Origin of the sequence: Bradyrhizobium sp. 132, assembly GCF_023074185.1 — a bacterium.
Taxonomy (GTDB): Bacteria; Pseudomonadota; Alphaproteobacteria; order Rhizobiales; family Xanthobacteraceae; genus Bradyrhizobium.
Map to the genome: position 1 here is coordinate 169,660 of NZ_JADPKY010000078.1, position 57,671 is coordinate 227,330.

Consider the following 57,671-nt stretch of genomic DNA (forward strand, 5'->3'; position numbering starts at 1 on the left):
ATCGTGCTGTCGTGAATGAGAAAGTCTATGCCGAGCCCGCGCCCGCGAGCAAAAGCGACAAGCATCAGATCATAGCAAAAGATCTTCATCTTGCTGATGCCTTCGCTTGTTCCGCCATCTATTTCAACGTCGTATCGATAGCCGGTATCATCGATGTCTATCAGCAGGCGGCCGGGGGTCTTGTAAAGGTGCTCTGAATTATCGGCAAAAAGGCGTAAAGCCTTCGACCATACAGCACGGCGCTCATCGTAATCGAGTTCAGCTGATCGCTTCAAATCGACAGTTGCGACCTTTATCTGATCGAGGCGCGTCGCCATCTGCCGGAGTTGGTTGATGCGAGCAATAAGGGCTTCGAAATGCGTGCGGGTGGTCGCATGCATTTCTTGCAAAGCCGTAAGTTCTTCGAGCGCACCATGCCCTTTGAGGAGGTTCAGCAAGATCGCACGATCGCTCGAAAGTTGCTCCAACTCCTCCTCTTGTGAGGCGATGCGTGCCTGCAATTCAGCGACTTCGTTTGCGAGAAAATGGCGTCTGTTTTTTACGATCTCGCTGTTAAAGGACCGGGCTTGCTCAAGGGTCTTTTTCACCGCTTCGGGAAGCACAACCCGCGCTTCTGAATAAAGTGCTTCCAGACGATCGGGCGTGGCAGCCCCTTCGTCTTGCAGGTTATCAGAATATCGATCGATCCGTCGCCCTGCCGTCATGTTGGAATTTACAAGCGCGTGAATCTGCGCAGTCAGCCGATTGGCTTCCTGTTCCGTTTGTCGATATTGCGGAAGAACCTGAAAATTCGCGAGCGCTTCATTTTCTTGGGTCAGTCGTCCTTCTAGCTGTATCCTTTGCGCCTCCAACTCGCCGATCGAGGACAACTCGCCGTCAATTGCGCCTGTCTTGATTGCTTTCTTAAGCGCATCGAGCGCGTTTTTTTGATCCTTCAACACCTGCCACTTGGCGGCCTTCTCCCAATCGAGGCCCAATAGGAAAGCATTGTGAAGCTGTGCGTCCCAGGTCTTTTGCTTCTCGAAGTGAGTGAACGGCGACAGATAGGCCGGCGGATGGTTGCGGACGAAGTACGCGAGCAACGATCGCGCCGACGGCGCATATGTCGTCACGTTCGCCTTGTCGCCGACCCCGAACAGCGCCCATCCGAGCAGAGAGCGCCATTGTTTTATGTCGAAACCTACTTGCCCCGCTTTGTTCGTCGCCCGGATTGCAGGCCATGTACTTACGTCGCCTTCAACCTCGACAAAGCCGGGCTCAATTGTATGTCTGGTCACGCGCACCTTGGCGCCGCCAAGAGTGATATCGAGCGTAAAGGCCCAATCCTTCAAAGGCTCAACCCGAAGGCCCTCCTTGGGCCTAGGACCGCTGCCAAGGCAGTAATCGACAATATCGATCAGCGCTGATTTTCCGAGGCCATTGGTTGTGTCCTTATCACCCGCTGCCTGCGAACGATCGGCCACGATCAAATTTAAGCCGGCCTCAAACTCGACCGACCGAAAACCTTTATGATTTGCGTAAACACCGTGGATCAAGATTGCACTCGGACAAAAAGCCCGTCTCTAAGTTCGATTGCGCCGATGATGAATAGAAGATCTGCCGCAAGAACGAAACGCTCGAAGGTGCCGACATTTTTTTCAACCTTGGTGCGTTCCCATAATCCAGACACAGTAATAGGGCTGTCCAAGTGCTGAAGGATTGTGGCGCCGACCCCGAGGATCGTCTCGTTTTCCGAGATATGTTTCGTGGGAAGGATCATTTTTCGAACACGTCGCAAATCTCGAACAAGTAGATGAGGACGGCAAGCCCGGCCGTTCGATCGCCCTGGCTCTTAAGTCCGCGCTGGGAGAATGCACACATAAGCTCGAAAAGCTCGTTGCCTTTGTGGCCCTGATGCCGAAGGCGAAAATATTCTGCGAGAAAGCCGCTCTTGAGCTTATCGGGAAAGTCCGGATCTAGCTGTGTTTCAGCCGCGACGAAATCGGCGACAGTTGTGCGAGATGACAAGCCGGCCGCGATCGTGTGGCGGGAGCCGTTAGACAGGTCATTCTTCTTGATCTTTTCTTCCGGCGGCAGGAGATCGAAGTTTGGCCCCGAGACAGTGGCCGGCGGTTGGCTGGACACCCACGCCACCGCGTGCTGCAACTCGGGAAAGGCAACGTCAGAAAATGCCTCTGCTATGGCGGCGCTCGCCTTCTCTTCATGCGTAGCCTTGAGGGCTAAGAGATTTGCCGTGGGCCAGTCAGCCGGCACCTTATCGATGACCGTATGATCGCCCTCGCACATGTAGATGAGATTATCGACGTGATCTCGCTGTGCGTCGGTCATGGTGGCGTCGTAGCGAGCGGCAGCCGGCTTCTCGCCCGCGATATGTGCCGCTTCGCCTACAGCCGTGTCATCGCCCACGATGGCAGTATAAACGAGAGGCTTGGCGCAACCCGGAAACGCGCAAATCCCGCCGCTACGGAAAGCGAGCAGAATTTTTGTTGGATATGATGCCCCCACTTACGTCCCCTTACCGTGCCGCTTGCTGCCGCTTCGGTCGCAACAGGGAGATCACCCGCATTGCTGCGCGTCAACTGCCGGCAATATTTACTTCCGCTCAACGCGCAATTTTTTCAGGGTGACGACGCGGTGAATAGCCCGAAGGAATTCAAGGCAACAAAAAACCCGCTATCCCATTGGGATAGCGGGTTAGTATTTGGTTGCGGGGATAGGATTTGAACCTATGACCTTCAGGTTATGAGCCTGACGAGCTACCGGGCTGCTCCACCCCGCGTTAACCGTTGCTTTGCCTTCGCGAAATGCCGGGACGGTGGATGAAGGGCCGACGCTGCTCGCGTGGCTTGCTTCGTCCGTCCCAAAGGCTTCCTTGGAAGGCGACCCCGGGCAAAGCCCGTTGGGTGCGGGCGGTATGTACCAACCCGGGGTGCCTTTGGAAAGGGCTGCGGGACGATTTTTTCGACTTTATGACAGGTCAAAACCCGCCAAAAGCCAAGTCTTGCCAGAAGTTCCACAAAGGGCCAGCTTGCGGCAACAAAACCAAGGGGCCAACGCCACTTAAGAGGGAGAACGCCTTGGACCGATCCTTGGACAAATCCTTGGACAAATCCCTGCCGAGCGCGCCGCTTCGAGCGCTGGAGGACGCCTTCCATGCCATGGTCGCGCGGTCGCGGGCCGAGCCGGCGCCTGACCTTGCCGGGCGGCTCGACCGGCTGGCGCGGCTGCGTGCCGTGGTCGCCGACAACGAGGAGCGCTTCCGGCAGGCGATCTCGGCCGATTTCGGCCACCGCTCGGCGGTCGAGACCACCATCGCCGAAACGATGATGGTGTTCTCCGAGATCCGGCATGCCACCAAGCATCTGAAGAGCTGGATGGCGCCGCAGCGCATCGCCACCGCGCTGCAATTTTTGCCCGCGCGCAACCGGCTGATGCCGCAGCCGCTCGGCGTTGTCGGCATCATCGCGCCCTGGAATTATCCGCTCCAACTGACGCTCGCGCCTGCGATCGGCGCGCTCGCCGCCGGCAACCGTGTCATCATCAAGCCGAGCGAGCTGGTGCCGCGCTTCGCAGGCCTGCTGAAGGAGACGATCGCGCAAAAATTCGATGCCGCGGAAGTGCTCGTCACCGGCATCGAGGACGAGGTCGCAAAGGCCTTCGCATACCTGCCGTTCGACCATCTCGTGTTCACCGGCTCGACCCGGGTCGGGCGGCTGGTCGCGGAGGCCGCGGGACGCAATCTGACACCCGTCACGCTCGAGCTCGGCGGCAAATCGCCCGCGATCATCGACGCCTCCGCCGATCTCGAAGAGGCGGCCGAGCGCATCGCCTACGGCAAGCTGCTCAATGCCGGGCAGACCTGCATCGCGCCGGATTATGTGCTGGTGCCCGAGCGCTCGTTGCAGGCCTTCGCCGAAAAAGTGCGGGCGCAGATGCGGCGCATGTTCGGCACCGATCCCGCCAACAAGGACTACACCTCCGTGATCTCCGACCGGCATTATGCGCGGCTGGAAAATCTCGTCGCCGATGCGGCAAGCCGCGGCGCAAAGATTTCGCAGCCGGCGAAGGCCGACGATCCCAACTGGAAAGCGCACCGCAAATTCCCGCCGACGCTGATCGTCGGCGCGACCGAAGACATGGCGGCGATGCAGGAGGAGATTTTCGGCCCGGTGCTGCCGGTGCTCGGCTATCGCGAACCGGCCGACGCCATCGCCTTCGTCAACGCCCGCGACCGGCCGCTGGCGCTGTACTGGTTCGGCAAGGACCGCATTGCCCGCGACGAGGTGCTGGCGCGCACCGTCTCCGGCGGCGTCACGATCAACGACTGCCTGTTTCACTTCGCGCAAATCAACCAGCCGATGGGCGGCGTCGGCGCATCCGGCACCGGCGTCTATCACGGCGAATGGGGCTTTCGCACGTTCAGCAAGCTGAAGCCGGTGTTCTATCGCTCAAAATTCAACCGCCTCGCCGACCTCTATCCGCCCTACGGCGGCAAGATCGCGCGGCTGGAGAAGATAATGCGGTTCATGTCTTAAGCACAACACCCGTCATTGCGAGCGCAGCGAACCTAGACCCTCACCCTGAGGAGCGCGCATTTCGCGCGCGTCTCGAAGGGCGAGGCCACCAGCCGGGCCTTCATCCTTCGAGACGCGCGAAGTCGCGCTCCTCAGGATGAGGAATGGACAGTCTGGATTGCTTCGCTTCGCTCGCAATGACGAGAAGAAAATACGCAGGGGGAAAACATCAGTGAGCGACACATTCGATTTCGTCGTCGTGGGCGCGGGCTCCGGCGGCTGTGCGGTGGCGGGGCGGCTGTCGGAGGATGCGGGGACATCCGTGGCGCTGCTCGACGCCGGCGGTCCGAACGACAATTGGCGGATCACCACGCCGTTCGGGCTCGCTTTGCCATACAAGGCAGCGAACTGGGCCTTCGATACCGTGCCGCAGAAGGGATTGAACGGCCGTATCGGCTACCAACCGCGCGGCAAGGGGCTCGGCGGTTCCTCGGCGATGAATGCCATGGTCTACATCCGCGGCAACAAATGGGACTACGACCACTGGGCCTCGCTCGGCAATGCCGGCTGGTCGTACGCGGACGTGCTGCCCTATTTCAAGCGCTCGGAGAACAACACCGATTTCGACGGCGCGTATCATGGCAAGGGCGGCCCGCTGCATGTCAACAGGCTGCGCTCGGACAATCCGATCCATGACGTCTTCCATCAGGCCACCCGCGAGGCGCAGTTCCGCATCCGCGAGGACTTCAATGAAGACGACCACGAAGGGCTCGGCAGCTACCAGGTGACGCAGCATAATGGCGAGCGCTGGAGCGCAGCACGCGCCTATGTGCATCCCTACATGGGCAAGCGCGCGAATCTGCGTGTCGAGACGCAGGCGCATGCCACGCGCATCCTGTTCGAGGGCGGGCGCGCGGTCGGCATCGAATATATACAGGGCAAGCAGACAAAGCAGCTGCGCGCCCGCCGCGAGGTGATCCTCGCCTCCGGCGCCTTCCAGTCACCGCAATTGCTGATGCTGTCGGGCATAGGCGATGGCGAGGCGCTTCGAACGCACGGTATCGGCGTCGTGCATCACCTGCCGGGCGTAGGACGCAATCTGCAGGATCATCCGGACTTCGTGTTCGTCTACGCCTCCGACTATCCGCACTTCGTCCACTCATCGATCAGCCGGCTGCCATCCCTGCTCCGCGCCATCCAGCGATACCGCCGGGAGCGGCGCGGCCTGATGACCACCAATTTCGCCGAGTGTGGCGGCTTCCTGAAGACCCGAGCCGACCTCGATGTGCCCGACATCCAGCTGCACTTCATCATCGCGATGCTCGACGACCATGGCCGCAAGAAGCACAAGGAGGCGGGCTTCTCATGCCATGTCTGCCTGTTGCGACCGAAGAGCCGTGGCAGCGTCTGGCTGAAAAGCGCCGATCCGCTGGCAGCGCCGATGATCGATCCGAATTTTCTGGGTGAGGCGGAGGATCTCGAGACGATGGTCGCGGGCTTCAAGACCACGCGACGGCTGATGGAGACGCCCGCAATGCGCGCGTTGCAGAAGAAGGACATGTTCACGTCTGAAGTGCGCACCGACGACCACATCCGCACCATCCTGCGCGAGCGCGTCGACACCGTCTATCACCCCGTCGGCACCTGCAGGATGGGGACGGATGCGATGGCCGTGGTCGATCCGGCATTGAAGGTGCATGGCGTCGAGGGTCTGCGCGTCGTCGACGCCTCGATCATGCCAACGCTGATCGGCGGCAACACCAATGCGCCGACAATCATGATCGGAGAGAAGGCGGCGGACATGATCAGGGCGGAGATGCGGTAGCTCAATTGAGCAGGAAACCACCGTCGACGGTGATAACGCTCCCCGTCATGTACCGCGAGGCCTTCGAGGCCAGCAGCAAAATCGCGCCGTCGAGATCGGACTCGGCACCGATGCGGCGCTGGGGGATGCGCTTGGTCAGGCGCTCGCCTGGCGGCGTCGACCAGAATGCGTGGTTCATCTCGGTGTCGATGTAGCCGGGCGCCAGCGCGTTGATGCGGATGTTTTGCCCCGCAAGCTCCAGCGCCATCGCCTTGGTCGCCTGGATGATGCCGGCCTTGGAAATCGCGTAAGGCGACACCGCCTTCAAAACGCCGGTGCCGAGCACGGAGGCGATGTTGACGATGTTGCCTTCCTGCTTGCGCGCGATCATCCGCCGCGCGATTTCGGTCGCAAGGAAATAGGCGCCCTTGAGATTGGCGCCGATCACCGCGTCCCAATCGGCCTCGGTCTGCTCGGTCGCGAGCTTTTCGATGGCGATGCCGGCATTGTTGATCAGCACCGTGACCGGACCCAGCGCGGCTTCCGTGGCATCGACGGCCCTGGCGATCGAGGCGGTGTCGGTGACGTCGAGCGCGACGGCGGCGGCACGGCCGCCCTTGCCGCGGATCTCTTCTTCCAGGCTCTTCAGCTTGTCGGTCTGCCGCGCCGCGAGCGCGACGGCCGCGCCATGCGCTGCCAACACCCGGGCAAATTGCCGCCCCAGGCCCTGGCTCGCGCCTGTCACGAGGATGGTTTCTCGACTGACGTCGAATAGGTCTGACATGACGAGTTCCTTGACGTTTTCTTGGGGCGCGATCCCTGAGCTTTGCAGCCATCAATACAGACGATTTTAACGATCTGAAACCGGAATGATCGGTTCTGCGTTCACTCGTTCCATGGCAGGCTCCCGCGCATGAACAGTTTCGATCTCGCCGTCTATGCCGCGCTCGCAATCGCGATCGGCTTCGGTTTCAGGACCGGCCTGCTCGGCAGCGCCATGACGATCCTCGCCTATCTCCTCGCCGCCCCCATCGCCGTCGCGCTGATGCCGCTGATCGTCCCGCAGGTCGCGGGCAATCCGAATTCGCCGCTGCTTCAGAACTGGATCTGGTTCTTCGGCATCTTCGTGGTGGTCGGCATGCTGTTTGGATATCTCGGCCGGCTGGCGCTGAGCGACACGATACGCGAGGCCGGCATCGGCGACCGGCTCGGGGGCGCCGCGCTCGGCGCCATCAGGGTCGGCCTCGTCGCCACCACGCTGGTGCTGGTGTTCGACCAGATCGTGCCGGCCAACCGCCAGCCGCCCTTTCTCGCCGGCTCGCATCTACGGCCGCTGTTCTCGGCCGCGGGGCAGATGGGCTTCAAGTCGCTGCCGCCGGAGGCGACCTCCGCGATCGACCGTCTCAAGCAGGAGCGGCGCATCTGATCAGGCGCATTTGCATCGCCGCGCAGGACCGCATGCATTTTGATGCGAGCCCGTCCCTTATCAGCGGCGCCAAGGTTGGCTAGAATAGCGGCTCTAAAAACCTGCATGACATTACGGGAGTGAAACAGTGGATCTTGGGATCAAAGGTCGCCGCGCCATCGTCTGCGCATCCAGCAAAGGCCTCGGACGCGCCTGCGCCATCTCGCTGGCGGAAGCCGGCGTTCACGTCACACTGACCGCGCGCGGCGCCGAAGCTTTGAAAAAGACGGCCGACGACATCCGCAAGGCCTGTCCTGATGTGACTGTCACCGAGATCGTCGGCGACATCACGACGCCGGCCGGCCGCGAGGCCGTGCTCAAGGCCTGCCCCGAGCCCGACATCCTGATCAACAATGCTGGCGGACCGCCGCCCGGCGATTTCCGCAACTGGACCCGCGACGACTGGATCAAGGCGATCGACGCCAACATGCTGACCCCGATCGAGCTGATCAAGTCGACGGTCGACGGCATGATGGCGCGCAGGTTCGGCCGCATCGTCAACATCACCTCGGCCGCGGTGAAGGCGCCGATCGACATTCTCGGTCTCTCCAACGGCGCGCGCGCCGGCCTCACCGGCTTCATCGCCGGCCTGTCGCGCAAGACCGTGATCAATAACGTCACCATCAACGGCCTGTTGCCGGGCCCGTTCGAGACCGACCGCCTGCGCAGCACCGCGAAGGGGGAATCCGAGAAGCGCGGCATCACGCCGGATCAGGTTCTGGCGGAGCGCGCCAAGCTCAATCCCGCGGGCCGCTTCGGCGATCCCGACGAGTTCGGCTACGCCTGCGCATTCCTGTGCGGCAGCAGGGCCGGCTTCATCACCGGTCAGAACCTTTTGCTCGACGGCGGTGCCTTCCCCGGAACGCTGTGAGGGCAGTCTGGTACGAAGAGACAGGACCGGCGGCGGACGTCCTCACCTATGGTGAGATGACGACGCCGGTCGCAGGCCCAGGCGAAGTTCGTATTCGCCTGGAAGCCTCCGGCGTCAACCCGGCCGATGTCGGCCGGCGCGGCGGCAGCTATCGCGCGAAGGAATTTTCGCGTGTCATTCCGAACAGCGATGGCGCGGGGTTTATCGACCAGATCGGCGATGGCGCGACGCGGTTCAAGATCGGCGACAGGGTCTGGTTGTTCAACGGCCAGCGCAACGGCCGCGCCTTTGGCACGGCGGCCGAACATATCGCGCTTGCCGAGCATCTGGTGACGCCGCTGCCGGACAATCTCTCTTTTGCGGAAGGCGCGACGCTGGGCATTCCCGCAATGACAGCGTGGTGCTCCCTGTTTGCGGACGGACCGATCGTCGGCAAGTCCGTGCTGGTCACCGGCGGCGCGGGTGCAGTAGGGCATTACGCAGTGCAACTCGCGAAATGGGGCGGCGCGCAGGTGATCGCGACCGTCAGCTCGGCGATGAAGGGCGAGCAGGCGCGACAAGCCGGTGCCGATCTCGTGGTCAATTACAGGGACGAAGATGTCGTTGCCAAGGCGATGGCCTTCACCGGCGAACGCGGGGTCGACCACGTGGTCGATGTCGATTTCGGCGGCAACATCGCGACGACCCTGAAGTTGATGGCAATCAATTCGACAATCGCGGTCTACGCCACGAACGGCAACCGCACGCCGACTGTGCCGATGCGAGAGCTGATGGAGAAGTGCGTCACGCTCCGCTCGCTCGTCTTGTTCGCGCTGCCGCCGGCGCTGCTTGCGGCGGCGCAGGCCGACGTCTCGAAATGGCTGGCGGCGGGGCCGCGAATCCACAAGGTCGCGGCGCAGTTTGCGTTGTCGGAGACGGCGCAGGCCCATGTCGCCGTCGAGAAAGGCGACAAGCTCGGCACCGTGGTCGTCGACTGCGCGCGCTAGTATCGGCCAGGATCACCGCTGTTGCTTGGTGGGTTCGTCTTCGTCCCGCTGGCTCGAACTGGAGGAATCGGCGACTGGGGTTCCGTCGGTCCAGTCGATGCCGAATTCGTCGAGCCCGTCGGCAAGCAGATCGCCCAGCATCGGCTCACCGAGCAGATAATGCGCCGTTTCGCGCCGGGGGCTGTGATACTCGGCGCGCGCCTGCACGGCGCGTGCGCGCAAATCGTTCCATTCGTCGACCGTGCCGTCGCCGCGGCCGAGCCAGGTCAGCGTGACGAGATCGATCTGCTCGTCCTCGTTCAGGGCAACGATGAAACTTCCGAGTTCGTTGACGACCGGATCGGAGCCGTCATCCTCGAGGATGTCGACCGCATCGTCATCCGTCGCGTTCGAGCCGGAATCTGGATCGGAATTTCCTTCCTTGACGTCGAATTCGCGCGCCTTTTCGATGATGAAGGCGACCTTCTCGGCGGAGATTGCAAGCTCTGGCATGTCTGGCTCTGGCATGGCTGGCCCTTTGGCTTTCCCTGGGTTCCCGCGATAACGCCGCATCACGTCAGATGATCCATTGCGCCTGACGGCGAAACTGCGCATGTTCCGTGCCAAAGCAAGAACGTCGGGATGCGCCGGATGCAGTGGAAAGTCGGCAGGGTCAAAATCACCAAGGTCGTGGAATTGGAGACGGTCGGCTCGACCCGCTTCATTCTGCCCTTGGCGAGCAATGCAGAAATCCAGAAGCTGTCCTGGCTGATCCCGCATTTCGCCACTGAAGAAGGCCGGCTGAAAATGTCGATCCATTCGCTGGTGGTGGAGACGCCGACGCGCCGCATCGTGGTCGACACCGGCCTCGGCAACGACAAGCAGGGCCGCAACGTCCCGACCTGGAACCACCGCACCGCGCCATTCCTTGAGACGATGATTGCGGCGGGCTTTCCGCCCGAGAGCATCGACACCGTGCTGTGCACACATCTTCATGTCGATCACGTCGGGTGGAATACGAAACTGGTCGACGGCAAATGGATGCCGACCTTCCCCAAGGCGCGCTATGTCTTCGGCAAGACCGAATACGAGCATTGGCGCGATCACTCCACCGAGCCGGACAAGCAGGCCGTATTTGGCGATTCCGTGAAGCCGATCGTCGATGCCGGCCGGGCCGAGTTGATCCCGGGCGACCACCGGCTAAGCGACGAGATCAGCATGATCCCGACCCCGGGCCACAGCCCCGGGCATATGAGCATTTTGATCCAGTCGGACGGTGAGCAAGGACTGTTGACGGGTGACGTCGCCCATCATCCGTGCCAGATGGCGCATCTCGGCTGGTCCTCGACCGCGGATTCCGATCAGGGCCAATCGGCGGTGACGCGCCGCGAATTGTTCGGCCGCTTTGCCGATACCCCGACGCTGGTGATCGGCGGGCATTTTTCGGCCGGGCACATCAAGCGGGATGGGGACGCGTTCAGGTTCGACGCGCTGGGATGAGGAAGTTGCTCCTCATGGTGAGGAGCGCGGAACGCGCGTCTCGAACCATGAAGGCCCGGCTCTCGCCCTCGGCCATCCTTCGAGACGCCCACCTTTTGGCGGGCCCTCAGGATGAGGGGGAGCAATGCGGCAACGGGCGTCAGTCGGCGGTTGAATTTCCCGCCGCCCTGTTCCATGAAGCTGTTCAACCGATCGGTCCATTCCAGGGAGAAACGAGAATGAAACTTGTTCGTTATGGCGAGAAGGGTGCGGAAAAGCCCGGCCTGATCGACAAATCCGGCCAGTTGCGCGACCTGTCGGCGCATGTGAAAGACCTGACCGGCGAGGCCTATTCGCCCGACAGCCTGAAGAAGCTGTCGGCGCTCGATCCCGCCTCGCTGCCCGCCGTCTCCGGCAAGCCGCGGTTCGGCGCGCCTGTTACCGGCATCTCGAAATTCGTGGCGATCGGCCTCAACTACAGCGATCATGCCAAAGAGACCGGCGCTGAGATCCCGAGCGAGCCGATCATTTTCATGAAGGCGAACACCTCGCTGTCCGGCCCGAACGACGCGGTCGAGAAGCCGCGCGGCTCGACCAAGCTTGACTGGGAGGTCGAGATCGCCGCGATCATCGGCACTCGCGCAAAATACGTCTCGGAAGCCGATGCGCTCAACCACGTCGCCGGCTACTGCGTCTGCAACGACGTCTCCGAGCGCGCCTTCCAGATCGAGCGCCTGGGCCAGTGGACCAAGGGCAAGTCGCACGACACGTTCGGCCCGGTCGGCCCGTGGCTCGCCACCAAGGACGAGATCAAGGACGTGCAGAACCTGTCGATGTGGCTCGACGTCAACGGCCAGCGCCGCCAGTCCGGCTCGACCAAGACCATGATCTTCTCGATGGCCAAGTGCATCTCCTATGTCTCGCAGTTCATGACGCTGCTGCCCGGCGACATCATCACCACGGGCACCCCGCCCGGCGTCGGCTTGGGCATGAAGCCGCCGACCTTCCTCAACGTCGGCGACGTCATCACGCTCGGCATCGAGGGCCTCGGCGAGCAGCGCCAGGAGATCGTCGCGGCGTAAAGGCTCCGTCCTCATCCTGAGGAGCGCGCACAGCGCGCGTCTCGAAGGATGGACACAAACACAGTCGCCCGACGTTCGCGCCGGGTGACGAGAGAGCGCCTCCCTCGCCCATCCTTCGAGACACGCGCCAAACGGCGCGCTCCTCAGGATGAGGTTTGTATGTCTGGATAGCGGTTATTTCCCATGAAGCTCACCTTCTCTCCCGCCTCGCCCTTTGCCCGCAAGGTGCGCATTGCCGCGATCGAGCTCGGGCTGATCGACAAGATCGAGTTCACGCCGGCAGCCGTCGCGCCGGGCACGCCCAACGAGGACTACTCGCGGATCACGCCGCTGAAGAAGCTGCCGGTGCTGATCACCAACGACGGCGATGTCATTTTGGACTCCTACGTCATCGTCGAATATCTCAACGAGATGGTCGGCGGCAGCCTGATCCCCGACTACGGTCCGCGGCGCTGGCAGGCCAAGACCAATCATTCCCTGCTCAACGGCATGCTCGATTCCATGCTGCTGTGCCGCTACGAGAAGATGGTGCGGCCGCAGGGCCTGCAATGGCAGGCTTGGTCGGACGACCATTGGAATCGGGCCTGGACCGGCATGGCGCGCTTCGAGAAGATGCCTGATGTCCTGAACGGCCCGTTCGACATCTCGCAGATCGGCCTCGTCTGCGTGCTCGGCTATGCCGACTTCCGCTTCGCCGATTGCGGCTGGCGCAAGGCCTATCCGAAGCTCGACGCTTTCCATCAGAAGGTGCTGGAACGGCCCTCCGTGAAGACCTCGGTGCCGCCGGCGGCTTAAATCTCGGGAATCCTCATGAGCCTCAAATACTCGGTCGGCGATCTCACCATCCATCGCGTCGTCGAGCAGGAGACGACCTTCCTGCCGGCGCTAGACCTCATGCCCGGTCTCACGCCGGAGGTGCTGTCCGAGAATCGCGCATGGATGCGTCAGGCAAATGCGTTGGACGAACAGGATACGCTGATCCTCTGCTTTCAGTCCTATGTCATCAAGACGCCGCATCACACCATTCTGGTCGACAGCTGCATCGGCAACGACAAGCCCCGGCCGCAGCGGCCGAAATGGAACATCAAGACGGACGACACCTATCTGCGCGGACTCGCCGGCGCCGGCTTTTCCGTTGACGACATCGACTTCGTGATGTGCACGCATCTGCATGTCGATCACGTCGGCTGGAACACGCGGCTCGAGAACGGCCGCTGGGTGCCGACCTTCCCGAAGGCGCGCTACGTGTTCGCCAGGCAGGAGTTCGACTACTGGACTGAACAGAATGCGAAGGGGCCGGTGCCGCCCTTCGTGGATAGTGTATTGCCGGTGGTGGAGGCCAAGCGGCACGAGATCGTCGGCAATGATCACCAGATCGGCGACCACGTCCGCATCCTGCCGACGCCGGGCCACACGCCCGGCCATGTCGCGTTCACCTTCGGTCGCGGCAAGGACGACGCGGTGTTCAGCGGCGATCTCATGCATTCGCCGATCCAGACGCTCTATCCGGAGATGTCGGTGAAATTCGACGTCGATCAGACGCAGGCGGCAACGACGCGCCGCAGCTTCCTGGAACGCTATTGCGACACAGACACGCTGTGCTGCACCGCGCATTTCCCGTCGCCGTCGGTGGGCAAGATCCGGCGCAAGGGCAACGGGTTCGTCTGCGCGGCGGTGTAGCGATTCCACCGAGTGGAGAGACACGATGACAGCGCTCCCCGATATTCCCCTGCCCGCCGGCATCCGCTCACGCTATGTCGACGACATCAACGGCCTGCGCATGCATGTGCTGGAGGCAGGCTTCGAGACCAAGGGGCGGCCTTGCATCCTGCTGCTGCACGGCTTTCCCGAGCTTGCCTTCTCCTGGCGCAAGGTGATGCCGGCGCTTGGCTCGGCGGGCTATCACGTGATCGCCCCGGACCAGCGCGGCTACGGCCGGACGACGGGGTGGAGCGCGGAGTACGATAGCGATCTCGCGCCCTTTTCGCTCTTCAACCTGGTGCGTGACGCGCTGGGGCTGGTGTCGGCGTTCGGCTACAGGCAGGTCGACGTGATCGGACATGATTTCGGCAGCCCGGTCGCTGCGTGGTGCGCCCTGATGCGGCCCGACGTGTTTCGTTCGGTGGCGATGATGAGTGCGCCGTTCGGCGGAGCGCCGCCGCTGCCGTTCGACACGATCGACACGCCGGCAAAGCCACCGGTCGAAGATCCCGTGCATCGCGAGCTCGCCGCGCTGCCGCGTCCGCGCAAGCATTATCAATGGTACTATGCGACGCGCGCGGCGAATGCCGACATGCACCGCGCGCCGCAGGGCGTGCATGATGTTCTGCGCGCCTATTATCATCACAAAAGCGCGGACTGGACCGGCAACAAGCCGTATCCGCTGAAATCCTGGTCGGCGAACGAGCTGGCGAAGCTGCCGACCTATTATGTGATGGACCTGAACGAGACCATGGCCGAGACGGTGGCGAAGGAGATGCCCTCGCCGGCTACGATCGCTGCCAATCAATGGCTGCCCGACCGCGAGCTCGCCTACTACAGCGCCGAATATGGCCGCACCGGATTCCAGGGCGGCCTGCAATGGTATCGCTGTGGCACATCTGGCGCATTCAACAGCCAGCTGCAATTGTTGGCCGGCCGCAGCATCGACGTCCCCTCCTGCTTCATCTCGGGCAAGCAGGATTGGGGCACCTATCAGCGTCCCGGCGTGTTTGAAGCGATGCAGGCGCGGACTTGCACGAAGCTGCTCGGCTGCCACCTCGTCGATGGCGCCGGACATTGGGTGCAACAGGAGCAGCCTGCCGAGGTGAGCCGTCTGCTGCTCGATTTCCTGGCGAAGAGCCGCCCGGCCTGATTTGACCCGGGAACCCTGACGCCTTATATAGTTTAGAATAATTCTAAACTATCGAGACAGGGCTACCGTGAAGACCTTTGCCGATCTGACCGAACGCGAGGTGCTCGCGGTCGCGATTTCCTCCGAGGAGGAAGACAGCCGCATCTACATGACCTTCGCCGAGGATCTCAGGGAGCGCTATCCGGACACGGCCAAGATATTCGAGGAGATGGCCGAGGAGGAACGCGGCCACCGGCGTCGTCTGCTCAAACTCTACGAAGAGCGCTTCGGTCAGCATCTGCCGCCAATCCGCCGCGAGGACGTCAAAGGCTTTTTGCGCCGGCGCCCGATCTGGCTGACCAAGAACCTGACGCTCGACACGATCCGCAAAGAGGTCGAGACGATGGAGTTCGAAGCCGAGCGCTTCTACGCGCGCGCCGCCGAGCAGGCCGAGGATGTCGGCGTGCGCCGCCTGCTCGGCGACCTCGCCGAGGAGGAGAAGCATCACGAGAATCGCGCCGCCGCGCTCACCGACGAGATCCTCAAGCCGGACGTGCGCGCCGAGGAGGATCGCACGCGGCGGCGGACGTTCGTCCTGCAATATGTGCAGCCCGGCCTCGCCGGCCTGATGGACGGATCGGTCTCGACGCTGGCGCCGCTGTTCGCGGCGGCCTTCGCCACGCATCAGAACTGGCAAACGTTTCTGGTGGGCCTCGCGGCTTCGATCGGCGCCGGCATCAGCATGGGATTCGCCGAAGCGCTGTCCGACGACGGATCGCTCTCGGGGCGCGGCTCGCCATGGCTGCGCGGCATCACCTGCGGCGCGATGACGACGCTCGGCGGCCTCGGCCACACCCTGCCTTATCTCGTCCCGGACAGCTGGCCGAACGCATTCTGGATCGCGACGGGAATCGCCGGCGTCGTCGTGTTCTTCGAATTGTGGGCGATCGCCTTTATCCGCTCACGCTACATGGACACGCCGTTCCTCCAGGCCGTGTTCCAGATCGTGCTCGGCGGCGCCATCGTGCTGGCGGTGGGCGTATTGATCGGAGCGGCGTAGGCTCCTCACGCTCTGTAGCGGCATATCAATCACCGTCAAACAGCCGTTGCAGCATTCGGCCAAACTGCGCATCATCCCTCCGGCAATAAGAGCAGGAGAAGCGCCGTGGCCAAGTCGGATTGGAGTTTCAAGAGTGCGGTCGAGCTGTCGGCCGCATTGACCGCGAAGAAGGTCTCGTCGGTCGAGCTCACGCAGGATGCGATCGACCGCATCGAACGCCACGACGGCAAGGTCAATGCGATCTGCGTCCGGGATTTTGATCGCGCGCTTGGCGCCGCGCGCGAGGCGGACGCCGCATTGGCGCGCGGCGAGCGGAAGCCGCTGCTTGGCCTCCCCATCACGGTGAAGGAATCCTACAACGTCGCCGGCCTGCCCACGACCTGGGGCTGGACGCCGCAGAAGGATTTCAAGCCGGCGGAGGACGCGCTGTCGATCACCCGGGTGAAGAACGCTGGCGGCGTTATCCTCGGCAAGACCAACGTTCCCGTTGGGCTCGGGGATTGGCAGAGCTACAACGATATTTACGGCACGACGAACAATCCGTTCGATCTCGGCCGCACGCCCGGTGGCTCGTCGGGCGGCTCGTCTGCGGCGCTCGCGGCAGGCTACGGACCGCTCTCGCTCGGGTCCGACATCGGCGGCTCGCTGCGCGTGCCCGCCTTCCATTGCGGGGTCTATGCGCACAAGCCGACCTACAATCTCTGTCCGACGCGTGGCCACACGCCGCCGCCGTTTCCAGCGATCCCGATGGAGCGCGATATGGCGGTGATCGGTCCGATGGCGCGGAGCGCAGCCGATCTGCCCCTGCTCCTCGACGTGATGGCAGGCCCCGATCCGCTGGACCTGGGCATCGGATACAAGCTCGCGCTGCCGGAGGCGCGACACGACGCGCTAAAGGATTTCCGCGTGCTGGTGATCGACAGCCACCCGTTGCTGCCTGCGAATGCCGACATCCGCAGCGCGATCGAGAAGCTGGCGGAACAATTGGCGGGCGCAGGTGCGAGCATCACCCGCGAAAGCCCGCTGTTTCCCGACTTCACGGAGTCCTCTCGCCTCTACATGCGCATGCTGATGGGCTTTCTGGGCGCCTTCCTTCCGCCGGACATTCTCGCCGGCGCGCGTGCCGGGGCAGCGCAGCTCTCACCAGAAGACAAAGGCCTGTCTGCCGAGCGGCTGCGTGGCATGACCAGCACACATCAGGCCTGGGTGTTCGACGAGGGCGCTCGCGCCGGCCTGCGCGCGCAATGGCGGCATTTGTTCAGGACATTCGATACGGTGATCTGCCCGATCATGCCTACCCCCGCTTACCCGCATGATCATTCGCCGCAGCAGGAGGCGCGCCGGATCAACATCGACGGCAAGGACTTTGCCTATCCGGACCAGCTCGCCTGGCCCGGCATCGCCACACTGACGGGCCTGCCTGCAACGGCTATTCCGCTCGGTCTGTCGAAGGACGGCCTACCGGTCGGCGTTCAAATCATCGGGCCATTCCTCGAGGACCGCACGCCGCTGAAGCTCGCCGCGCTGATCGAACGCGAGTTCGGCGGGTTCGTGCCGCCGAAGAGGTTTGATGATTAAGTGCTCGTCATTGCGAGCGAAGCGAAGCAATCCAGAAATCCATCCGCGGAGGGACACTGGATTGCTTCGTCGCAAGAGCTCCTCGCAATGACGGTGCAGAACAGCTGCCAGATTCCGGCTCGATGCTTCGCGCGCCCGGAGGTCACCGGTCCAAGTTCTTCAACAGCAAATTCAACGCTGTCGCCGCGAACGTCTGCATGTTGGCGAAGCGGTCGTTGCTGCCTGTCTCCAGCGTCATCACCTCTGCGGCGGGACCGGCAACCGCCATGCAGCTGTGGCCTGCCGCATCGCCGTAGCGGTTGCCGGTGGGACCGGCGGCGCCGGTCTCGGACAGGCCCCAGTCGCAGTTGAAGCGGCCGCGCATCTGCTCGGCCAACAGTTGCGCGTAGGGCTCCGACGAGGAGCGAAAGCCCTTCATTCCTCCGTCCGAAATATCCATCAGCACGCGCCTGGCGTCGCGGGTGTAGACCACGGCGCCGCCGAGGAAGTAGGCGGACGCGCCGGGCATCGCGAGCAGGCTGGCCGCGATCAGGCCGCCGGTGGAGGATTCGGCCACGGCAATGGTCTGTTTGCGCGCGATCAGTTTCGCCGCGACCTGTTCCGCAATACAGACGAGCTCTTTCATGTCCTGCACCTCTGATCCTCGCAACCGAGCTGTGCCTTCCTAGCATATGACAGCGCCATTGGCCGAGTTGCGGACGACGGGCAGGCCTGCTTGAATGGCAGGCGCAAGACGGCGCGGCTAAGCGCTGCGCAAGCGGAACGTCAAGAGGAAACGTAAAAGGGAGACGTCATGGCGTCCCTGATCGCCGGCGGGGTGGATTGCGATGTGCATCCGGCCGTGCCGCATCTGACCAGCCTGCTGCCGTACCTGAATGACTATTGGCGCGATCAGGTGACGACGCGCGGCATGGTCGATCTCATCTCGCAGTCCTATCCGCAGAACTCGCCGATCACGGCGCGGCCCGACTGGCGCCCTGAAAGCGGCAAGCCGGGCGAGAGCCTGGCGGACATGCAGCGCCATGTGCTCGATCCCTTCCAGCTCTCGCACGCCATCTGCAATCCGCTTTATGGCGTGCAGATGGTGTTTTCGGAGGATCTGCAGGCCGCCTTCTGCCGCGCGCTGAACGAGTGGCTCGCGAAAGAATGGCTCGATCGCGATCCGCGGCTGCGCGGCTCGATCGTGATCCCCACGCAAAGCATCGAGAAGGCCGTCGCCGAGATCGAGCGCTGCGCGCAGGACCGCCGCTTCGTGCAGGTGCTGATGCTGGTGATGGGCGACACGCCCCTCGGCAAGCGCGCGCTGTGGCCGATCTACGAGGCGGCGGAACGGCTGGAGCTGCCGATCGGCGTGCATGCCGGTTCCGCCTATCACAATCCGCCGACGGCTGTGGGGTGGGGTTCCTATCACATCGAGGACTATGTCGGTCAGGCCCAGGCGTTCCAGACCCAGCTCACCAGCCTGATCGTCGAGGGCGTGTTCGCCAGATATCCGCGCTTGAAGATGGTGATGCTGGAATCCGGCGTCTCCTGGATCTCCCCCTTTCTCTGGCGCCTTCACAAGTTCTGGCGCGGCGTGCGGATGGAGACGCCGTGGGTCGATCGCGCGCCGCTGGACATTGTGCGCAGCAACATCCGCTTCTCGTTACAGCCGTTCGATGCGCCGCCGGATGAGGCGACATTAATTCGCCTGTTTGATCATATGCAGTCGGATGAATTGGTTCTATTCTCCACGGACTACCCGCACTGGCAGTTCGACGGCCAGGACGCGCTGCCCGCAGGTCTAACCCCCGATCTCGTGCGCAAGATCATGAGCGACAATCCGCATGCAACCTATCCCCGCCTGACTTAGCCCGCTGCCAAAGGAGGCAAGGCGATGAATATTCAGTTCCGCGAAAGCTCCGAAGCCGCTTCCCCACTGACCGTCAAAACCGCGATCGCGGACTGCGACATCCATCCGGCACGCGCGACCCGCGCCGAGCTCTATCCCTACCTCGCCAAACGCTGGCAGCATCATCTCGAAGTCTACGGCGTCCATGCGTATCAGGGCATGATGGAGGGCCCGCCCTATCCGAAGGCTCAGCCCAACGCCTCGCGCCGCGACGCCTATCCGCCGGAAGGCGGGCCGCAGGGCTCTTCGCTCTCCTTCATGCGGAAGCAGTTGCTCGATCCCAACAACGTGCAGCTCGGCGTGCTCAATCCGCTCAACACCGGGCAGGGCATCCGCAATCACGAGCTCTCGGCGGCGCTGTGCTCGGCGATCAACGACTGGCAGATCGACAAATGGACCAGCAAGGACAAGCGGCTGAAGGCGTCCATCGTCGTCGGCAACGAGGACGGCCCGTCGGCCGCGGCCGAAATCCGCGAGCGCGCCGGCGACAAGAATTTCGTGCAGGTGCTTTTGCTCAGCCGCAATGTCGAGCCACTCGGACAGCGCCGCTACTGGCCGATCTATCAGGCCGCGGAAGAGGCCGGCCTTCCCGTCGGCGTCCACGCCTTCGGCTTCGGCGGCAACCCGATCACGCCGTCGGGCTGGCCGAGCTACTACATCGAGGAGATGGTGGGGCACTCGCAGTGCCAGCAATCGGCGCTTGCGAGTCTGGTGCTGGAGGGCGTGTTCGAGCGCTTCCCGAAATTGAAGATGGTGATGATCGAAGCCGGCTTCGGCTGGGCGCCGTCACTGGCGTGGCGGCTCGACAAGGTCTGGCAGCGGCTCAGGAGCGAGGTGCCGCACGTCAAACGGCCGCCGTCGGAATATATCCGCGAGCGGGTGTGGTACACGACGCAGCCGATGGAGGATCCGGAGCGGCGCGAGGATCTGTTCGACGTCATCAAGTGGATCGGCTGGGACCGGCTGCTGTTCGCGACCGACTACCCGCATTGGGACTATGACGAGCCGTCGCGCGTCTTGCCGGCGGGCGTCGGCGAGGCCGATCGCGAGGCGTTCTATCTGGGCAATGCGAAGAAGCTGTACGGCATGCCCTGATGGCAAGACACGTCATTGCCGCGGTGGATGAACTGCCGCCCGGCACGCGAAAATTTCTGGAGATCGACGGGCGGCCGATCGCGGTCTTCAACATCAAGGGCGAATATTTCGGCCTGATGAACCGCTGCCCGCATCAGGGCGCGGCGCTGTGCGAGGGACCGCTGATCGGGCTCGCGCAATCCAGTGACCCCGGCGAGATCGAGTATACCAAACTCGGCGAGATCATCCGCTGCCCCTGGCACGGCTGGGAGTTCGACATCCGCACCGGCCAGTCCTACTGCGACCCCCGCCGCTTCCGCGTGAAGGCCTATCCGGCCCATGTCGAGCCGGGTGCGAGCGTGGTCAAGGGGCCGTATGTCGCCGAGACGATCCCGGTAAAGGTCGAGAGCGATTACGTGGTGGTGGAGTTGTAAGCTCCCGCCGTCATTCCGGGGCGCCCGAAGGGCGGCCCCGGAATGACATTCAGTGTCCGGCAACCGGCTCCGCCACCGCATCATATGTCGGCACCGTCTTGCCGCCGCCGCGATAAACGACGAGCGCGGCGATGATGCCGAGCGCCGCGCCGAACATGAGCCAGTACGCCGGCGAAGCCTTGTCGCCATTGGTCATGCTGATCAGTTTGGTAGCGACAATGGGGGTGGACGTGCCGAAGATGCCTGCAGCCATCGCGAAAGCGATCGAGAAACAGGTGGTACGGACATGCGCCGGGACGATCTCGACCAGACATCCCAGCATCGTGCCGCTGTAAACGCCAAAGTAGAACGAGAACATCATCTGCACCGCCAGCAGCTTTCCGAGAGTGGGCTCTGCCGCGAGCCAGGACAGCGCCGGGTAAGCGGTGACTAGCGATAGGCCTGCGATCGTCAGCAGCACCGGCTTGCGGCCGATGCGATCGGATACCGCACCGCCGACCGGATTCCAGATGAAGTTGGTCACCGCAACGAAAAGGGTCACGAGCAATGTCCCCGTGGGCGAAAGGTTGAGCTGCTTGCCAAAGCCGGGGGCATACACCGTGATGAAATAGAAAGTCGTCGTGGTCAGGACCGCGATCATCATGCCGAGGACGACAATGCGCCAGTTCGCGAGCGCCGAAGCGAACACCTCGCTTGCGGTCGGATGTCTCTTCATGGCCAGGAAGGCCGGCGTTTCCTCAAGCGAGCGCCGCAACATGAAAATGACGGGGATGATGATGCAGCCGATAAGGAACGGGATGCGCCACTTCGCGATTCCGCCGAGGGAGTCCAAGAACGTGTCGCTGGGCATGACTTCCCTCAGGATAAAGCCGATGACCGCAGCCACAAAGATCGCGACCTGCTGACTGGAAGATTGGAACGAGGTGTAAAAGCCGCGATTGCCGGGCGTCGCGATCTCGGAAAGATAAACAGAGACGCCGCCCAGCTCCACGCCGGCGGAGAACCCCTGTATCAACCGGCCAATCAGGACGATAACCGGGGCGGCAACGCCGATTGCGGCGTAGGACGGGCAGAAGGCGATCACCACGGTACCGAGCGCCATCAGCGCGAGCGTGACGATCAGCCCTTGGCGACGGCCGATGCGGTCGATATAGGCACCTAGTACGATCGCGCCGACCGGACGCATCAGAGCACCGAGCCAAAACACGCCGTAGGCATTGAGTAGCGCCGCGGTCTCGTCCGCGGCGGCGAAAAACGCCTTTGCGATATCTTGCGCATAGAAGCCGAACAGGAAGAAGTCGAACTGCTCGAGGAAATTGCCGCTCGTTGCACGCAGGATTGCGCCGATGCGCGACTTGATCTCGGGCGGATTGGTTGATGCTGCTGGTCCAGCCATGGCGTCACTCCCCTGGAAGACGTAGCCGGACCGGAACTCACTTCACGGCAGGCGACGGATAGTTGCTGCGACAATCTGCCCTACCCCTCTCGCGCTGGCCGCGGCGCGTCAACTCAATTCGCCGGCGGAGCCGATGATTTTCAGGCTATATTTTGCGTTGCAGCAATCATCCATTCGCGGAATGCGGCGAGCTTCGGGGCCTCGCGGCGGCCCTCCGGCGCGACCAGGTAGAAACCGGCGTCGGCCGGCAGCGCGATCTTGAACGGAACGACGAGCCGGCCCTTGGCGATGTCGTCCCGGACGTAGGAGGTCCGCCCCATCGCCACGCCGATGCCGTCGATCGCGGCCTGGATGGTCATGAAGATCATGTCGAAGGTGATGCCGGGCTGCCTGGCGATGTCGGCCGGCAGACCCGCCGCCGTCAACCACAGCCGCCAGTCGTCGCTATTGGCGTTGGAGGTGTGCAGCAGCATATGGCTCTTGAGGTCCTCCGGAGAGCGCAGCGGCTTGCCCCCGTGCAACAAAGATGGGCTGCACACCGGAAACAGCTCGTCCGCCATCAGCCAGTCGGCGCGCAAGCCCGGCCACTGGCCGCGCCCGTAGCGGATCGCGGCGTCGACATTGTCGCGCTGAAAATCGACCAGGCTGGTCGAGGTGGTGATGCGGACGTCGATGCCGGGATGGTGCTCCTGGAAATCAGTGAGCCGCGGCAGCAGCCATTTTGCGGCGAGCGAGGCCAGCGTCGAGACGGTCAGCACCTTGTCGTCGTCCTTGCGCAGCAGCCGATCGGTGGCAAGGCGGAGGTCGTTGAAGGCGGCGCGGACGCCCGGCAGATAGTCGCGCGCCTCCGGTGTCAGCGCCAGCGCGCGGTTCTGCCGGACGAACAGGCGGATGCCGAGCTCCTCCTCCAGCCTGCGGATCTGATGGCTGATCGCAGTCTGGGTCACATTCAGCTCGGAAGCGGCCAGCGTGAAACTGAGATGGCGCGCGGCGGCTTCAAAGGCCCGCAATCCGTTCAGGGAAGGCAATCTGGCAGTCATCTGGCAGCAGGATACATGACGTTATTTCATGCGAAAGAGTACAAATTGTCGTTTGTCGCAGCGCAGTAGGAAGCAGATATAAGCGGTCAACTTAGCTCCAGGAGCTGAAAATGTCTACTTTGACCCAGAATTCGATGACAAATCATCATGCGCCCGGCCTGATCCACCAGATTGGCGAGACCCTTCACGTCTGGCACGAGCGCTACCGGACCCGGCGTGAGCTGACCAACTGGTCCGCGCGTGACCTCCAGGACGTCGGACTGTCCTGGAGCGATGTGGCCTTTGAGGCCGACAAACCCTTCTGGCGGGCCTGATTGGCCGCCAGGCCGGCGCCGCCTGATCACAGGGGCGCCGGCGGTCCCTTCTTCCTTGACGTCCCTTGTGGGCATGTGTCATGAGCACCCTCCGCCTGGAAGATTTGAAGCAATATTCGGACTCGCTGCGCACCCGGCACGGTGAGCCGGTGAGCGTTCGCTTCGTCGAACCGCGCGACACCGACGAGCTCCAGCACTATGTCCGCTCGCTCTCGACCCGCTCCCGCTACAACCGTTTCTTCGGCGGGATCAGCGAGCTGCCGAAAAGCCTGCTTCACGACTTCCTTCAGGTCGGCGAGCGCGATCGTTTTACGGTGGTCGCGACCATGATGGTCGACGGCTTCGAGACCATCGTCGCCGAAGCGCGCTACGCGCTGCATGCCGAAACCGCGACGGTTGAATTCGGCCTGTCGGTCGACGATCACTGGCAGGGCCACGGCATCGCCACCGTGCTCATGAAGAATCTCGAGTGCCGCGCGGCTGCGCTCGGTGCCGAGCGCATGCTCGGCGACACGCTCCGCTCCAACGAGGCCATGATTTCGCTCGCGCGCAAATCCGGCTTTGCCTTCGTCAATCATCCTGATGACTGGAAACTCGTCCGCTTCGACAAGGAGATCAGCGTCGCACCAAAGGACATTCCCTGCGCGAGCTGGCGCCTCATCACCCTTTCCCGTCGGGCCGAAAGCCCCTCAGCCTCGGCCTGACACCACTCGAGCCCGGCCTGGCGAAAACCAGAGCCGGGCATTTTTTTATCCCATTCATAAACCGTCATCCTGAGGCGCTCGTTCTGCGGTCTTCCGCAGAACGGGCCTCGAAGGATGGACGGCCCGGCTGGTTTTTATTTTCGCCGCGGCAACAGCGGGGCCGTCGCCCTTCGAGGCCTCCGCTTCGCTCCGGCACCTCAGGGTGACGGTCAACCACTTTCGGAAGCCCTACTTCCCCCTGAACACCGCCTTGCGCTTCTCGATAAACGCCTGCACCGCCTCCTTGTGATCGGCGGTCGTGGTCAGGCGGATCAGCCGTTCAGCCTCATGATCGCGCGCGGTTTCGAAGTCGAACTGCAGGGCCTCGTCGAGGTTGTCCTTCATGTAGCGAAGCGCGAGGCGCGGGCCTTCAGCGAGGGATTTCGCCAGTGCGAAGGCCTCTGCCTGCAATTTGTCGTCGGGCACCACGCGGTTGACGAGCCCGATCGCCTCACAACGCGCTGCGTCCACGCGATCGCCGGTGAACAGCAACTCGCGCGCCCGCGCCGTGCCGACGAGCCGCGTCAACAGCCACGCGATACCGTAATCGCCGCTGAGCGCGATGCGGGCATAGCCGGTGGCCACGAAGGCCGATTGCGCGGCGATGCGGATGTCGCAGGCCATGGCGATGGCCAGCCCCGCGCCGACCGCCGGACCGGGGAGCGCCGCGATGGTCGGCTTGCGCACCGACACCAGCGCGCCGGTGAGCAGCCGCTGCCGCTCCTGGAGATCGGCCACGCGGTCTTCCAGCGACACCTCCAGCTTCTTCGGGTCGCGATGCGCGCCCATGCCCTTGACGTTGCCGCCGGCGCAAAAAGCTTCGCCGGCGCCGGTGAGCAGCAGCGCGCCGACATCGGGATTCTCGCCGCAGCTGCGGATCATCGTGCGCAGCGCCGGCGTCAGCGCGTCTGACAGCGAGTTGCGCGCCTCGGGCCGGTTCAGCGTGATCAATGCGACGCGATCACGGATCACGCAGAGGAGTTCATTGGTGCCGGTGTCGATGGTGGTTTCCGTGGTCATGTCGCTCCCTCTTTTTCGTCATTGCGAGGAGCGAAGCGAGGAAACAATCCAGCCTTTTTCCGCGGAAGCATTCTGGATTGCTTCGCTTCGCTCGCAATGACGGCGTTGTGACGTTATCGCCCTCAAAACTTCTCCACCCAGGGCCGCAACTCGAGCTCCCAGCTCCAGGCGCTGCGCGGCTGCTGCAACACGTTCCAGTAGCTCTCCGCGATGGCATCGGGATCGAGCATCGAACCCGGCTTGTCTTCGGGCTCCGTGCGCGCGGCGCTGCGGATGCCGCCGTCGATGACAAAATGCGCGATGTGGATGCCTTGCGGCGACAGTTCGCGTGCCATGCTCTGCGCGAGGCCGCGCAGCGCGAACTTGCCCATCGCGAACGGGGCCGACTGCGCATAGCCCTTGACGCTTGCCGAAGCGCCGGTGAACAGGATCGCGCCGTGCTTGCTGGGCAGCATGCGTTTTGCCGCCTGCTGCGCCACCAGGAAGCCGCCATAGGCGCTGACCGCGATCGCCTGCGCCACGTCGGCCGGGACGAGATCGACGAACGGCCCGCGCGCGCGACCGCTGGCGTTGTAGACGACCACGTCGGGCGTGCCGATCTCGCGTTCGACGAGGCCAAACAAGCGCTCGACCTCCTCGGGCTCGGTGGCGTTGCAGGCATAGGCCTTGGCGCCGGTCTCGCTGCAGAGCGCGCCAAGTTTCTCGATTTTTCGCGCGGCCAGCGCGACGCGGATGCCCTGGGCAGACAATAGCCGCGCCAGCGAGGCGCTCAGGCCTTCGCCGGCGCCGACGATGAGGGCGATCTTGTATTTCGGGTGTTCCATGGCGTGATCTCTCGCAGACGGGAAGCCGCTGATCTATGCACGGTCCGTGCGGACAACCAGCCGGGACGATCACAATTCCGCAGAGCGAATTGCTCCCTCACGGCGATCATGCCTCCCTGACGATTTGCGGCTTTCTCCGCTTTCGCGACTGGAGCATGATCGACATCATCTCAAGCGGCAAGCGCCAAATCGGCGTAAGATGTCCGTAAGGCGGAAACGAAGAGGACGATCATGCACAAGCCGGCCCCCGCGCAGGCAAAACAGGTCGCGGCCGCACCATCCGGACTGCTGGCTCCCGATACCACTGGCATGAATTTCTACCGCGCCGATCAGGCGTTGACGGATCTCCTGCGCATCCATCTGCCGGAGAAGCTGTTCCGCCACATCGAGCCGCATCTCGATCGCCTCGGTGGACTCGCCGGCGGCCCCCTCGACGACTGCGCGCGGCTCGCCGACTGGCACACGCCGGTGTTGCACCAGCGCGACAAGTTCGGCCGCGACGTGCAGTGGATCGAATACCACCCGGCCTATCGCGAGTTGGAGGACGCGGCCTTCGGCGAGTTCGGCATCCACGCGCTATCGATCCGCAAGGGCATCATGGGCTGGCCGGACAAATATCCGGTCGTAGCGAAACACGCCTTCACTTTCCTGTTCAACCAGACCGAATTCGGCATGGGCTGCCCGATCAACGTCACCGACGGCTGCGCGAAACTTCTTGCGAATTTCGGCAGTGATGCGCTGAAGGCGAAATATCTCGATGGCCTGACCCAGACCGACATGAGCAAGCTGACCCAAGGCGGCCAGTTCATGACCGAGAAGGAAGGTGGCTCCGACGTCGGCACGCTCACCACGACGGCCGTGCAGGAGGGCGACCATTGGCGCCTCACCGGAGAGAAATGGTTCTGCTCGAACGCCGACGCTAAAATCGTGATGCTGCTGGCGCGCCCCGAAGGCGCCGGCCCCGGAACGCGCGGCGTCGGCCTGTTCCTGATGCCGCGCTTCCTCGACGACGGCTCGCAGAACCACTACCGGATCGTGCGCCTGAAGGACAAGCTCGGCACGCGCTCGATGGCGTCAGGCGAGATCAAGCTCGAAGGCGCGATCGCCTATGCGGTCGGCAAGCTCGACCGCGGCTTCGTGCAGATGGCCGAGATGGTGAACTCGTCGCGTCTTTCAAATGGCGTGAAATCCACGGCGCTGATGCGCCGGGCCTATCACGACGCGATGACGGTGGCGAAGAACCGCGTGGTGTTCGGCAATCGCATCATCGACCTGCCGCTGGGCCGGCGCCAGATGCTGAAGATCATGCTGCCGGTCGAGCAAGCACTGTCGATGAGCTTTCTCACCGCCGACGCGCTCGATCGCGCCGAGGCCGGCAGCCAGGATGCCGCTGCGCTGCTTCGCATTCTGACCCCGACACTGAAATTCCGCGCCACGCGTGATGCGCGAAAGGTCTGCGGCGATGCGCTCGAGATGCGCGGCGGCATCGGCTACATCGAGGAATTCGCGACCGCGCGGCTGCTGCGCGACGCGCATCTCGGCTCGGTCTGGGAAGGCACCGGCAACATCGTCGCGATTGATGCGCTGAGGCGCGCGGTCGGACGCCACGGCGCCGAATCTGCGCTCGCCGCCGATCTGCACGCCCGGCTCGATGACAGCCCCTCGGTGCCGCAGGCCTGGCGCGACCGGCTGCATATTCTCACCGATCGCGCAGTCGGCTTCGCGCGCGAGGTCGCGGGCAGGGCCGACAACGAGGCCGATGCGCGCCGCGCCACTAGCCTGCTCTATCATGTCGCCAGTGCCCTCGCACTCGCCTGGGAGGCGCACCGCATTCACGACATGCGCGGCGATGCGCGAAGGCTGCTGATGTCGCGGCTGGTGATCGATCACCGGGTGTCCCCGAGCGATCCGTTCCGGCTGACGGAAAATGCCGTGCAGCAGAAGATCGCCGCGCTGCTGCTCGGCGAGCGCGCAGCTGATATGAGCGAGGTTGGCGAACTGGTTCTGGCAGCGTAGGCTGCACCGGCGTTCAAAGCAAAAAAAGCGATAGGGAGTGCTCGATGAAGGCCGCCGTCCTCCATGAAGTCAACAAACCCCTGGTCATCGAGGATGTCAGCCTGCCGAAGCCCGGGCCGCGCGAGGTCCTGATCCGCACGTCGGTGGCGGGTCTCTGCCACTCCGATCTGCACTTCATGGAGGGGCTCTATCCGCATCCGCTGCCCGCGGTGCTCGGGCACGAGTCCGCCGGTGTCGTCGAGCAGGTCGGCTCCGACGTGACTTATGTGAAGCCCGGCGATCACGTGGTCACCTGTTTGTCGGTGTTCTGCGGTACCTGCGACAATTGCACCACGGGCCGCACGGTGCTCTGCACCGACACCACGGTGAAATTGCTGCCGGGTGCCTCCAATCGGATGCAGTGGGCCCGCTCGGAGAAGCTGCATCAGTTCCTCAATCTTTCCTCCTTCGCCGAGCAGATGCTGGTGCATGAGAACGCGATCGTCAAAATCCGCAAGGAGATGCCGCTCGATCTCGCCGCGCTGATCGGCTGCGGCGTCATCACCGGCTATGGCGCGGTCGTGAACACGGCGAAGGTGACGGCCGGCGAGACCGTGGCCGTGATCGGCTGCGGCGGTGTCGGCATGGCTGCGATCAACGGCGCGCAGATCGCGGGTGCCGGCCGCATCATTGCCATCGACACGAATCCGGCAAAGCTGCAGCTCGCGACCAAGCTGGGCGCTACCGACATCATCAACCCTGCCGACGGCGACGTCGTGAAGCAGGTGCGCGATCTCACCAATGGCGGCGTGCATCATTCCTTCGAGGTGCTCGGCCGCAAGGAGACCGCCGAGCAGGCTTTCGGCATGCTCGCCTCGGGCGGCACGGCCACCATCGTCGGCATGATTCCGTTCGGCCAGAAGATCGAGCTGCACGGCTTCGACTTCCTGCGCGAGCGCAGGATCCAGGGCTCCTCGATGGGCTCGAACCACTTTCGCGTCGACATGCCGCGGCTGGTGGATTTCTACCTGCGCGGACGGCTGCATCTGGAAGACTGGATTTCGGCCAAGCTGAAGCTCTCCGAGATCAACGAAGGTTTTGCCAACATGAAAGCCGGCAAGACGCTGCGCAGCGTCATCATATTCGACAGCTGATTGCCGGCGCTCCCGTGTTGCTCCGAAACAGCTATCAGCCCCCCGGCTTGACCGGGCGAGAGTTGAAGTCAAGGCAACCGGTCCGGGCTGTCGGCCGAGCTGCGACGCGACTCTTTCAGGAGCAGCAGCGTCATAACCGTGGCGAGACTAGCGGTGAGCAGGTACACGGGGGACACGTTCCAACTGGCACCTTTGAAGACCAGATTGGAGAGCAATCCCGCAATCGACACGATGAAGCCGAGCCAGGCAAACCTCGGAAAGCGAAATCCACGTTCGCCGCGCCAAAGATCAAGCACGAGGTAGAACACGAGAACGGTGTTGCAGAGTGCCGCCGGCAGCAGGCCCAGGACGATCCCGCTTTCGAACGCGAGATAGGATAACACGCCGTCGACTTGAGCAATCGCCGCGAAGGGCAAATAGCGCGGATTGAGGCAGGCGAGCGCGATGGACGCTAGTTCGAACGCGTAGAAGTAGCGCTCGTGCATCTTCGGGAGGAGATACGGCATGAGCATGAGCGATACACACGCGGCGAGCAGAATAAACTCCGGCCCCGCTTGCTTGGAGCGCGCGATGAAAATCGACAAGGCGAGCCCGCTCGCCGCTGCGAGCGCCAGACCGGCCGCGACTCCGATCGCGTACGGCGTTGCCCCAGCCAACACCCAGATGTTCGCTGCATTCATGGTGAGACGGTGAAAGGTGTTGGCCTGGTCTAGATAGACCTCGAACACAGAGGCCAAGGATCTGCCGGCGACGAGAACCGGAATGGCGAGGACCACATAGATCCCGGGAATAGTGGCGAGCCACGCCACGTGTATCTTGCGGCGCAAAATCATGCCGAGCACGAAGGGCCCCAGGAATGCGGCCTGGGCCTTCACCGAAAAGGCCAACGCAAATGACACGACGCCATTTCGGTCCCGCATGAACAGCGCCACGGAAACCAGCGTGAAGAAGGTCCAGATCGAATCAGTCTGCCCCCATACTGCCCCGTTGAAGATCACCGTCGGTGCAAGCCAAACGGCACAGAAGCCCAGGGACGCGCGCAATGGCACCTTTGTAGCTTGCCAGACGATCTGGGCCACAGCGATCGCGCAGCCAAACTCGAATACTGCCGAGATCATCTTCAGGAGGGAAAGTGGCTCGCCTAGGCCATCAAATCGAGCGGCAATCAACAGGAGATAGCTGAAAAACGGGGTATAGTTGGTAAAAGCTTCGGCCAGCCCACCAACGCCGTGATCTCGAGCAAAGACATACCAGGGGATCACATACCGAATGGTGTCGTCGGTCGCGTGCTCCCGGGCGAGGTAGCGGAGCACAAGGCCCACAAATCCGCACCCGACCGCTATGGCGATTGCAAGCCGCCAACTCTTTGGCAGCGTCTTGTCCGGATTGACGTAGCGACCGGACTCGCGGCTCGCGTCATTTCCAACAATCTCTTTTGTCACGGGATCACTCGTGCGGGGTTTGTGCGCGACCATCGGCGCCCTCTGGCGGCCGCCATGAAATCGGGAACCGTTGGATACCGGAGTTCCGGACGTGGTCGGCTTTCCTTTGCGCTCGGTCAAACACAGAGGCACTCCAAGCTTCGGGCGCGTCCATAGTGACTTCTTCAAGGTCGAAGCAAGCCTCTGGGCTCCAGGTTCGTGACCTAACCTGTACGAGTAACCAATTCATGGCTGGATAATGTCTGGCTTTGCATGTCTTAGGATTGCTGCGAAAAGATTGTTTGGTTAGCGAATGCTTTAGAGAAACCAAGCGCGACGAATTGCAGCGATCAAGCTTGGGGCATGACGGCGGAGGCTGGAGTGGCATTATCGCTGCAGATGTCGCGTAAAAATCCGCACGACATGGCCCCTGACCCTCGGCGCCTCGTCGTAGAGGTCTGACGCGAGCCGCTCGATGGTCTCGCGCAGCGACATGAACTGCGCCTGCCGCGCGCTGCTTTCGGTACCCTGCATGCCCGCAAGCTCGTCCATCGCGGCGTCGCTGATCTGGCACTGCACGACCTCGCCGTCGTTCAGCATGGTGAAGAGAAAGGCCAGCCGTTCGAGATCATGGCCAATGATCCTGTCGCGCATGAGTGGCATCAAGTCGTCCCGGTCGAGCCCCCGCGCCGGACAATGCTGAAAATCTGACGCCTTGTCACCATGCGTGGGGTGCGTTAGCCGAAGGCGCAGCCCACTCCTTGTCCCGAGCTGTCGTCGGAATTGGCGGGTTACGCTTCGCTAGCCCCGCCCTACGGTCTCAGTAAACGAGAGCAGTGCCAGTAGGTTTGTCCAGCGCAATCGCCAGAGACTTGTACTCTTCGCAATCGCGGCCGCAGATCGTGGCGATACGACTTAGGTGATACATCGCCTGCTCGCGGTTGCCCTGCTCGAGCTGCCAGAGCCCATAATACTGCCAGGTCAGCACGTGATTCGGATCGGCCTTCAGCGCGCGCTCGTACCAGATCTGCGACTGCTTGTAGTCGCCGAGCTTGCGATAGGAGTAGCCGATGAGGTTGGCGACGTTCGGACGATCGTCATGGTCCAACGCTTTCAACTGCTCGATCGCAGCCGCGTAGTCGTTGCGCTCGTAGATCGTGTCATAGGCCACACGATAGCCGGCCGCGAATGCGGGGTCGCCGATGCGCGACTGGTTGTTCGGCTTCTTGCCTTTCTGGGTTGCCTTGGGGTTGGAACGTTTCGGGTAGGCTGGCTGCGCTTTCTGGTCCGAATAGGCGCCCGCATAGGGATCGGTGGAACTGGCGCCACCGCCACCGCCGCCACCGCCTCCCGCGGCCAGCCCTGGCGAAGCGAACAACGTCGCTGCGAGCATTCCCGGCACGAAAAATTTGATCATCGCTGTGATCATTGCTGCCTCCTGTTTCTGACAACGCAACCCAGACGACGTGGATAACCCTGCTCCGACGGCGGTATTCCGGAATGCTCGCGTTCTCACGGAGACGTCAGTGTCGTGCGTGCGACAGCCTTGCTGCCAGATCCTGCCGGCAAGTGGGAGGGACGCGCTACTGGAACGCGACTTCGGCGAAACTGCGGAGCTTTCGCGAATGCAACCGCTCCGATTCCTGCTGCTTGAGCCGTTCCAGCGCCTTCAGGCCGATATCGAGATGCTGGCCGACGCGGCGGCGGTAGAATTCGCTGGCCATGCCCGCGAGCTTGATCTCGCCGTGCAAGGGCTTGTCGGAGACGCATAGCAGCGTGCCGTAGGGGACGCGGAAACGGTAGCCGTTGGCGGCAATCGCGGCCGATTCCATGTCGAGTGCAACTGCGCGCGATTGCGACAGACGGCGGATCACCGCCGGGCCGGAGATCTCCCAGTTGCGATTGTCCACGCTCGCGACGGTACCCGTGCGCATCAGACGCTTCAGCTCGAAACCTTCGAGGCCCGTGACGTCCTCGACGGCCTCTTCGAGTGCGACCTGCATCTCCGCCAGCGCCGGGATCGGCACCCACAGCGGCAGCTCGCGGTCGAGCACATGGTCCTCACGCACGTAACCATGCGCAAGGACGTAGTCGCCGAGCCGCTGCGTGTTGCGCAGGCCCGCGCAATGGCCGAGCATCAGCCAGGCATGGGGCCGCAGCACGGCCACGTGGTCGGTGACGTTGCGCGCGTTGGACGGGCCGGTGCCGATGTTGATCAGGGTGATGCCGCGATAGCCGGGCTCGACCAGGTGAAAGGCCGGCATCTGCGGCGTGCGGGCGGGCGCAACGCCCGTCATCGCGCCGCCGCTGCGCGTGAGTACATTGCCGGGAGCGACGAATGCCTCGAAGCCGGCTTCGCCGGACTGAAGCCGCTGCTGGCAGAGCTGCGCGAAGGCATCGACATAGAACTGGTAGTTGGTGAAGATCACGAAGTTCTGGAAATATTCGGGGTCCGTGCCGGTGTAGTGGTAGAGCCGGCGCAACGAGTAGTCGACGCGGGCCGCCCGAAAAAGCGATAGCGGCTCGGGCGCGCCGGGCTGGAGCTCGAAAGTGCCGTCGGCGATGGCATCGTCCATGGTGGCCAAATCAGGCACGTCGAACGCATCGCGCAGCGATCCCGCGACGGCGAAGTTCTCGCTGGTGGTGATGGCCGCCTCGATGTTGATGTCGCGGCGGTAGGCGAAGTGAACGGGAATCGGTTCGCCGGATTCGCCGATTTCGGCCGGGACGCCGTGGTTCTGAATCAACAATCCGATCTGCTCGGTGAGATAGGTCCGAAACAGATCCGGACGCGTGACGCTGGTCTCGTGCACACCGGGCCGGGCGACGAAGCCGTAGGCGAGCCGCGAATCCAGCCGCGCATGCGTCGCAGTGGTGACGCGGACGAAGGGATAGAAGGCCCGCACCCGCGTCGTGATCGCCTCGCCGTTGACGTAAGCCTCGAACCGGTCGCGCAGGAACTTTGTGTTGCGCTCGTAGATCTCTTCGAGGCGGGCGACGGCGAGACCAGCGTCGGAGAAGGATTCGGTGGCGATGGACGGTGGGGATTGGATGGATTGCATTGTTCGACGCCGGGTTGCTGGGGCTGAATCGAACTATAGCAAGAACGAAGGCTCGCCGTCATTGCGAGCGTAGCGAAGCAATCCAGAAATTTCGCTGCGAAGGCAGACTGGATTGCTTCGCTGCGCTCGCAATGACGAATGGGATGACGCGCTTTCGCGCGTCACTTCTCCCGGAACGCCCGCATGAACTGGTCGTGCAGCGGCTTCATCAGATAGGACAGCATGGTGCGGTCACCGGTCTGGACGAAGGCCTCCGCCGGCATACCGGGGATCAGCTTGGAGTCGCCGAGTTTGGCGACCTCTTCCGCTGGCAACGAGACGCGGATGGTGTAGTAGCTCTGGCCGGTGCGCTGATCGGTGGTGACGTCGGGCGAGACGCGGCTGACGACGCCGTTGAGCTCGGGCGTGGTGCGCTGGTTGAAGGCGGACAGACGCAGCAGCGTCTTCTGGCCGATCTGGAGCTTGTCGATATCGACCGGATTGACCTTGGCCTCGACCTGGAGATCATCGGCCTGCGGCACGATCAGCATGAGTGCGTCACCGGCGGTGACGACGCCGCCGACGGTGTGCACCGTCGATTGCAGCACCATGCCGTCCTGCGGCGCGCGGATGTCAACGCGGCGAAGCTGATCTTCGGCCGCGACCTTGCGCTCGATCATTTCGCCGATCTTGTCGTTGGTCTCGCGCAAATCCTTCGAGACCTCGCTCACCATGTCCTTGTCGACCTGGATGATCTGGAGCTCGGTCTCGGTGATCTTGCCCTTGGCCTGCGCGCGCGAGGCAATGTATTGCGCGCGCTCGCCGTTGAGTCGGGCGGAATCGCGTTCGAGCGTGGTCAGGCGGGAGATCTGCACCAGGTGCTTGTCATAGAGATCGCGGACACCGACGAGCTCCTGCTGCACCAGCGAGATTTCCTTGTCCTTGGCTCTCTCCTGCGCGGAGAGCCCCTCGATCTCCTCGTTGAGTTGCTGGACGCGCTCGCGAAGCTGCGCCTTCTGGCCGGCGCGGCCGTTGACACGGACGTCGAACAGCTTGGTCTCGGCGGAGAGCAGGTTCTTGACATCGGGATCGTTGCCGCGCTCGAGCAGGACTTGCGGAAACTCCAGCTTGTCGATCCCGCGCTGCTCGGCCTGAAGCCGCGCCGTGCGCGCCTGCGCGGCGTCGAGATTCTTGGTGACGATGGCGAGGTTCGCCTTGGTGACGGTGTCGTCGAGCCGCACCACGATGTCACCTGCCTTGACCACGTCGCCGTCGCGGGCGCGCACCTCGCCGACCACGCCGCCGGTCGGATGCTGCACCTTCTTGACGTTGGATTCGACCACGATCTGGCCGGGCGCGATCAGCGCGCCCGAGATCTGCACGGTCGATCCCCAGCCGCCGAGCCCGACCAGGAGCACCAGCACGATCCCAAGCCCGAGCATCAGGTGAAACCGGATCGACTGCCGTACGGTCCGCTTCGCGGCGGGCTTCGCCCCGCCGAGCGCCATCGTGCTCATGCCTTGGCTCCGCCTTCGCTGACGATCTTGATCGGCGCCGGCGGCGTCACACGCGGCTGGAGCACCTGGGCGAGCACCTGCTCCTTCGGCCCGAAGGCCTGCATGCGGCCGTCGCGCAGCACCAGTATCTGATCGACCGCTTCCACGCCGATCGGGCGATGTGCCACCACGACGACGATGGCGCCGCGCTCGCGCGCCGCGCGGATGGCGCGGGTCAGCGCTTCGTCGCCTTCGGTATCGAGATTGGAATTGGGCTCGTCGAGCACGATCAGGAACGGGTTGCCATAGAGCGCGCGCGCCAGTGCCACGCGCTGCGCCTGGCCCGCGGAGAGCGCCGTGCCCTGCTCGCCGACCTGGGTGTTGTAGCCCTCGCGCATCTTGATGATCATCTCGTGCACGCCGGCTTCCTTGGCGGCGGCGATGATGCCGTCAGACGTGGCCTCGGGATCGAAGCGGCTGATGTTCTGCGCGATGGTGCCGCCGAACAATTCGACGTCCTGCGGCAGATAGCCGATATGGCGGCCAAGCATGTCCGACGACCATTGGTCGAGCGCCGCGCCGTCGAGCCGCACCTTGCCGCGGACCGGTTGCCAGACGCCGACCAGCGCGCGGATCAGCGACGACTTGCCGGAGCCGCTTGGTCCGATCACGCCGAGGCCGTTGCCGGCTTCGAGCGCAAAGGTGACGTCCTGCACGATGAGGCGCTGGTCGCCTGGCGGCACCATGGCGATGCCTTCGACCGAGAGGCGGCTGGTCGGCGCCTGCAGCTGGGTCGGCATCGTCTGCGCCGGCATCTGCTCCAGAAGTCGGGTCAGGCGGTGCCAGCTCTGCCGTGCCGCGACAAAGGATTTCCAGTGCGCGATCGCGAGGTCGACCGGCGCGAGCGCACGGGCCGAGAGGATCGAGCCGGCGATGATGATGCCGGCGGTCGCCTCCTGATGGATGACGAGATAGGCGCCGACGGCGAGCACGGCCGATTGCAGCATCATGCGCAGCACTTTTGCGACCGCGCCGAGACCGCCGGCGACGTCGCTCGCACGCTGGTTGCCGTCGAGATATTTTTCGTTGGCCTCGCTCCAGCGCGCGTTCATCCGGCCGGCCATACCCATCGACACCATGACTTCGGCATTGCGGCGGCTGGCCTGGGCGAGATCGTTGCGCTGGGCGGCAAGGCCCATCGCGTCCTTCGCCGGCTGGCGCGACATGAACTCGGTGACCAGCGTCAACCCGACCAGGATGACGGCGCCGACCAGCGCGGTGACGCCGATCATGACGTGGAAGGCGAAGCAGATGGCGAGATAGAGCGGCAGCCAGGGCAGGTCGAAGAACGCGCTCGGTCCCATGCCGCCGAGGAAGGAGCGGACATTGTCGAGATCGCGCAGCGGCTGAAGACCCTCGTTGCGGCTGCCAACCAGCAGCGGCAGGCGCACGATGGTGTCGAACACCCGCTTGTTCAGGGCTTCGTCCAGCGCGGTTCCGACCCGCCCCAGGATCCGGTTGCGGATCATGTCGAGCACGCCCTGCGCCATGTAGAGGAAGCTGGCGAGGACGATCAGGCCGACCAGCGTCGGAATGCTGCGGCTCGGCAGCACCCGGTCGTAGACCTCCAGCATGAAGATAGACCCGGTCAGATAGAGCAGGTTGATCATGCAGCTCATCAAGCCGACGCCGACGAACGCCGCGCGACAAGTGCGCAGCGCGTCACCGAGCTCTGAACGGCGGAGGCCGGGAACGGCTGCCATCAGTCTGATCTCTTTCGGGTGGGAGCCAAAGCCCCTGATTTCAAAGGCGAATTCAGGAGTAATTGACCCGGATTAATATCGCGTTTGCGCTCCTCGCCCAACGCAGCCGAATAATCCGGGACCCCTTTGGTCCACATCACCCCCGACCAGCCTCGCACGCAAGTCCGGAATCTCACGTTCTTGCGGCTTTTTCTTGCAGACATGTCACCTCTCCCCGGGCGGGGACAGGTCAAAAGTTCGATCAATTGAACTCGGGCGCCATTAGAACCGGCCGCCGCCGCGTACCAGCCGCACCACCAGCAGCAGGATGACCGCGCCGATCGCGGAATAGACGATTTCGGATATCAGCCCGGTGCCGATGTGAATGCCGAGCTTCGGGAACAGGAAGCTTGCGACCAGCGCGCCGGCGATGCCGACCACGATGTCGCCGATGATGCCGAACCCGGTTCCGCGCACCACCTTGCCGGCCAGCCAACCGGCAATCAGGCCGACGAACAGGATGACAAGCAGGCCTTCGTTGGAAATGTGCATAAGCGAGGTCCCTCTCCGTGAACGGCCCCATGGAACCGGAACCGGAATGAATGAGGTGTGAATGTTGTTCCCCGTTCCCTGGTCCAAATATTAGGACAGCGCGGTGACCGGCTCCGCCAGCACACACCTAGCCGCCCTGCCCGCTCCCACTTCCACATTCGCGGGCAGTTGCTCCAGGCAGCGAGGCTGGGCCACGGCGCAGCGGGGGGCGAAAGAGCAGGTGTTGGGCTTTTCAGCCAGCGAGGGCGGCGTGCCGGGGATGGTTTCAAGCCGCTGCCCCCGCTTGGCGCCGTGGATGGTGGAGGCGAGCAGTCCCTTGGCATAGGGATGTACCGGCGAACGGACGATGTCGCGAAGCGTGCCCTGCTCCACGATCTGGCCGGCATACATCACCGCGACGCGGTCGCAGATCTCGATGGCGACGCCGATGTCGTGGGTGACGAAGATGACGGACATGCCGAATTCACGCTGCAGCTCGCGTAGCAGCAGCAGGATCTGGATCTGCACGGTGGCGTCGAGCGCCGTGGTCGGCTCGTCCGCCAGCAGGATCTTCGGCCGGCAGGCGAGCGCCAGCGCGATCATCGCGCGCTGTCGCATGCCGCCGGACATCTCGTGCGGATAGGCATCGAGACGACGCTTGGCGGAAGGAATGCGCACGACCTCGAGCATGTCGAGTGCTCTCGCGCGTCCCTCCGCATAGCTTTTGCCCTCGTGCCGCACGACGTTTTCGGCGATCTGCGCGCCGATGGTGTAGACCGGATCGAGCGCGAGCGCGGGCTCCTGGAAGATCATCGACACGGTCTGGCCGCGGAACGACGACAGCTGCTCGTCGTTCATGGCGAGCACGTCGCGGCCCATGACGTTGACCTTGCCCGTGATCTGCGTGCGCTTCTTCGGCAACAGCCGCATCAGCGCGCGCAAGGTCACGCTCTTGCCCGAACCGGACTCGCCGAGCAGGCCCAGCACCTCGCCATCGCCGAGCGAGAGACTGAGATCGTTCACGGCATAGACCGTGCGCTCCCCGGTGAAGCGAATGTTGAGGCCTGAGATCTCGACGAGCTTTGTCATGACGGAAGTTTCGGCAGCCTATCGTGATAGTCGGTGACGCGCTGGAATGCCGCGCCGATGGTGAGCAAGGTCGCCTCGTCGAAGGAGCGGCCGATCAGCTGCATGCCAATCGGAAGACCGCTCTTGGTGAAGCCTGAGGGCACGGTGAGCGACGGCAGGCCGAGAAAGTTCACCGGACGGGTGAACAGCGTCAGCCGCTGCAACAGCGCCGGCGCGTTCGGTCCGCCGCCGACGTCGCTCTCCTCGATCGTCGGCGCCGGCACGGGAGAAGCCGGTGCGATAATCGCGTCAACGCCTGCGGCCGCCGCATTGTGCGCGGCGAGCGCCGGGCCGCGCCAGCGCATCGCCTCGAGATAGGTGATGGCGGGAACGGCAAGTCCGTTCTGAAGCCGCATCAGAACCTGCGGGCCGTAATCCTGGGCACGCTCGATCATCCAGCGCTTGTGGAACGCGGCCGCTTCGGCCGCGAGAACGAGCTGGCTTGCCGCGGACAATTGCCGCTGGTCCGGCAGCTCGACTGTGACGATGTCGGCGCCCTCGCGCTTGAGAACGGCGATGGTCTCGTCGAGCACGCGCGCGACCTCGCTGTCGAGATCGTCGACATAGAAGGACGAAGGGACGCCGATTTTGAGACCTTTCAGCGAGCCCTTGGTCGCGCCGACATAGTCGGAAAGCGGCTCGTGGCTGCAGGTCGAATCCTGGGGATCAGGGCCGGCCATCAATGCCAGCAGCAGCGCGCAGTCCTCCGCGGTGCGGGCAAGCGGGCCGACCGTGTCGAGCGACTGCGACAGCGGCATCGCGCCGGCGCGGCTGACGCGGCCCACGGTGGTCTTCAGCCCGGTGACGCCGCAGAAATGCGCGGGCATGCGGATCGAGCCGCCGGTGTCGGAGCCCAGCGCCGCATAGGTTAGCCGCGCCGCGACCGCCGAGCCGGAGCCCGACGAGGAGCCACCGGTGATATGCGCGACGTTCCAGGGATTGCGCACCGGACCGTAATGGGCATTGTGGCCGGTCGGCCCATAGGCGAACTCCGCCAGATGCAGCGTGCCAAGGCGGACCTGGCCGGCGTCCTTCAGGCGCTGCAAGGCGGTAGAGGTCACCGTCGGTACGAAATCGCGACGGATCAGCGAGCCGCAGGTCGCGACGTGGCCGGCGTCGTAATACATGTCCTTGTGCGAGAGCGGCACGCCATGCAGCGGCCCGCGGACTTCGCCTCTGGCGAGTTCGGCGTCGGCAGCGTCGGCGGCCTTCAGCGCGGCCTCCGATTCGATCGACATGAAGGCGTTGAGATGCGGCTGCCATTGCGCGATGCGGTGCAACAGCGCGCGCGTGACCTCATGCGAGGACACCTGCTTCATCGCGATCGCACGCGCGACCTCGGCGAGCGTCATCAATGCAGGCTCGGTACTCATTTCGACACCTTCTGCGTCTGCGCGATTGGGTACAGCGCGGGCTCAAGATCGAACGGCAACGTGCCGGCGACGGCCGCGAAGCCTTCAAAGGCAGGTCCGATGGAATTGGAGATGCGCGTCGCGATCTCGTCGTCGACGGGAACGCCCGCGACCTGCGCCGTCGCCTTGATCTCTTTTGTCGTCGGTCTCGTCATGCGGTTTCCTCCTTCGGCGAGCGGCTATGGCCTGAACCCGGGATCGCCATGTAGCACGCGGCCTCGTGGCCCATTGTATCGAGCGCGGTGAGCTTTGGTGTCGCATTTGCGCAGAGCGGCTCCGCAAACGGGCAACGGGTATGGAAGCGGCAGCCCGACGGCGGATCGATCGGATTGGGCGGATCGCCCGTGATCGGCGGCGTCTCGGTTCGGCTATCAGGATCGGAGGACGGCATCGCGGCCAGCAGCGCACGCGTATAGGGATGCGCGGGCCTGTCCCACACCCGGTCGACCGGACCGAGCTCGACGACCTCGCCGAGATACATCACCAGCACGCGATCGCTGATGTAGCGGACGACGTTGAGGTCGTGGCTGATGAAGAGATAGGTCAGCCCAAACTCGCTCTTGAGATCGGCGAGCAAATTGAGCACCTGCGCCTCGACGGACTTGTCGAGCGCGGAGACCGCTTCATCGAGGATCACCAGCCGCGGCGACAGCGCCAGCGCACGTGCGATGTTGATGCGCTGGCGCTGGCCGCCGGAGATCTCGTGCGGGTAGCGATTGGCGAAGTTTGCAGGGACCAGCCCCACCTTGCCCAGCAGCTCGCGCGCCAACGCACGCGCCGCGCCGTCCGCCATGCCGTGCACCTTCGGGCCGAAGGCGATCGATTCCTCGATGGTCAGGCGCGGATTGAGCGAGGCGTAGGAATCCTGGAACACCATCTGCATGCCGCGGCGCAGTTCGCGCAAGCTGAGCGACTGCCCGACACCCATGCCGTCATAGATGATGTCGCCGGTATCGCGCGGCATCAGGTGCATGAGCAGCCGCGCGGTGGTCGACTTGCCGCAGCCGGATTCACCGACGATGCCGACGGTCTCGCCCTTGGCGACGGAGAAGGACACGTTGTCCACCGCGCGCACGGTGCGCTTTGCGGCGAACAATCCGCCACGTACCGGGAAGTGCTTGGTCAGTCCATTGACCTGAAGCAGCGGCTGCGCGACGCCGCCGCGGTCCCCGACCGGTTCCAGCATCACGACGGAAGCGTTGGTTTCGCCCATGGCTAGTTCCTGATGTCCATGGCGCTACGCAGGCCGTCCGAGAGCAGGTTGAAGCAGATCGAGACCGCGAAGATCATCGCACCGGGGAGCGCGGCGACCCAGGGGTTGACGTAGATCGCGGTGCGCAAGGTGTTCAGCATCAGGCCCCATTCCGGCTCCGGCGGCTTGGTGCCGAGGCCGAGGAATGAGAGGCCTGCCGCCAGGATCATCGAAACCGAAATCAGGCTGGTGGCATAGACGAAGATCGAACCGAGCACATTGCCGAGGATATGCACGCGCATGATGGTGAATGGACCGGCACCGGAGGCACGCGCGGCGTCGACGAAGTCCATGTTGCGCACGCCTGTCGTGACGCTTTCGGCGACGCGGGTGATCTGCGGCACGAACACGACGGTCAACGACACGATGGAATTGAGGATGCCGGCTCCGAGTGCGCCGGAGATCGCAATCGCCAGCAGCACGGACGGAAACGCGTAGAACACGTCGATCGTGCGCATGATCGCGGTGTTGAGCTTGCCGCCGACATAGCCGGCGACGAGGCCAAGCGAGGTGCCGATGCAGAAGGCGAGGATCACCGGCAAAATGCCGATGAGGAGCGACAGCCGCCCGCCATAGATCAGCCGCGCCAGCATGTCGCGACCGAGCTCGTCGGTGCCGAGCGGGTAGCCTGATGTCCCGATGTGGCGCAGGCGCCGGATCATCGAGCCCTTGTAGGGATCTTCCAGACCGAGCCACGGCGCAACGATCGCAGACAGGAAGATCAACAGCAGCACCAGCGCGCAGACCATGCTGACCTTGTCGCGCCGGATGCGGCGGCCGACGGTCGCCCAATAGCCGCGCGCCCTGGTCGCGGGCGCGGCCTGAAGCGCCGCATTGCTTGTGACGGACAAAGGAAGCTCGCTCATCGCTAGCCCCGCTTGATGCGCGGATCGATCGCGGCTTGCGCGATGTCGACCAGCAGATTGAGAAAGACGAAGAACAGCGCCAGGATCAGGATCGTGCCCTGCAGCAGCGGCAGGTCGCGCTGGAAGATCGCGGAGTTGAGCAGGAAGCCCGAGCCCGGCCAGGAGAACACGGTCTCGATCAGGATCGAGCCGCCGAGCATGTAACCCAGTTGAAGCCCCATCACCGCGAGCGCGGTGGGCGCGGCGTTCTTGATGACGTGGCGGAACACACCGCGCTCATGCAGGCCTTTTGCACGCAGCGCCTCGACAAAATCCTGGCTGAGAATATCGCCGGTCAGCGCGCGCACCGTGCGGGTGACGATGCCCATCGGGATCACCGAGGTCGTTATCGCCGGCAACACGAGATATTTGAGATGCCCCCAGTCCCAGGCCCAGGCGGTGGAGCCGCCGGGCCCGGCGCCGACCGCGGGCAGCCAGTTCAGCTGGACCGAAAAGATGATGACGAGCACCATGCCGAGCCAATAATGCGGCACCGAAACCCCTGCGATGGCAAAGGACGTCGCCAGCTTGTCGACCCAGGTCTCGTGGAAATAGCCGGCGATCAGGCCGAGCAGGATGCCCATGGTGAAGCCGATGATGGCGGCCGCAACCGCCAGCGTGACGGTGTTGCTGACCGCGCGCATGACCTCGGCAAGCACGGGACGCCCGCTGGCGATGGAATTGCCGAGATCGCCATGCAGCGCGCGCATCAGCCACAGGCCGAACTGCACTGGCAGCGGGCGGTCAAAACCGTAGGCGGCGCGGAGTTGTGCGGCAAGCTCCTGCGACGCATCGGCCGGCAGCACCGCGACGAGCGGATCGCCCGGCGTGATGTGCACAAGCAGAAAGCACACCAGCGCGACGCTGATGACGATCGGGACGACATAGACGATGCGTCTGGCGATATAGGCGAGCACGTTGGATTCCTTCTTCCCTTCTCCCCTTGTGGAAGAAGGTGGCATAGGCCGCCTCAGGCCGTTTGTTTTAGACGACGCCGAAGCGGAGCTTCGGCTACGGCGCCGGATGAGGGATTGTTTCCGCGGATGATACTGCGTTGAGAGGTCCGCATTCGCGGAGAGAGACCCCTCACCCGGCTTCGCTAAAGCGAGGCCACCCTCTCCCGCAAGGGGAGAGGGTACAGCGAGTACGTTGCTAGCCGCTCACTACTGAATCGACACCAACGAGAAGTCGATGAACCAGCTCTTCGGCTGCACGACGCCTGTCACCTTCGGGCTGATGGCGCGGGGCCCGACGTCGTGGGCGACGTAGAGGAAGGCGGCGTCGTCGACAGAGGCCGCGTGCAGTTCGGCGAGCGCGGCGTCACGCGCGGCGGGATCGAAGGTTTGCCGCGCCTTCTTCACCAGTTCATCAAACTTGGGATTGTTGATAAAGCCCCAATTGTTCGAGACCGGCGGCGCCATGCCCGATTGCAGGAAGCGCACCAGGGCGAAGAACGGATCCATCGCCGCATAGGTGACGTTGGTGGCATTCGAGCTATTGGCGCTGGGATCCTTGGCGCCGCGGCGCCAGTTGGTGAACAGCGTATTCCATTCGATGACGTCGAGCTGCACGTCGAAATAGCATTCGGCCAGTGCCTGCTGGATATATTCGTTCATCGGCAGCGGCTGCATCTGGCCCGAGCCGGACGCCGAGGTCTGGGTCTTGACCGTCAGCTTCTTGTTCGGACCGAAGCCTGCCTCCTGCATCAGCTTCTGCGCGGCAGCCTTGTCATACTTGATCTCGAAGGTCGGCTTTCCGCGCCAAGGATGGCCGGGCTCAAAAGTGCCTGTCGCGGGCACCATCAACCCTGCAAGCAGACCATCCTTGAGACCTTCGCGGTCGATGCAGAGGTTTGCAGCCTTGCGCACGCGGATATCGTTCCAGGGCGAGCCTTCGACGCGCGAGAACTGCCACGGCCAGACATGCGGCTGCTCGTTGGCGTAGAGCTTAAAGCCGCGCTGCTTCAATTCAGGCAGCGCGTCCGGCGCCGGCGCCTCGATCCAATCGACCTGTCCGGAGAGCAGCGCCGCAGTGCGTGCATTCGCTTCCGGCATCGGCAACAGCACCATCTTGTCGACCTTGGGCACGCGCGCCTTGTCCCAATAGCTCGCGTTCTTGACCAGTTCGAGCCGCTCGCGCGGGGTGAAGGCCGCCATCTTCCACGGGCCAGTGCCCGCGGCGTCCTTGGCAAAGGCGGTCCATGCGGCCTGCGACTTCGCCTTGGCGTCGGCGCCTTCCGCCTTGTCATAAAAATGCTGCCACTTCGCCGGGCTCGCCATGAACAGGTTGGTGAGGTTGATCGGCAGGAAGCTGTCGGGCTCCTTGGTGGTGAGCTCGACCGTCATGTCGTCGATCTTCTTCGCGGACGCCAGCGTCGGCATGCGCGACGCCGTAACGCCGACCTGGCTGGCGTCGAATTGCGGCGCGTCCTGCTTCAGCACCTTCTCGACGTTCCACACCACGGCATCGGAGTTGAACGGCGAGCCGTCATGGAAGGTGACGCCGGGGCGCAGCTTGAATGTCCATTTGGTCTTGTCGGCGTCGTCGACCTTCCACTCGGTGGCAAGGCCGGGGATCACCACGCTCGCCTTGTCGGCGGAGGACAAGTCCCAGCCTGTGAGCGCGTCATACATGGTGAGGCCGGTGAAGCGGTTGCCTTCAAAACCCTGATCGGGCTGGCCCAGCGTGCGCGGAATATCGGCAGCCGTCATGCCGATGCGCAGCACGGTGTCGGCACTGGCCACGCGCGGCCACGCTGCCGCACTCGTCAGGGCCAGCGCCGCAATCAGTGCCGCGCGCGTAGTCTTCTTGATAAGCATCGACTCAATCCTCTTCGTCTTTCGATGATCAATTTTGATGCAATCGTATGCAATGGCTGTGCCAATGGGGAAACTTATTCTGCGAATTGTCCCTGCGACGACAAGTCCTTGTGATCGGACGTCGGCGAGGGCAGCCCGCTGCCTATTCTGGCATCAAGATTGCAAGTTTGGCCCCGATTTCTCCCTGGGAGCTATGGGCCATGCGTATCCGACTGCCGACCTGTCTCGCCGTGCTTGCGCTGGCGTTTTCCGCAATTTCGGCGCGTGCCGAAACGGTGGTGCGCTACGGCATCTCCATGGCGGATATTCCGCTGACGACAGGCCAGCCCGACCGCGGTGCTGGCGCCTATCAGTTCACGGCCTACACGATCTACGACCCCTTGGTGGCCTGGGAGATGGAAGTCGCCGACCGGCCCGGCAAGCTGGTGCCAGGGCTGGCCACAGAGTGGAAAGTCGACGACGAGAACAAGACCAAGTGGCGCTTCACCTTGCGCAAGGGCGTGAAGTTTCACGACGGCAGCGAGTTCGATGCCGATGCGGTGATCTGGAATCTGGACAAGGTGCTCAACGACAAGGCGCCGCAATTCGACAAGCGGCAGAGCGCGCAGGTGAAGACCCGCCTGCCCTCGGTCGCAAGCTACGCCAAGATCGACGATTCCACGGTGGAGATCACCACCAAGACGGTCGATTCCTTCTTTCCCTACCAGATGCTCTGGTTTCTTGTGTCGAGCCCCGCGCAATACGACAAGCTCGGCAAGGATTGGGACAAGTTCGCGAGCCAGCCCTCCGGGACCGGCCCATTCAAACTGACGAAACTGGTGCCGCGCGAGCTCGCCGAGCTCACGAAGAATCCGGATTATTGGAACAAGAAGCGCATTCCCAAGGTCGACAAGCTCGTGCTGGTGCCGATGCCGGAGGCGCTGACGCGCACCAACGCGCTGCTCGCCGGCCAGGTGGACCTGATCGAGACGCCGGCGCCGGACGCCGTGCCGCAGCTCAAGGCGGCCGGCATGAAGCTCGTCGATAACATCACGCCGCATGTCTGGAATTATCATCTGAGCGTGCTGCCGGGCTCGCCCTGGACCGACATCCGCCTGCGCAAGGCGCTCAATCTCGCGATCGATCGTGAGGCAGTGGTCGGCCTGATGAACGGCCTCGCAAAACCCGCCAAGGGCCAGGTCGATCCATCCAGCCCGTGGTTCGGCAAGCCGAGCTTCGAGCTGAAATACGATGTCGCCGCGGCGAAGAAGCTGGTCGAGGAAGCCGGCTACTCCAAGGCGAAGCCGCTGAAGGCCACCTTCATCATCGCACAAGGCGGCACCGGCCAGATGCTGTCGCTGCCGATGAACGAGTTTTTGCAGCAGAGCTTCAAGGAGATCGGCATCGACATCGATTTCAAGGTGGTCGAGCTCGAGACGCTCTATACGCATTGGCGCAAGGGCGCGGCCGACGAGATCAACGCCGGCGTCACCGCCAACAACATCGCCTACGTCACCTCGGATCCCCTTTACGCCATCGTCCGCTTCTTCCATTCGAGCCAGATCGCGCCGGTCGGCGTCAACTGGGGCGGCTACAAGAACCCGAAGGTCGACGCGCTGATCGACGAGGCCAAGCAGACCTTCGATGCCACCAAGCAGGACGAACTGCTGGCCCAGGCGCATGCGCTGATCGTCGACGACGCCACGCTGGTGTGGGTGGTCCACGACACCAACCCGCATGCACTGTCGCCTAAGATCAAGCAGTTCGTGCAAGCGCAGCACTGGTTCCAGGATCTGACGACGATCGGGGTGGAGTGAGGCGGCAGCTCAACTCTCTGCCGTCGTCCTGGCGAACGCCAGGACGACACCTCTTGTTGAGGCGGCAGCGAGAGCCTCTCGCCCCCTTACTTCGTCAGCAGCGCATACGCCCCGGTCCAGCCCTCCGCCGGCGGGTTGATCTGGAAATCCTTGATGCGGCCTTCGTACAGCCCGAACAGCTTTTCCAGCGTGTCGGCATCCTCGCTGCGACGACCGCGCTCGATCGCATCCAGCGCGCCCTGCCAGTCGCGGCCGCGATAGCAGGCAAGCATCTCGATGGTGACGTTGCGCAGGCGCTGGAACGGTCCAGAATGCAACACGTCGCCGCGGCCGGCGATGGCGTAGATCACTTCCGGCTCGGTCTTGCCCTTGACCATGATGAAGTCGAGCTCGAGGATTGCGAACTTGTCCTTGGCGGCGAGCGCGGTCCTCGAGCCGACGATGATGGGAAAGCCGTACTCTTTCGACTGACCTTCCAGGCGCGAGGCCAGGTTCACGCTGTCGCCGAGCACCGAATAGTTCTTCTTCAGGTCGGAGCCCATGTTGCCGACCACGCCGATGCCGGTGTTGAGACCGATACCGACATTGAGCGGGATGTAGACGTGGCCGCCATCGGCGGCTTCCTGCTCGCGGTCCTTGTTCACCGCGTCGATCTTCTCGAGCATCTGGATCGCGGCCTCGCAGGCGTTGACCTCATGCGCGGCATCGTCGAGCGGCGCGTTCCAGAACGCCATGATGGCGTCGCCCATATATTTGTCGATATAGCCCTTCTGATCGATGATCACGTCGGTCAGCGGCGTCAGGAAGCGGTTCATGAGCGCGATGAGCCCCTGCGGATCGTGCTTGTAGGTTTCCGATATGGTGGTGAAGCCGCGCACGTCGGAGAACATGATCGTCATCTCGCGCTCCTCGCCGCCCAGCACGAGCTTTTCCGGCGACTGGGCGAGCTGCTCGACCAGAACCGGCGACATGTATTGCGCGAACATGCCGCGGATCTGCACGCGCTGCCGCTGTTCACGCACGAAGCTGGCGAAGATCAGCGTCAAATAGATCGCCGTGGTCGAGAGCAGCGGATAGGTGAAGTCGATAAGATAGCGATATTGCGCATAGAAGAACCAGGACACGCCGATCAGGATCGCGGCAAACGTCGCACCCGCAAGTACGAGGCGTACCGGTCCGAGATTCGGCGTGAAGATGATGACCAGAATTCCGATCACGAGCGCCGCGAGCAGCTCGACGCCAAGCGCATAGTTCGGCTGCGAGATCACCGCACCGCTCAGCACGTTTTCGAGCACCTGCGCATGGATCTCGACGCCCGGCATGGTCGAGGACACCGGCGTGGTCTTGATGTCGTTCAGTCCGACCGCGGAAGTGCCGACCAGCACCAGCTTGCCTGAGAACTTGCCCGGCGGCACCGTGTTGTCGAGCACGTCGGCGGCCGAGACGTAGATCGAGGGATCCTGGCGGGCATAGTGCACCCACAGCTGGCCGTTCCTGTCGGTCGGAATCTCCACGCCCTTGAGACGCACGGCCCGCACACCGGTCTTGTCGGTCCTGACAAGCAGCGTCGGCGTGCCCGTGACGACGCGCAAAATCTCGAGGCTGAGTGAGGGCATGATCATGCCCTGGGCGCGCATGATCATCGGCACGCGGCGGATCAGGCCGTCGCGCTCGGTCCTGATCGAGAACAGGCCGCGGCCGGCAGCGACCTTCTCGATGACGGGCACGTTGCGCAGGAGGCCCGGGAATTCGAACAGGAAGCGTTCGGCGCCCTCCTCACCGACCGTCGCGACGCCGGTGAAGGGCAGCGACTTGTCGACCTCGGAGGATATGGCGTGCTGCCCGGTCTCGCCCAGCACCACGCGCGAGCGCTTGATCGCTTCGGACAGGATCTGGTCGTTGCTCGGCAGCTCGCGCAGCTTGGCGCGGGTGGCATCGTCCAGATCGCGCATCTGGCTCGCGACGATATCCGGGTTGAGCCGGTCGGCCTCCGAGAACACCACGTCGAAGCCGATCGCGACCGCGCCGTTATTGGTGAGGTTCTGGATCAAATCGGCGATCCGCGTCCGCGGCCACGGCCACTGCCCGAGCTTGGCGAGGCTCTTGTCGTCGATGTCGACGATGGTGACCGGCCGCGCCGTCTTGTGGCGCGGATCGATCAACTGAAACATGTCGAATGTGCGCAGCCGCAATTCCTGGATCGGCGGCGGATCCCAGAGCCGAGCGCCGGCAAACACGACCAGCAGCCCAAGGCACATCAGCCGCGCAAACCCGAACTTCCGCGTAAACCACCGCCGCAGGATTTTGAGACGTTTCATGTCGATCGGACTTCCTGCCTCGCAGCATCATGCCGTGCGTCCCGATCATGGAGCGCGGGACCGCGATTGGCTATTCCCTGGCGGTGGAGGATTATGGATTTTTTGCCGCGGCCAAGGCGGAAAGAAACACAGTTTTCGGGGAGGGGCGGCGCGCTAGGTGACGTGAAGGATGAAATCGTTCGTCTGGAGGCTGACGCCTTTCACGAGGATGGTGTCGGCTGCATCGATCGTGATCAGGGTGTCTGCCCCTGACGCGGCCACATGGTGAGCCATCCAGTCGGAAACGTTGGAGGTTCCGACGAACGACAGGTCGATATGGTCCGTGCCGGACGTGAAGTTCACGATCGTATCGTGGTTCGATTTGGTCGCGAACACGAACTGGTCCTGATAGACGGTCCCGAAGAATACGTCCTTATCTGAAGTGCCGGTGAGGCTGACCGCGGTTTCCGTCAGATTGAAGATCAAATTGACCGTGTCGCTGGCGCCGTGCGCGTCGGTCACATTGACCGCAATCTCGTCCGTCGCAGGCCCGCCGCTGCTTGCCTCGGTGTAGGTCAACGTCTGGAGCGCCGAATTGATGATGGCCAGAGAGCCGCATCCCGATGAGGGGGTCACACTGGCACACGATGCCGCGGTGGCGGCGATCGTGAAAGCGTCGTTGGTATCGGGATCAGCGACCGACAGGCCATGGACTGTCACCTGATCGCCCACTTGCGTGACGCTGGCCTGGTCGATATTGAGCGCGGGCGCGTCGTTCGCACCGGTGATCGTCACGGTGACCTGTGCCGTGTCGGTCTTGTTGTGACCGTCGTCGAGCATGACGGTGGACATCACCTTCACGGTCTGGTCCTGACCGAGGAAATCCAGCGTGCCGTCGGCAATCGAGTAGCTCCAGCCGACCTCACCGTTGTTTTTACCGGTGCTCTGGAGCGACAGCGCGTGCTCGAGCGCGTTGATCTGGTCCGTCGTGAGGAACCCTGAGAGGTTGGTAATGTGATCGGCGCCTGTCCAGCTCACCGTCTGACCCGTGATGCAAGCGGTCGGCCGATCGGTGAGATCGACGTCCTTGAAATCGATCGAGCCGGTCGCGGCAGTGGGCGTCGGGTCAAGCGTCGAGGAGCTGGTGGTGTTCTCAAGCTCGGGCACGGTTGCGGTCAACGTCGCCCCGGCCGCGGTGAAAGCCGGCTTATAGTCGTCCGCGTTGAACGTGATCAGTGTGCCGCCATGGCCGTCACTACTGCCGGCGAAATGTGCACCGCTGTAATCAGCGCCGGTGAGCTGCAACGTAATCGTATGGTGGTAGGCGTCGCTCACGACGAGCTCGCCGGTCGCGGCGTTATAGGTCGCCGACGTGCCGTCATCATAAACAATGGTCGACAGGTCGATCGTGTCGTTCGCGGACAGCTCTGCGATCGATCCGCCGAACGTCGACGTATCGATCTCAAGCGCGGCGCCGTCGCCCGCGAGGTTGATCGTTTGCGCGACCGTGCCTTCGAGCTTCAACAGCGCACCGGCATCGACGGTGACCGAGCCCGTGCCCGACAGCGATCCGAACAGCGACAGCTCGCCATCATGGACCTCGATGCTGCCGGTATTGGCGATGGTGCCCGAGATCGACGCCGTGCCCCAGCTGTCGATGTGGTTGTGATTGACGAGGCCGGGCCCACTCAGGGAGATCGAGGCGCCGTTGAGGAGATCGATGACACCGTCATTGACGATCGACGACGCATTGCCGAAAACGCTCGTGCCGGCGACGGTCCAGGTGCCGCCGGAGTCGTTATTGAAGGTCGCGCTGGCGACCGAGATGTTGCCGTTGATGTGGCCGGTGTTGTTGATCGTGAGGCTGCCACCGGTCTCGACGATCGCATCGGTTGCGCTCAAGGCGGCGGCCGGCCCGATGGTGCCGGAATTGTCGATCACCGAACCGGTCGTATCCTGTTGGATGTGGATCGCCGCATTGCCACCGGTGCCCACGATCGAGCCGGAATTGACGATGTGGATCGAACCGGTCGCGCCCGAAAACTCCAACGTCGCGCCGACATCGACGATCACCTTGCCTGAACCGGCGATGCCGCCCGCAAGGTCGAGCGTGCCGCTCTGGACCTCGATGATGCCGGTATTGGTGACGCAGCCTGTGACCGTATCGAGCCCAGCGCTGTAGAGATTGCCGGCATTGCTCAGGCTGCCGCCGTTGATCGTGACGTCGGTCAGGTAGAGCTTCGAGGTGCAGTCGACCGTGATCGACGCGCCGGTGTTGGCGATCGTGGCGGTCGTCAGCTTCAGCGTGCCGCCGCCCGTCGCCTCGATCAGGCCGTGATTGGTGATGGCGTGAACCGTGCCGGGATCAATCGTCAGCGTACCACCGCTGACGGTGATGCTGCCGGTGTTGGTGATGTCGGCGTCGTTGATCGCGCTCGCGCCGGTCGATTCCAGCGTGCCTGCGATTGTTACGGTGCCGCCGTCGATGATCGCGCCGACGAGATCGAGCGTCGAGCCGGACTCGACCGACACCGCGCCACTGCCAGTATTGGTCACTGTCGCCGAGATCAGCTTCAGCGTGCCGGTGTTGATGGCAGCCAACGTGCCGGTGTTGGCGACGGTCTCGTGGTCGATATCGAGCTTGGCGCCGTTGGCCCGAATGATGCCGCTGTTCGTGATGGCTGCGGCGGGAGTCGTCGCCACCAGCGTCAGCAAACCGCCGAGGGTCGATTCGAGCAGATAGCCGTTCGAGATGTTGGCGTCGGTGATGCTCGTGATGCCGGAGGATGCGAGCGTACCAGCGACGGTGAGCGTGCCGCCGGTCAGGCTCGCACCTGCCAGCGTCAGCTTCTTGCTGGTATCGACCTTGATGGTGCCGCCATTGGTGATCGCGGTGCCCGCAACGATCGCGTCGTCGAGCGTCAGCGCGACGCCGGTCTCGATCGCGACGGCGCCCTTGTTCAAGGTCGCATTGCCGTCGATCTTGCTGTCACCGGTGACGCCGATCGTGCCGCCCAGCACGCTGTAATTGTCGATGGTGCCGCCGGTGATCTCGGTGCCGGACAGTGTCAGCGTCTGGCCATCGTTGACCTTGACGATGTGACCGGTGTTGGTGAGGACATCGTTGAGCAGCGTCGCGGCGCCGGCGATCTCGAGCGTGCCGTTGTTGGTGATCGCGCCGCCCTGGATTTTGGCGGCGTCCTTGAGCTTGACGGTGTTGTCGAGCTCGATGCTGGAATTGTCGGTGATCGTCGAACCCGACACCGTGACGCCGTCCAGCGTCAGCTTGGCATCGGCGGTGACCGCGCTAACGCTCAGCGTAGCCCCGCCGTCGATCTTGCTGGCGCCGGTGACGTGAATGGTGCCGCCGCCGTTGATGGCACCACCGCTGATCGTGGCGTGGTCGAGCGTCAGCGCGGCAGTCGCGTCGACAATGACGCTGCCGCTCGAATTGTTCACCGTCGAGCCGTGATCGATCGCGAGCACGCCATTGGCCAGCACTTCGATGGTGCCGGCATTGGTGACGGTCTCGCCATCCAGCGCGTTGCCGGTGCCGCTGACCTTGAAGACGGCGTTATTCATCAGCACGCCGCCGCTCAGCACGGCATTACCGGTCAGGTCGATCTCGCCGTCGTCGGTCACCGTGCCGGCACCGCTAATCGTGGTCCCGTTGACCGTCAGCTTGCCGGTGGCATCGACCGTGACGTTGCCGGTGTTGGTGACGCCTGAGCCCTGGTCGATGGTCAGCCAGCCATTCGCCAGCACCTTGATCGTTCCGCTGGAGGTGTTGGAGAGGGTCTCATGGGCGAACTTCGCCGCGCCCTTGACGTTGACCGCACCGGAATTGTTCAGCGTGCCGTTCTCGATCAGGCTGATGCCGTCGAGCTCCAGCGTCCCCAGAATGGCGACGGTGCCGCCGTCGATTGTCGCGGTATCGACGATCAGCGTCGTACCGGCATCGGCCTTCAGCATGCCGCCGGCATTGTGGATCAAGGCGAGCGTCTTCAGCGTGCCGCCCGACAGCTCGATCATGCCCAAATTGGTGATCGTGGTGCCTTTGGCGAAATCGCCGCCGCCCGCGAGCGTCAGATAGCCCGCATTGGTGAGCACGCTCGTGCCGAGGATCTCGGCCTTGCCGCCGACCGACATCACGCCGGCCGCCGAGTTCGTGAAGATCGAGTCGGCGCTCATGTTGAGCGCGCCTGATATCGTCAGCAAGCTCTTGTTGATCACCTCCGGCGGCGGGCCGCCGAAATCGTTCATCGTGATCGACTTGGCATAGGCCGCAGTGTCGATCGTCACCGGATAGGACGGCGTCAGCCCGTGCAGCTGATCGGTGATGACGATGACGTCGTCGTCGATGGTCGGGACGGTGCCTGTTTCCCAGTTTGCGGCGTCCTTCCAGAACCCGCCGGAGGGAGCGCCGGCCTTGTCGGTCGCGATCCACACCACGGCGGCAGCGTCCGTGCCGGTGATCGTGACGGTGATGGTCTGCTGCGAGGTGGCGCCTTGCGCGTCCGTGAGCGTCACGGTGTAGACCAGCGTCAGCACCTCGCCCTTCGGGATGAAGTCGGCGAGATAGACGGGCAGGTCGGCCAGCGACCAGTTGATGGTGCCGGTACCGCTGCCCTTGCTGTCGGCGCCGGCCGCGATCGCGGCCGACATCGCGCTCTGGAACAGCGCCAGCGGGCCCGGCGGCACGGTGCCGTCAGGCAGCGTCGCGCTTGTCAGCTTGACCGCAACCGTGTGGGTGTCGGTGAGGTCGACATCCTTGAAGGTCAGCGTGCCCGAGGTCGGCACCTCGCTGGTGAGCGGGCCACCCGCCACGCTGGTGCCGCCTTCGAAGGTGATGGTCGGAACGCTGCTCGTGATCACCGGCTTGTCGTTGGTGCCGGTGATCGTGATGGTGATCGTTCTGGTGGCGGTGTCCGGGCTCACCGTGAAATTGTTGGCGATGCGGACCGTGTAGGTCAGCGTCAGCGTTTCGCCAGCCGCGAGGAAGTCGAAGACGTGGTCGGGGATCGTGTAGGTCCAGACCGCCGAGCCGGTGTTGGTGTTGCCGCCCTTGGCGACCACGTCGATGTTGATCAGCGTCGCCGCGATGTCCTGCTTCTGGAGCGAGGTGAGCGATCCGGTGACATCGTGCAGTCCGGCGTCCTTGTAGACGTAGTTGGGCGCGTCGCCGAGGCTCACGCTCACCGTCGGCCGGTCACCCAGGTTCTGGTCGAGGAAGGTGATCAGGCCGGAGATCGTGTCGGAATGCGTCGTGTCGCCAGTCGTGTTCGCGCGCTCGGTCAGCGCGAATTCCGACGTCACATTGCCGTTGAGATCGAGGGTGCGCGCGTCGGGCGGGCCGGGAATACGGTTGCTGGTCGACGTGGATGTGCCGGGGCCCTGCGGTCCCTGCGGATTGAGGTTCGCGAAGGTCGCAATCGCGGTGGCGCCGGTTGGCGTCTTGAGCAAGATATCGTAGCTGGTCTGTGTGATCGAGTCGGTGAAGTTCGTGGTCAGCTTGGTGTTGGTGTTGTTGTCGGTGAACTTCAGCGTGAACACGTCCGTGATCAGCTTCTGGACGTCCGGCGACATCAGCGCATTGCTGATCGAGACGTTGCCGCCGCTGATCTGGATCATCTGGCCGGCCTGGTTGACCGTCGCGATCGGCAGCAGCGTGACCTTGTCGAACAGGATGTAGGAGCCGGTCGTGCCGTTCGGCTCGACCAGCACCTGGAAACTCGCCTCCGGCTGCGGTTCACCGCCCCCGGCGGGAACGACGAAGTGGATCTGGCTCAGCACCGCCGTGCCGCGGATGCCCATGGTGGCGACCGGGGTGTCGATCTTCATGTCGCCATGCTTGGCGGTCTCGCCGGCAACGAAGGTGATGGTGCCTGCGACCAGACTGAGCAGCGAGGAATTGTTCGACCCGTTGGGGTCGTAGACCATCTCGTTCAGCACCATCCGCGCATTGGAGGACAGGCCGAACACCGTGCCGTCGATGAAGGTGATGCCGAGCGTCGAGTCGCCGCCGGTCGAGACCACGTCGCCCTTTTCGACGTTGTCGCCGTTGTTCAGGATGATGGAGACGCCGTTGCGGACCGCGGTCGCGCTGCCGGACAGCTTGGTGACGTGGCCGATGACCTGGGCGGCGGCAATGCCGGACGCGGCCTGCGCATATTGGACGTGGCCCGTGAGCGCGTTGACGATGTCGCCGCTGAGGTGTGCGCCATCCGGCGACGAGAGCGCCGCGCGCTTGTCGCCCCTGAAATAATCGTGAACGATAAACTCGTGACCGTCGTGGGACAGCACGAGATCGCTGCCTGCGCGCTTGTACTCGCCGTTGAAGATCAGGTTTGGATCGGGAACAACGAACGCACCATCAGGCACGTGACCCTGCGCCTTCGCGATAAAAGGCTTGCCCGTAAAGGAATCGACATGGACGTCGGAGGGCGAGTGGGAACCCCCGCCATCCAAGGAAATCGCGGCGTTAAATATGCCAGCGTAATTCAACCGGGCACCAAAAAAAGGGTTAAAATCTAAGTAAGTATCGATCGCCTAAGCTTGCTTATCATTACCAAGTCCCTAGCGAAACCATCTATTGCTTGTGTGATTTCGCATCACCCAGCGGTCGACGCCCCTGCCAGGCCCCGCCACCTTAGAGGAAGCAGCGTATTTATCGAAATATCTGTAAGTATATGATTGCTTATCCGAGCCCATTTTCGGTACCCTCCTGTATTCGCTCGTATAAATTTTACAACGAATACTTGTGTCATCTAGCCTTCGTGGTGCCCCGCAACATACTGCGGCAAATACGGAGCCAAATCTGTGACCCAATTAACAGAACCCGTGAAATAGCGGGTCGTTAGCCATAGGGCGCGGAATCGGCCGCGGCACAACCAGTACCTGCAATTCGTCCGATTTCGCGGCAGGCGGCCTCTTACCTAGTCCCCGATTCGTAAAATTTTATGCAATTGGGCCAGACCGATTTCAGCCTGTTACCCGGTTGTGGGACCTCAGCCGGGCGCGTTAAGCAGAACAAAACAGCCCGTCTCGCACTATCTCCGCGAAAGCAACAAAGCCCGCACGACCAGGTCGAGGGGGACCTGGCGAAGCCGGAAGGGGATGTCAGATGGAGACCGCTGCTCGCTCGCGCGCTTGGCGCGCAATTATTGTGCTGTGCGGATTGATCCTGCTCGGATCGGCCGCCGAGCTTCGCGCCGGCACGCTGCTGTCGCCGGGAGCCGGTGTCCTCGTGCGCAAATCCGCCGAGCCGTTCGGCGTGTTCGCCTTCGCCACCTCCGCCGGCGGCCTGCAACAGAAATGGTTCGCGCTGAAGTCCAGGCTCGATGACGACATGGTGCAGCTCGCGCTGTGCGACGGCGACCGGGACAATTGCGCTTCGCCCGCCGCGCTGAAACTGATCGCCATCGTCGACCAGGCCCGCAGCCGTGACGGCCGCGCTCTGCTGGGCGAAACCAATCGCGCCATCAACCTGGCTATCCGTGCCGCCAATGACGGTTCTGAGGACGTCTGGAGCTCGCCGCTCGCGACCTTCGCGCGCGGCGCCGGCGATTGCGAGGACTATGCCATTGCCAAGCTCGCCGCCCTGCGGCTCGCGGGCGTTGCCGCCGAAGACCTTCGCATTGTCGTGGTGCGCGACGTCAGGGCCAGCGAAGAGCATGCGGTTGCCGCCGCACGGCTCGACGGCCATTGGCTGATGCTCGACAACCGCCGCATGGCAATGGTCGAGGACGACGCTGCACGGAGCTACCAGCCGCTGTTCGTGCTCTACCAGTCGGCCGTGATGAAATATGTCGACGAACCCGTGCGGTTCTCGATGATCGCCGCCGAGGCGCATTGAGTGATGTTGTAGCCCGGACGGAACGCAGCGAAATCCCGGCTACGAGCCCAACCACCCCGCCACAAAGCCATTTCGCCGCGCGATCCGGGACGCTAGCATGGCCGCGGCTATGCGGGGGCGACTGGAATGCGGTTCATCGTGCTGACCTTGCTTGCGCTGCTGGCTTTGCCGGCGGCACCCGGTTTCGCGCAATCAGGCACCTCCGACCGCTCCGTCGCCGACAGGCTGCCGCTGTTCGCCAGCAACAACTGCCAGCAGATTCGCGATCCCGGTAATCAATTGTTCTGCGGTGATGCCGAGCTTGCCGCCGCCGCAGAGAAGCTGAGCACGGGAATCGAGGCGCGGCTTGCCCGCCTGCCCGATCGCCTGCCTGGAATCGAGGAGAACGCGATCTGGATCCGCCAGCGCAATCTCGGTTGCGGCATCGTCGGTCAGACCGC

At 63.4% G+C, this 57,671-nt stretch carries 48 protein-coding genes and 1 tRNA gene (2 of these 49 only partly in view); 22 read left to right on the forward strand and 27 right to left on the reverse strand.

From position 1 onward, the window contains the following. The 4 genes from IVA74_RS13395 to IVA74_RS13410 form a co-directional block, all read right to left on the reverse strand. Positions 1-1,535 carry the 5' portion of a DUF2326 domain-containing protein gene (locus IVA74_RS13395; RefSeq protein WP_247344090.1) on the reverse strand. Its footprint begins 220 nt before the window's first position, so only the first 1,535 of its 1,755 coding nucleotides appear in the window; the start codon lies at positions 1,533-1,535; the stop codon falls past the left edge of the window. Beyond that, on the reverse strand, positions 1,532-1,759 hold the full coding sequence (locus tag IVA74_RS13400) for an ABC-three component system middle component 6 (protein ID WP_247344094.1): 228 nt from the start codon (positions 1,757-1,759) through the stop codon (positions 1,532-1,534). The genes IVA74_RS13395 and IVA74_RS13400 overlap by 4 nt, the downstream gene beginning before the upstream one ends. Then, positions 1,756-2,505, reverse strand: coding sequence for an HNH endonuclease (locus IVA74_RS13405; RefSeq protein WP_247344097.1), 750 nt, complete (start codon positions 2,503-2,505; stop codon positions 1,756-1,758). The genes IVA74_RS13400 and IVA74_RS13405 overlap by 4 nt, the downstream gene beginning before the upstream one ends. A 197-nt stretch (positions 2,506-2,702) precedes the next feature. After that, positions 2,703-2,779 (reverse strand) — tRNA-Met (locus IVA74_RS13410). 322 nt (positions 2,780-3,101) lie between these two features. Between IVA74_RS13410 and IVA74_RS13415 the strand changes: the two genes are divergently transcribed. Further along, a complete protein-coding gene (locus IVA74_RS13415) occupies positions 3,102-4,535 on the forward strand; it encodes a coniferyl aldehyde dehydrogenase (protein WP_247344364.1) in 1,434 nt (477 codons plus the stop codon). A gap of 211 nt (positions 4,536-4,746) precedes the next feature. Then, positions 4,747-6,339, forward strand: a complete 1,593-nt coding sequence (locus IVA74_RS13420) for a choline dehydrogenase (RefSeq protein WP_247344100.1) — start codon at positions 4,747-4,749, stop codon at positions 6,337-6,339. Between the two features lies 1 nt (position 6,340). Here the strand turns inward: IVA74_RS13420 and IVA74_RS13425 are convergent, their stop codons facing one another. Further along, a complete protein-coding gene (locus IVA74_RS13425; RefSeq protein WP_247344103.1) occupies positions 6,341-7,102 on the reverse strand; it encodes an SDR family oxidoreductase in 762 nt (253 codons plus the stop codon). Positions 7,103-7,231: 129 nt separating this feature from the next. On the opposite strand from IVA74_RS13425, the gene IVA74_RS13430 reads away from it, so the two are divergent. The 3 genes from IVA74_RS13430 to IVA74_RS13440 all read left to right on the forward strand — a co-directional run bounded on the left by IVA74_RS13430 (position 7,232) and on the right by IVA74_RS13440 (position 9,640). Next, positions 7,232-7,744 (forward strand): CvpA family protein, encoded by a 513-nt coding sequence (locus IVA74_RS13430; RefSeq protein ID WP_247344106.1) that lies wholly within the window; start codon positions 7,232-7,234, stop codon positions 7,742-7,744. A 127-nt stretch (positions 7,745-7,871) separates the two neighbouring features. After that, on the forward strand, positions 7,872-8,654 hold the full coding sequence (locus tag IVA74_RS13435) for an SDR family oxidoreductase (RefSeq protein WP_247344108.1): 783 nt from the start codon (positions 7,872-7,874) through the stop codon (positions 8,652-8,654). Beyond that, positions 8,651-9,640, forward strand: a complete 990-nt coding sequence (locus tag IVA74_RS13440; RefSeq protein ID WP_247344111.1) for an NADPH:quinone reductase — start codon at positions 8,651-8,653, stop codon at positions 9,638-9,640. Before IVA74_RS13435 ends, IVA74_RS13440 begins: the two co-directional genes overlap by 4 nt. A gap of 12 nt (positions 9,641-9,652) precedes the next feature. Here IVA74_RS13440 and IVA74_RS13445 read toward each other — a convergent pair whose 3' ends face one another. Beyond that, complete coding sequence (locus IVA74_RS13445; protein WP_247344113.1) at positions 9,653-10,132, reverse strand: DUF3775 domain-containing protein; 480 nt, start codon at positions 10,130-10,132, stop codon at positions 9,653-9,655. A 138-nt stretch (positions 10,133-10,270) separates the two neighbouring features. Here IVA74_RS13445 and IVA74_RS13450 point away from each other — a divergent pair, with 138 nt between their 5' ends. From IVA74_RS13450 to IVA74_RS13480, 7 genes are all read left to right on the forward strand, one after another. Further along, positions 10,271-11,119, forward strand: a complete 849-nt coding sequence (locus tag IVA74_RS13450; protein ID WP_247344116.1) for an MBL fold metallo-hydrolase — start codon at positions 10,271-10,273, stop codon at positions 11,117-11,119. A 218-nt stretch (positions 11,120-11,337) separates the two neighbouring features. Continuing rightward, positions 11,338-12,180, forward strand: coding sequence for a fumarylacetoacetate hydrolase family protein (locus IVA74_RS13455; RefSeq protein WP_247344120.1), 843 nt, complete (start codon positions 11,338-11,340; stop codon positions 12,178-12,180). A gap of 183 nt (positions 12,181-12,363) precedes the next feature. After that, positions 12,364-12,975 (forward strand): glutathione S-transferase family protein, encoded by a 612-nt coding sequence (locus tag IVA74_RS13460; protein WP_247344122.1) that lies wholly within the window; start codon positions 12,364-12,366, stop codon positions 12,973-12,975. Between the two features lie 15 nt (positions 12,976-12,990). Further along, positions 12,991-13,860 carry an MBL fold metallo-hydrolase gene (locus tag IVA74_RS13465; RefSeq protein ID WP_247344125.1) on the forward strand — a complete coding sequence of 290 codons (870 nt, stop codon included), beginning with the start codon at positions 12,991-12,993 and terminating at the stop codon, positions 13,858-13,860. Positions 13,861-13,885: 25 nt separating this feature from the next. Continuing rightward, positions 13,886-15,034: an alpha/beta hydrolase gene (locus IVA74_RS13470; protein WP_247344128.1), complete on the forward strand. Its 1,149-nt coding sequence runs from the start codon at positions 13,886-13,888 to the stop codon at positions 15,032-15,034. A gap of 67 nt (positions 15,035-15,101) precedes the next feature. Beyond that, positions 15,102-16,073, forward strand: coding sequence for an iron exporter MbfA (mbfA, locus tag IVA74_RS13475; RefSeq protein ID WP_247344133.1), 972 nt, complete (start codon positions 15,102-15,104; stop codon positions 16,071-16,073). Between the two features lie 105 nt (positions 16,074-16,178). Then, positions 16,179-17,651, forward strand: a complete 1,473-nt coding sequence (locus tag IVA74_RS13480; RefSeq protein WP_247344135.1) for an amidase — start codon at positions 16,179-16,181, stop codon at positions 17,649-17,651. Positions 17,652-17,793: 142 nt separating this feature from the next. Here IVA74_RS13480 and IVA74_RS13485 read toward each other — a convergent pair whose 3' ends face one another. Beyond that, the gene (locus IVA74_RS13485) at positions 17,794-18,276 is read right to left on the reverse strand and encodes a CinA family protein (RefSeq protein WP_247344137.1); all 483 of its coding nucleotides are present in this window, start codon (positions 18,274-18,276) and stop codon (positions 17,794-17,796) included. Positions 18,277-18,444: 168 nt separating this feature from the next. Here IVA74_RS13485 and IVA74_RS13490 point away from each other — a divergent pair, with 168 nt between their 5' ends. From IVA74_RS13490 to IVA74_RS13500, 3 genes are read left to right on the forward strand one after another with little or no spacing between them, the layout of a single operon-like run. Beyond that, a complete protein-coding gene (locus tag IVA74_RS13490; protein WP_247344139.1) occupies positions 18,445-19,503 on the forward strand; it encodes an amidohydrolase family protein in 1,059 nt (352 codons plus the stop codon). Between the two features lie 24 nt (positions 19,504-19,527). After that, complete coding sequence (locus tag IVA74_RS13495) at positions 19,528-20,637, forward strand: amidohydrolase family protein (RefSeq protein ID WP_247344141.1); 1,110 nt, start codon at positions 19,528-19,530, stop codon at positions 20,635-20,637. After that, positions 20,637-21,050: a Rieske (2Fe-2S) protein gene (locus IVA74_RS13500; protein ID WP_008541477.1), complete on the forward strand. Its 414-nt coding sequence runs from the start codon at positions 20,637-20,639 to the stop codon at positions 21,048-21,050. The genes IVA74_RS13495 and IVA74_RS13500 overlap by 1 nt, the downstream gene beginning before the upstream one ends. 49 nt (positions 21,051-21,099) lie before the next feature. On the opposite strand, the gene IVA74_RS13505 is transcribed toward IVA74_RS13500, so the two are convergent. Next, the gene (locus IVA74_RS13505) at positions 21,100-22,446 is read right to left on the reverse strand and encodes an MFS transporter (RefSeq protein WP_247344145.1); all 1,347 of its coding nucleotides are present in this window, start codon (positions 22,444-22,446) and stop codon (positions 21,100-21,102) included. Between the two features lie 140 nt (positions 22,447-22,586). After that, positions 22,587-23,486, reverse strand: a complete 900-nt coding sequence (locus tag IVA74_RS13510; RefSeq protein WP_247344148.1) for a transcriptional regulator GcvA — start codon at positions 23,484-23,486, stop codon at positions 22,587-22,589. Positions 23,487-23,596: 110 nt separating this feature from the next. Here IVA74_RS13510 and IVA74_RS13515 point away from each other — a divergent pair, with 110 nt between their 5' ends. Both IVA74_RS13515 and IVA74_RS13520 read left to right on the forward strand, forming a co-directional pair. Next, complete coding sequence (locus tag IVA74_RS13515) at positions 23,597-23,800, forward strand: DUF1127 domain-containing protein (RefSeq protein ID WP_247344151.1); 204 nt, start codon at positions 23,597-23,599, stop codon at positions 23,798-23,800. A gap of 80 nt (positions 23,801-23,880) precedes the next feature. Continuing rightward, complete coding sequence (locus IVA74_RS13520; RefSeq protein ID WP_247344154.1) at positions 23,881-24,504, forward strand: GNAT family N-acetyltransferase; 624 nt, start codon at positions 23,881-23,883, stop codon at positions 24,502-24,504. 228 nt (positions 24,505-24,732) lie between these two features. On the opposite strand, the gene IVA74_RS13525 is transcribed toward IVA74_RS13520, so the two are convergent. Both IVA74_RS13525 and IVA74_RS13530 read right to left on the reverse strand, forming a co-directional pair. After that, positions 24,733-25,563, reverse strand: coding sequence for an enoyl-CoA hydratase (locus tag IVA74_RS13525; protein WP_247344157.1), 831 nt, complete (start codon positions 25,561-25,563; stop codon positions 24,733-24,735). A gap of 122 nt (positions 25,564-25,685) precedes the next feature. Beyond that, positions 25,686-26,387: an SDR family NAD(P)-dependent oxidoreductase gene (locus IVA74_RS13530; RefSeq protein ID WP_247344160.1), complete on the reverse strand. Its 702-nt coding sequence runs from the start codon at positions 26,385-26,387 to the stop codon at positions 25,686-25,688. Positions 26,388-26,618: 231 nt separating this feature from the next. On the opposite strand from IVA74_RS13530, the gene IVA74_RS13535 reads away from it, so the two are divergent. Beyond that, a complete protein-coding gene (locus tag IVA74_RS13535) occupies positions 26,619-28,403 on the forward strand; it encodes an acyl-CoA dehydrogenase family protein (protein ID WP_247344163.1) in 1,785 nt (594 codons plus the stop codon). Positions 28,404-28,447: 44 nt separating this feature from the next. Continuing rightward, the gene (locus IVA74_RS13540) at positions 28,448-29,536 is read left to right on the forward strand and encodes a Zn-dependent alcohol dehydrogenase (protein ID WP_007605188.1); all 1,089 of its coding nucleotides are present in this window, start codon (positions 28,448-28,450) and stop codon (positions 29,534-29,536) included. A gap of 68 nt (positions 29,537-29,604) precedes the next feature. Here the strand turns inward: IVA74_RS13540 and IVA74_RS13545 are convergent, their stop codons facing one another. The 14 genes from IVA74_RS13545 to IVA74_RS13610 all read right to left on the reverse strand — a co-directional run bounded on the left by IVA74_RS13545 (position 29,605) and on the right by IVA74_RS13610 (position 45,283). Continuing rightward, the gene (locus IVA74_RS13545) at positions 29,605-30,978 is read right to left on the reverse strand and encodes a hypothetical protein (protein WP_247344166.1); all 1,374 of its coding nucleotides are present in this window, start codon (positions 30,976-30,978) and stop codon (positions 29,605-29,607) included. A 366-nt stretch (positions 30,979-31,344) separates the two neighbouring features. Next, positions 31,345-31,620, reverse strand: coding sequence for a DUF1488 family protein (locus IVA74_RS13550; RefSeq protein WP_345947009.1), 276 nt, complete (start codon positions 31,618-31,620; stop codon positions 31,345-31,347). Between the two features lie 157 nt (positions 31,621-31,777). Continuing rightward, positions 31,778-32,386: a tetratricopeptide repeat protein gene (locus IVA74_RS13555; RefSeq protein WP_247344172.1), complete on the reverse strand. Its 609-nt coding sequence runs from the start codon at positions 32,384-32,386 to the stop codon at positions 31,778-31,780. A 154-nt stretch (positions 32,387-32,540) separates the two neighbouring features. Then, a complete protein-coding gene (locus tag IVA74_RS13560) occupies positions 32,541-34,019 on the reverse strand; it encodes an AMP nucleosidase (protein WP_247344174.1) in 1,479 nt (492 codons plus the stop codon). Positions 34,020-34,180: 161 nt separating this feature from the next. Continuing rightward, entirely contained in the window at positions 34,181-35,515 is a 1,335-nt protein-coding gene (locus tag IVA74_RS13565) for an HlyD family type I secretion periplasmic adaptor subunit (protein WP_247344177.1), read from the reverse strand. Then, positions 35,512-37,257: a type I secretion system permease/ATPase gene (locus IVA74_RS13570; protein WP_247344180.1), complete on the reverse strand. Its 1,746-nt coding sequence runs from the start codon at positions 37,255-37,257 to the stop codon at positions 35,512-35,514. Before IVA74_RS13570 ends, IVA74_RS13565 begins: the two co-directional genes overlap by 4 nt. Positions 37,258-37,518: 261 nt before the next feature. Beyond that, a complete protein-coding gene (locus IVA74_RS13575; RefSeq protein WP_247344183.1) occupies positions 37,519-37,788 on the reverse strand; it encodes a GlsB/YeaQ/YmgE family stress response membrane protein in 270 nt (89 codons plus the stop codon). Between the two features lie 90 nt (positions 37,789-37,878). Next, positions 37,879-38,856 carry an ABC transporter ATP-binding protein gene (locus IVA74_RS13580; protein WP_247344186.1) on the reverse strand — a complete coding sequence of 326 codons (978 nt, stop codon included), beginning with the start codon at positions 38,854-38,856 and terminating at the stop codon, positions 37,879-37,881. Further along, entirely contained in the window at positions 38,853-40,268 is a 1,416-nt protein-coding gene (locus IVA74_RS13585; RefSeq protein WP_247344188.1) for an amidase, read from the reverse strand. The genes IVA74_RS13580 and IVA74_RS13585 overlap by 4 nt, the downstream gene beginning before the upstream one ends. Then, positions 40,265-40,462, reverse strand: coding sequence for a hypothetical protein (locus IVA74_RS13590; protein WP_247344191.1), 198 nt, complete (start codon positions 40,460-40,462; stop codon positions 40,265-40,267). The genes IVA74_RS13585 and IVA74_RS13590 overlap by 4 nt, the downstream gene beginning before the upstream one ends. Beyond that, complete coding sequence (locus tag IVA74_RS13595; protein ID WP_247344194.1) at positions 40,459-41,520, reverse strand: ABC transporter ATP-binding protein; 1,062 nt, start codon at positions 41,518-41,520, stop codon at positions 40,459-40,461. The genes IVA74_RS13590 and IVA74_RS13595 overlap by 4 nt, the downstream gene beginning before the upstream one ends. Before the next feature lie 2 nt (positions 41,521-41,522). After that, the gene (locus IVA74_RS13600) at positions 41,523-42,425 is read right to left on the reverse strand and encodes an ABC transporter permease (protein ID WP_247344196.1); all 903 of its coding nucleotides are present in this window, start codon (positions 42,423-42,425) and stop codon (positions 41,523-41,525) included. Positions 42,426-42,427: 2 nt separating this feature from the next. Then, a complete protein-coding gene (locus IVA74_RS13605; protein WP_247344199.1) occupies positions 42,428-43,381 on the reverse strand; it encodes an ABC transporter permease in 954 nt (317 codons plus the stop codon). A gap of 246 nt (positions 43,382-43,627) precedes the next feature. Continuing rightward, a complete protein-coding gene (locus IVA74_RS13610) occupies positions 43,628-45,283 on the reverse strand; it encodes an ABC transporter substrate-binding protein (protein WP_247344202.1) in 1,656 nt (551 codons plus the stop codon). Between the two features lie 200 nt (positions 45,284-45,483). On the opposite strand from IVA74_RS13610, the gene IVA74_RS13615 reads away from it, so the two are divergent. Beyond that, positions 45,484-47,079 (forward strand): ABC transporter substrate-binding protein, encoded by a 1,596-nt coding sequence (locus IVA74_RS13615; protein ID WP_247344208.1) that lies wholly within the window; start codon positions 45,484-45,486, stop codon positions 47,077-47,079. Between the two features lie 86 nt (positions 47,080-47,165). Here the strand turns inward: IVA74_RS13615 and IVA74_RS13620 are convergent, their stop codons facing one another. Both IVA74_RS13620 and IVA74_RS13625 read right to left on the reverse strand, forming a co-directional pair. After that, complete coding sequence (locus tag IVA74_RS13620) at positions 47,166-49,397, reverse strand: adenylate/guanylate cyclase domain-containing protein (RefSeq protein ID WP_247344211.1); 2,232 nt, start codon at positions 49,395-49,397, stop codon at positions 47,166-47,168. Between the two features lie 153 nt (positions 49,398-49,550). Beyond that, positions 49,551-55,757, reverse strand: a complete 6,207-nt coding sequence (locus tag IVA74_RS13625) for a VCBS domain-containing protein (protein WP_247344213.1) — start codon at positions 55,755-55,757, stop codon at positions 49,551-49,553. A gap of 742 nt (positions 55,758-56,499) precedes the next feature. Between IVA74_RS13625 and IVA74_RS13630 the strand changes: the two genes are divergently transcribed. Then, positions 56,500-57,231: a transglutaminase-like cysteine peptidase gene (locus tag IVA74_RS13630; RefSeq protein WP_247344217.1), complete on the forward strand. Its 732-nt coding sequence runs from the start codon at positions 56,500-56,502 to the stop codon at positions 57,229-57,231. Positions 57,232-57,357: 126 nt separating this feature from the next. Next, positions 57,358-57,671 carry the 5' end (the start) of a lysozyme inhibitor LprI family protein gene (locus tag IVA74_RS13635; protein ID WP_247344220.1) on the forward strand. Its footprint extends 811 nt past the window's final position, so 314 of the gene's 1,125 nt are visible here — the first part of the coding sequence; it begins with the start codon at positions 57,358-57,360; the stop codon falls past the right edge of the window.

Bases quoted from the DNA above. Each gene is read 5' to 3' on its own strand.
- IVA74_RS13400 (WP_247344094.1), bottom strand. From the start codon at position 1,759: ATGATCCTTCCCACGAAACATATCTCGGAAAACGAGACGATCCTCGGG.
- IVA74_RS13425 (WP_247344103.1), bottom strand. From the start codon at position 7,102: ATGTCAGACCTATTCGACGTCAGTCGAGAAACCATCCTCGTGACAGGC.
- IVA74_RS13430 (WP_247344106.1), top strand. From the start codon at position 7,232: ATGAACAGTTTCGATCTCGCCGTCTATGCCGCGCTCGCAATCGCGATC.
- IVA74_RS13445 (WP_247344113.1), bottom strand. From the start codon at position 10,132: ATGCCAGAGCTTGCAATCTCCGCCGAGAAGGTCGCCTTCATCATCGAA.
- IVA74_RS13450 (WP_247344116.1), top strand. From the start codon at position 10,271: ATGCAGTGGAAAGTCGGCAGGGTCAAAATCACCAAGGTCGTGGAATTG.
- IVA74_RS13455 (WP_247344120.1), top strand. From the start codon at position 11,338: ATGAAACTTGTTCGTTATGGCGAGAAGGGTGCGGAAAAGCCCGGCCTG.
- IVA74_RS13460 (WP_247344122.1), top strand. From the start codon at position 12,364: ATGAAGCTCACCTTCTCTCCCGCCTCGCCCTTTGCCCGCAAGGTGCGC.
- IVA74_RS13465 (WP_247344125.1), top strand. From the start codon at position 12,991: ATGAGCCTCAAATACTCGGTCGGCGATCTCACCATCCATCGCGTCGTC.
- IVA74_RS13470 (WP_247344128.1), top strand. From the start codon at position 13,886: ATGACAGCGCTCCCCGATATTCCCCTGCCCGCCGGCATCCGCTCACGC.
- IVA74_RS13485 (WP_247344137.1), bottom strand. From the start codon at position 18,276: ATGAAAGAGCTCGTCTGTATTGCGGAACAGGTCGCGGCGAAACTGATC.
- IVA74_RS13490 (WP_247344139.1), top strand. From the start codon at position 18,445: ATGGCGTCCCTGATCGCCGGCGGGGTGGATTGCGATGTGCATCCGGCC.
- IVA74_RS13495 (WP_247344141.1), top strand. From the start codon at position 19,528: ATGAATATTCAGTTCCGCGAAAGCTCCGAAGCCGCTTCCCCACTGACC.
- IVA74_RS13500 (WP_008541477.1), top strand. From the start codon at position 20,637: ATGGCAAGACACGTCATTGCCGCGGTGGATGAACTGCCGCCCGGCACG.
- IVA74_RS13505 (WP_247344145.1), bottom strand. From the start codon at position 22,446: ATGGCTGGACCAGCAGCATCAACCAATCCGCCCGAGATCAAGTCGCGC.
- IVA74_RS13510 (WP_247344148.1), bottom strand. From the start codon at position 23,486: ATGACTGCCAGATTGCCTTCCCTGAACGGATTGCGGGCCTTTGAAGCC.
- IVA74_RS13515 (WP_247344151.1), top strand. From the start codon at position 23,597: ATGTCTACTTTGACCCAGAATTCGATGACAAATCATCATGCGCCCGGC.
- IVA74_RS13520 (WP_247344154.1), top strand. From the start codon at position 23,881: ATGAGCACCCTCCGCCTGGAAGATTTGAAGCAATATTCGGACTCGCTG.
- IVA74_RS13525 (WP_247344157.1), bottom strand. From the start codon at position 25,563: ATGACCACGGAAACCACCATCGACACCGGCACCAATGAACTCCTCTGC.
- IVA74_RS13530 (WP_247344160.1), bottom strand. From the start codon at position 26,387: ATGGAACACCCGAAATACAAGATCGCCCTCATCGTCGGCGCCGGCGAA.
- IVA74_RS13535 (WP_247344163.1), top strand. From the start codon at position 26,619: ATGCACAAGCCGGCCCCCGCGCAGGCAAAACAGGTCGCGGCCGCACCA.
- IVA74_RS13540 (WP_007605188.1), top strand. From the start codon at position 28,448: ATGAAGGCCGCCGTCCTCCATGAAGTCAACAAACCCCTGGTCATCGAG.
- IVA74_RS13550 (WP_345947009.1), bottom strand. From the start codon at position 31,620: ATGCCACTCATGCGCGACAGGATCATTGGCCATGATCTCGAACGGCTG.
- IVA74_RS13555 (WP_247344172.1), bottom strand. From the start codon at position 32,386: ATGATCACAGCGATGATCAAATTTTTCGTGCCGGGAATGCTCGCAGCG.
- IVA74_RS13560 (WP_247344174.1), bottom strand. From the start codon at position 34,019: ATGCAATCCATCCAATCCCCACCGTCCATCGCCACCGAATCCTTCTCC.
- IVA74_RS13565 (WP_247344177.1), bottom strand. From the start codon at position 35,515: ATGAGCACGATGGCGCTCGGCGGGGCGAAGCCCGCCGCGAAGCGGACC.
- IVA74_RS13570 (WP_247344180.1), bottom strand. From the start codon at position 37,257: ATGGCAGCCGTTCCCGGCCTCCGCCGTTCAGAGCTCGGTGACGCGCTG.
- IVA74_RS13575 (WP_247344183.1), bottom strand. From the start codon at position 37,788: ATGCACATTTCCAACGAAGGCCTGCTTGTCATCCTGTTCGTCGGCCTG.
- IVA74_RS13580 (WP_247344186.1), bottom strand. From the start codon at position 38,856: ATGACAAAGCTCGTCGAGATCTCAGGCCTCAACATTCGCTTCACCGGG.
- IVA74_RS13585 (WP_247344188.1), bottom strand. From the start codon at position 40,268: ATGAGTACCGAGCCTGCATTGATGACGCTCGCCGAGGTCGCGCGTGCG.
- IVA74_RS13590 (WP_247344191.1), bottom strand. From the start codon at position 40,462: ATGACGAGACCGACGACAAAAGAGATCAAGGCGACGGCGCAGGTCGCG.
- IVA74_RS13595 (WP_247344194.1), bottom strand. From the start codon at position 41,520: ATGGGCGAAACCAACGCTTCCGTCGTGATGCTGGAACCGGTCGGGGAC.
- IVA74_RS13600 (WP_247344196.1), bottom strand. From the start codon at position 42,425: ATGAGCGAGCTTCCTTTGTCCGTCACAAGCAATGCGGCGCTTCAGGCC.
- IVA74_RS13610 (WP_247344202.1), bottom strand. From the start codon at position 45,283: ATGCTTATCAAGAAGACTACGCGCGCGGCACTGATTGCGGCGCTGGCC.
- IVA74_RS13615 (WP_247344208.1), top strand. From the start codon at position 45,484: ATGCGTATCCGACTGCCGACCTGTCTCGCCGTGCTTGCGCTGGCGTTT.
- IVA74_RS13620 (WP_247344211.1), bottom strand. From the start codon at position 49,397: ATGAAACGTCTCAAAATCCTGCGGCGGTGGTTTACGCGGAAGTTCGGG.
- IVA74_RS13630 (WP_247344217.1), top strand. From the start codon at position 56,500: ATGGAGACCGCTGCTCGCTCGCGCGCTTGGCGCGCAATTATTGTGCTG.